Source organism: Kinneretia sp. DJ1R-11 (assembly GCF_025717595.1).
Lineage (GTDB): Bacteria > Pseudomonadota > Gammaproteobacteria > Burkholderiales > Burkholderiaceae_C > Paucibacter_A.
Genome location: NZ_JAJIRR010000019.1, coordinates 1 through 54,171, shown reverse-complemented (window position 1 = coordinate 54,171; position 54,171 = coordinate 1). Strand labels below are relative to the sequence as shown.

At 64.1% G+C, this 54,171-nt stretch carries 59 protein-coding genes and 2 tRNA genes (1 of these 61 only partly in view); 8 read left to right on the top strand and 53 right to left on the bottom strand.

Annotated features, from left to right (window positions below; all coding sequences use genetic code 11):
- Together LNV23_RS22495 and LNV23_RS22490 are read right to left on the bottom strand one after the other, a co-directional pair.
- Positions 1-487, bottom strand: partial view of a transglycosylase SLT domain-containing protein gene (locus LNV23_RS22495; RefSeq protein WP_263565029.1) — the 5' end (the start) only. The gene continues 551 nt to the left of window position 1, outside the view; the window shows 487 of its 1,038 coding nt (coding positions 1-487); the start codon lies at positions 485-487; the stop codon falls past the left edge of the window.
- Between the two features lie 31 nt (positions 488-518).
- Positions 519-1,394: a substrate-binding periplasmic protein gene (locus tag LNV23_RS22490; RefSeq protein ID WP_263565028.1), complete on the bottom strand. Its 876-nt coding sequence runs from the start codon at positions 1,392-1,394 to the stop codon at positions 519-521.
- 254 nt (positions 1,395-1,648) lie between these two features.
- Between LNV23_RS22490 and LNV23_RS22485 the strand changes: the two genes are divergently transcribed.
- A complete protein-coding gene (locus LNV23_RS22485; RefSeq protein ID WP_263565027.1) occupies positions 1,649-2,407 on the top strand; it encodes a DUF6683 family protein in 759 nt (252 codons plus the stop codon).
- Positions 2,408-2,425: 18 nt separating this feature from the next.
- On the opposite strand, the gene LNV23_RS22480 is transcribed toward LNV23_RS22485, so the two are convergent.
- Both LNV23_RS22480 and LNV23_RS22475 read right to left on the bottom strand, forming a co-directional pair.
- Positions 2,426-2,923: a GNAT family N-acetyltransferase gene (locus tag LNV23_RS22480; protein ID WP_263565026.1), complete on the bottom strand. Its 498-nt coding sequence runs from the start codon at positions 2,921-2,923 to the stop codon at positions 2,426-2,428.
- Positions 2,913-3,353 (bottom strand): rhodanese-like domain-containing protein, encoded by a 441-nt coding sequence (locus LNV23_RS22475; protein ID WP_263565025.1) that lies wholly within the window; start codon positions 3,351-3,353, stop codon positions 2,913-2,915. The genes LNV23_RS22480 and LNV23_RS22475 overlap by 11 nt, the downstream gene beginning before the upstream one ends.
- Positions 3,354-3,502: 149 nt before the next feature.
- On the opposite strand from LNV23_RS22475, the gene pdxR reads away from it, so the two are divergent.
- Positions 3,503-4,981 carry a MocR-like pyridoxine biosynthesis transcription factor PdxR gene (gene pdxR, locus LNV23_RS22470; protein WP_263565024.1) on the top strand — a complete coding sequence of 493 codons (1,479 nt, stop codon included), beginning with the start codon at positions 3,503-3,505 and terminating at the stop codon, positions 4,979-4,981.
- On the opposite strand, the gene LNV23_RS22465 is transcribed toward pdxR, so the two are convergent.
- Positions 4,972-6,141 (bottom strand): alpha/beta fold hydrolase, encoded by a 1,170-nt coding sequence (locus tag LNV23_RS22465; RefSeq protein ID WP_263565023.1) that lies wholly within the window; start codon positions 6,139-6,141, stop codon positions 4,972-4,974. The genes pdxR and LNV23_RS22465 overlap by 10 nt on opposite strands.
- A gap of 106 nt (positions 6,142-6,247) precedes the next feature.
- Here LNV23_RS22465 and LNV23_RS22460 point away from each other — a divergent pair, with 106 nt between their 5' ends.
- On the top strand, positions 6,248-7,165 hold the full coding sequence (locus LNV23_RS22460) for a LysR substrate-binding domain-containing protein (protein ID WP_263565022.1): 918 nt from the start codon (positions 6,248-6,250) through the stop codon (positions 7,163-7,165).
- A 23-nt stretch (positions 7,166-7,188) separates the two neighbouring features.
- Here the strand turns inward: LNV23_RS22460 and LNV23_RS22455 are convergent, their stop codons facing one another.
- The 4 genes from LNV23_RS22455 to LNV23_RS22440 form a co-directional block, all read right to left on the bottom strand.
- Positions 7,189-8,805: an oleate hydratase gene (locus tag LNV23_RS22455; RefSeq protein WP_263565021.1), complete on the bottom strand. Its 1,617-nt coding sequence runs from the start codon at positions 8,803-8,805 to the stop codon at positions 7,189-7,191.
- 302 nt (positions 8,806-9,107) lie between these two features.
- The gene (locus LNV23_RS22450; protein WP_263565020.1) at positions 9,108-9,680 is read right to left on the bottom strand and encodes a Crp/Fnr family transcriptional regulator; all 573 of its coding nucleotides are present in this window, start codon (positions 9,678-9,680) and stop codon (positions 9,108-9,110) included.
- Between the two features lie 56 nt (positions 9,681-9,736).
- Entirely contained in the window at positions 9,737-10,849 is a 1,113-nt protein-coding gene (locus tag LNV23_RS22445; protein WP_411910620.1) for a calcium:cation antiporter, read from the bottom strand.
- A gap of 66 nt (positions 10,850-10,915) precedes the next feature.
- Complete coding sequence (locus tag LNV23_RS22440; RefSeq protein ID WP_263565019.1) at positions 10,916-12,565, bottom strand: magnesium transporter CorA family protein; 1,650 nt, start codon at positions 12,563-12,565, stop codon at positions 10,916-10,918.
- A 130-nt stretch (positions 12,566-12,695) separates the two neighbouring features.
- On the opposite strand from LNV23_RS22440, the gene LNV23_RS22435 reads away from it, so the two are divergent.
- Positions 12,696-13,523, top strand: coding sequence for a hypothetical protein (locus LNV23_RS22435; RefSeq protein ID WP_263565018.1), 828 nt, complete (start codon positions 12,696-12,698; stop codon positions 13,521-13,523).
- Between the two features lie 22 nt (positions 13,524-13,545).
- On the opposite strand, the gene LNV23_RS22430 is transcribed toward LNV23_RS22435, so the two are convergent.
- From LNV23_RS22430 to LNV23_RS22410, 5 genes are all read right to left on the bottom strand, one after another.
- Entirely contained in the window at positions 13,546-14,775 is a 1,230-nt protein-coding gene (locus LNV23_RS22430) for a DUF5009 domain-containing protein (protein WP_263565017.1), read from the bottom strand.
- A gap of 33 nt (positions 14,776-14,808) precedes the next feature.
- On the bottom strand, positions 14,809-17,490 hold the full coding sequence (locus LNV23_RS22425) for a TonB-dependent receptor (protein ID WP_263565016.1): 2,682 nt from the start codon (positions 17,488-17,490) through the stop codon (positions 14,809-14,811).
- A 132-nt stretch (positions 17,491-17,622) separates the two neighbouring features.
- Entirely contained in the window at positions 17,623-18,873 is a 1,251-nt protein-coding gene (locus LNV23_RS22420; RefSeq protein ID WP_263565015.1) for an MFS transporter, read from the bottom strand.
- 29 nt (positions 18,874-18,902) lie between these two features.
- The gene (locus LNV23_RS22415) at positions 18,903-19,862 is read right to left on the bottom strand and encodes a carbohydrate kinase family protein (RefSeq protein ID WP_263565014.1); all 960 of its coding nucleotides are present in this window, start codon (positions 19,860-19,862) and stop codon (positions 18,903-18,905) included.
- Positions 19,863-19,940: 78 nt separating this feature from the next.
- Positions 19,941-21,191, bottom strand: a complete 1,251-nt coding sequence (locus LNV23_RS22410; protein ID WP_263565013.1) for an ROK family transcriptional regulator — start codon at positions 21,189-21,191, stop codon at positions 19,941-19,943.
- A 206-nt stretch (positions 21,192-21,397) separates the two neighbouring features.
- Here LNV23_RS22410 and LNV23_RS22405 point away from each other — a divergent pair, with 206 nt between their 5' ends.
- On the top strand, positions 21,398-23,275 hold the full coding sequence (locus LNV23_RS22405) for a glycoside hydrolase family 9 protein (protein WP_263565012.1): 1,878 nt from the start codon (positions 21,398-21,400) through the stop codon (positions 23,273-23,275).
- A 26-nt stretch (positions 23,276-23,301) separates the two neighbouring features.
- Here LNV23_RS22405 and LNV23_RS22400 read toward each other — a convergent pair whose 3' ends face one another.
- Complete coding sequence (locus LNV23_RS22400; RefSeq protein ID WP_263519153.1) at positions 23,302-24,237, bottom strand: LysR family transcriptional regulator; 936 nt, start codon at positions 24,235-24,237, stop codon at positions 23,302-23,304.
- A gap of 123 nt (positions 24,238-24,360) precedes the next feature.
- Entirely contained in the window at positions 24,361-24,585 is a 225-nt protein-coding gene (locus LNV23_RS22395) for a hypothetical protein (RefSeq protein ID WP_263565011.1), read from the bottom strand.
- Between LNV23_RS22395 and LNV23_RS22390 the strand changes: the two genes are divergently transcribed.
- The 3 genes from LNV23_RS22390 (at position 24,584) to LNV23_RS22380 (ending at position 28,180) form a co-directional block, all read left to right on the top strand.
- Positions 24,584-26,098, top strand: a complete 1,515-nt coding sequence (locus tag LNV23_RS22390; RefSeq protein WP_263565010.1) for an AMP nucleosidase — start codon at positions 24,584-24,586, stop codon at positions 26,096-26,098. The two genes, LNV23_RS22395 and LNV23_RS22390, sit on opposite strands and share 2 nt — an antisense overlap.
- Positions 26,099-26,163: 65 nt before the next feature.
- Positions 26,164-27,387 carry a GGDEF domain-containing protein gene (locus tag LNV23_RS22385; protein ID WP_263565009.1) on the top strand — a complete coding sequence of 408 codons (1,224 nt, stop codon included), beginning with the start codon at positions 26,164-26,166 and terminating at the stop codon, positions 27,385-27,387.
- A gap of 97 nt (positions 27,388-27,484) precedes the next feature.
- Positions 27,485-28,180 (top strand): GNAT family N-acetyltransferase, encoded by a 696-nt coding sequence (locus tag LNV23_RS22380; protein WP_263565008.1) that lies wholly within the window; start codon positions 27,485-27,487, stop codon positions 28,178-28,180.
- Here the strand turns inward: LNV23_RS22380 and LNV23_RS22375 are convergent.
- From LNV23_RS22375 to rpsJ, 37 genes are all read right to left on the bottom strand, one after another.
- Positions 28,170-29,126, bottom strand: coding sequence for a diguanylate cyclase (locus LNV23_RS22375; RefSeq protein ID WP_263565007.1), 957 nt, complete (start codon positions 29,124-29,126; stop codon positions 28,170-28,172). The genes LNV23_RS22380 and LNV23_RS22375 overlap by 11 nt on opposite strands.
- Positions 29,123-33,994 (bottom strand): CHASE domain-containing hybrid sensor histidine kinase/response regulator, encoded by a 4,872-nt coding sequence (locus LNV23_RS22370; protein WP_263565006.1) that lies wholly within the window; start codon positions 33,992-33,994, stop codon positions 29,123-29,125. Before LNV23_RS22370 ends, LNV23_RS22375 begins: the two co-directional genes overlap by 4 nt.
- Before the next feature lie 122 nt (positions 33,995-34,116).
- Positions 34,117-34,605, bottom strand: a complete 489-nt coding sequence (locus LNV23_RS22365) for a hypothetical protein (RefSeq protein ID WP_263565005.1) — start codon at positions 34,603-34,605, stop codon at positions 34,117-34,119.
- A 60-nt stretch (positions 34,606-34,665) separates the two neighbouring features.
- On the bottom strand, positions 34,666-35,565 hold the full coding sequence (gene yihG / locus LNV23_RS22360; protein WP_263565004.1) for a 1-acylglycerol-3-phosphate O-acyltransferase, YihG family: 900 nt from the start codon (positions 35,563-35,565) through the stop codon (positions 34,666-34,668).
- 272 nt (positions 35,566-35,837) lie between these two features.
- Positions 35,838-35,914, bottom strand: a tRNA-Met gene (locus LNV23_RS22355).
- Between the two features lie 112 nt (positions 35,915-36,026).
- Positions 36,027-36,103: transfer RNA gene (locus tag LNV23_RS22350), tRNA-Met, on the bottom strand.
- A gap of 38 nt (positions 36,104-36,141) precedes the next feature.
- Positions 36,142-38,022 carry a protein-disulfide reductase DsbD gene (dsbD, locus tag LNV23_RS22345; protein WP_411910619.1) on the bottom strand — a complete coding sequence of 627 codons (1,881 nt, stop codon included), beginning with the start codon at positions 38,020-38,022 and terminating at the stop codon, positions 36,142-36,144.
- Positions 38,023-38,287: 265 nt separating this feature from the next.
- Positions 38,288-38,677 (bottom strand): 50S ribosomal protein L17, encoded by a 390-nt coding sequence (gene rplQ / locus LNV23_RS22340; RefSeq protein WP_263521011.1) that lies wholly within the window; start codon positions 38,675-38,677, stop codon positions 38,288-38,290.
- Between the two features lie 163 nt (positions 38,678-38,840).
- Positions 38,841-39,827, bottom strand: coding sequence for a DNA-directed RNA polymerase subunit alpha (locus LNV23_RS22335; RefSeq protein WP_263521013.1), 987 nt, complete (start codon positions 39,825-39,827; stop codon positions 38,841-38,843).
- Positions 39,828-39,965: 138 nt separating this feature from the next.
- Complete coding sequence (rpsD, locus tag LNV23_RS22330; protein ID WP_263521015.1) at positions 39,966-40,589, bottom strand: 30S ribosomal protein S4; 624 nt, start codon at positions 40,587-40,589, stop codon at positions 39,966-39,968.
- A 244-nt stretch (positions 40,590-40,833) separates the two neighbouring features.
- Positions 40,834-41,238, bottom strand: a complete 405-nt coding sequence (gene rpsK / locus LNV23_RS22325; protein ID WP_058721926.1) for a 30S ribosomal protein S11 — start codon at positions 41,236-41,238, stop codon at positions 40,834-40,836.
- Positions 41,239-41,267: 29 nt separating this feature from the next.
- Positions 41,268-41,633: a 30S ribosomal protein S13 gene (gene rpsM, locus LNV23_RS22320; RefSeq protein ID WP_263521019.1), complete on the bottom strand. Its 366-nt coding sequence runs from the start codon at positions 41,631-41,633 to the stop codon at positions 41,268-41,270.
- Between the two features lie 34 nt (positions 41,634-41,667).
- Positions 41,668-41,781 (bottom strand): 50S ribosomal protein L36, encoded by a 114-nt coding sequence (gene rpmJ / locus LNV23_RS22315; protein WP_056194202.1) that lies wholly within the window; start codon positions 41,779-41,781, stop codon positions 41,668-41,670.
- A gap of 59 nt (positions 41,782-41,840) precedes the next feature.
- Positions 41,841-42,059: a translation initiation factor IF-1 gene (gene infA / locus LNV23_RS22310; RefSeq protein WP_009855680.1), complete on the bottom strand. Its 219-nt coding sequence runs from the start codon at positions 42,057-42,059 to the stop codon at positions 41,841-41,843.
- A 49-nt stretch (positions 42,060-42,108) separates the two neighbouring features.
- On the bottom strand, positions 42,109-43,419 hold the full coding sequence (gene secY / locus LNV23_RS22305; protein ID WP_263565003.1) for a preprotein translocase subunit SecY: 1,311 nt from the start codon (positions 43,417-43,419) through the stop codon (positions 42,109-42,111).
- A gap of 20 nt (positions 43,420-43,439) precedes the next feature.
- The gene (gene rplO / locus LNV23_RS22300) at positions 43,440-43,871 is read right to left on the bottom strand and encodes a 50S ribosomal protein L15 (protein WP_263565002.1); all 432 of its coding nucleotides are present in this window, start codon (positions 43,869-43,871) and stop codon (positions 43,440-43,442) included.
- A gap of 26 nt (positions 43,872-43,897) precedes the next feature.
- On the bottom strand, positions 43,898-44,080 hold the full coding sequence (gene rpmD, locus LNV23_RS22295) for a 50S ribosomal protein L30 (RefSeq protein WP_263565001.1): 183 nt from the start codon (positions 44,078-44,080) through the stop codon (positions 43,898-43,900).
- Positions 44,081-44,103: 23 nt separating this feature from the next.
- Positions 44,104-44,622: a 30S ribosomal protein S5 gene (gene rpsE / locus LNV23_RS22290; protein WP_263521032.1), complete on the bottom strand. Its 519-nt coding sequence runs from the start codon at positions 44,620-44,622 to the stop codon at positions 44,104-44,106.
- An 18-nt stretch (positions 44,623-44,640) separates the two neighbouring features.
- On the bottom strand, positions 44,641-45,006 hold the full coding sequence (gene rplR, locus LNV23_RS22285) for a 50S ribosomal protein L18 (protein ID WP_102766031.1): 366 nt from the start codon (positions 45,004-45,006) through the stop codon (positions 44,641-44,643).
- An 11-nt stretch (positions 45,007-45,017) separates the two neighbouring features.
- Positions 45,018-45,551 carry a 50S ribosomal protein L6 gene (rplF, locus tag LNV23_RS22280; protein ID WP_263521034.1) on the bottom strand — a complete coding sequence of 178 codons (534 nt, stop codon included), beginning with the start codon at positions 45,549-45,551 and terminating at the stop codon, positions 45,018-45,020.
- Positions 45,552-45,570: 19 nt separating this feature from the next.
- Positions 45,571-45,966, bottom strand: a complete 396-nt coding sequence (gene rpsH, locus LNV23_RS22275) for a 30S ribosomal protein S8 (protein WP_102766029.1) — start codon at positions 45,964-45,966, stop codon at positions 45,571-45,573.
- A gap of 25 nt (positions 45,967-45,991) precedes the next feature.
- Positions 45,992-46,297 carry a 30S ribosomal protein S14 gene (rpsN, locus tag LNV23_RS22270; protein ID WP_263521037.1) on the bottom strand — a complete coding sequence of 102 codons (306 nt, stop codon included), beginning with the start codon at positions 46,295-46,297 and terminating at the stop codon, positions 45,992-45,994.
- Between the two features lie 8 nt (positions 46,298-46,305).
- The gene (rplE, locus tag LNV23_RS22265; RefSeq protein ID WP_263521039.1) at positions 46,306-46,845 is read right to left on the bottom strand and encodes a 50S ribosomal protein L5; all 540 of its coding nucleotides are present in this window, start codon (positions 46,843-46,845) and stop codon (positions 46,306-46,308) included.
- 10 nt (positions 46,846-46,855) lie between these two features.
- The gene (gene rplX, locus LNV23_RS22260; RefSeq protein WP_263521041.1) at positions 46,856-47,173 is read right to left on the bottom strand and encodes a 50S ribosomal protein L24; all 318 of its coding nucleotides are present in this window, start codon (positions 47,171-47,173) and stop codon (positions 46,856-46,858) included.
- Positions 47,174-47,199: 26 nt separating this feature from the next.
- Positions 47,200-47,568, bottom strand: coding sequence for a 50S ribosomal protein L14 (gene rplN / locus LNV23_RS22255; protein WP_058721914.1), 369 nt, complete (start codon positions 47,566-47,568; stop codon positions 47,200-47,202).
- 309 nt (positions 47,569-47,877) lie between these two features.
- Positions 47,878-48,387: a peroxiredoxin gene (locus tag LNV23_RS22250; RefSeq protein ID WP_263565000.1), complete on the bottom strand. Its 510-nt coding sequence runs from the start codon at positions 48,385-48,387 to the stop codon at positions 47,878-47,880.
- A gap of 183 nt (positions 48,388-48,570) precedes the next feature.
- Entirely contained in the window at positions 48,571-48,840 is a 270-nt protein-coding gene (rpsQ, locus tag LNV23_RS22245) for a 30S ribosomal protein S17 (protein ID WP_263521044.1), read from the bottom strand.
- Positions 48,837-49,037, bottom strand: a complete 201-nt coding sequence (gene rpmC / locus LNV23_RS22240) for a 50S ribosomal protein L29 (RefSeq protein WP_137945235.1) — start codon at positions 49,035-49,037, stop codon at positions 48,837-48,839. Before rpmC ends, rpsQ begins: the two co-directional genes overlap by 4 nt.
- Positions 49,038-49,051: 14 nt before the next feature.
- Positions 49,052-49,468 (bottom strand): 50S ribosomal protein L16, encoded by a 417-nt coding sequence (rplP, locus tag LNV23_RS22235; protein ID WP_263564999.1) that lies wholly within the window; start codon positions 49,466-49,468, stop codon positions 49,052-49,054.
- 2 nt (positions 49,469-49,470) lie between these two features.
- A complete protein-coding gene (gene rpsC / locus LNV23_RS22230; protein ID WP_263521047.1) occupies positions 49,471-50,325 on the bottom strand; it encodes a 30S ribosomal protein S3 in 855 nt (284 codons plus the stop codon).
- A gap of 16 nt (positions 50,326-50,341) precedes the next feature.
- The gene (gene rplV, locus LNV23_RS22225; RefSeq protein WP_263521049.1) at positions 50,342-50,671 is read right to left on the bottom strand and encodes a 50S ribosomal protein L22; all 330 of its coding nucleotides are present in this window, start codon (positions 50,669-50,671) and stop codon (positions 50,342-50,344) included.
- A gap of 11 nt (positions 50,672-50,682) precedes the next feature.
- On the bottom strand, positions 50,683-50,961 hold the full coding sequence (rpsS, locus tag LNV23_RS22220) for a 30S ribosomal protein S19 (RefSeq protein WP_102766020.1): 279 nt from the start codon (positions 50,959-50,961) through the stop codon (positions 50,683-50,685).
- A gap of 10 nt (positions 50,962-50,971) precedes the next feature.
- Positions 50,972-51,796 carry a 50S ribosomal protein L2 gene (rplB, locus tag LNV23_RS22215; RefSeq protein ID WP_263521052.1) on the bottom strand — a complete coding sequence of 275 codons (825 nt, stop codon included), beginning with the start codon at positions 51,794-51,796 and terminating at the stop codon, positions 50,972-50,974.
- The gene (gene rplW / locus LNV23_RS22210; RefSeq protein ID WP_263521054.1) at positions 51,796-52,110 is read right to left on the bottom strand and encodes a 50S ribosomal protein L23; all 315 of its coding nucleotides are present in this window, start codon (positions 52,108-52,110) and stop codon (positions 51,796-51,798) included. Before rplW ends, rplB begins: the two co-directional genes overlap by 1 nt.
- The gene (gene rplD / locus LNV23_RS22205) at positions 52,107-52,727 is read right to left on the bottom strand and encodes a 50S ribosomal protein L4 (RefSeq protein ID WP_102766017.1); all 621 of its coding nucleotides are present in this window, start codon (positions 52,725-52,727) and stop codon (positions 52,107-52,109) included. Before rplD ends, rplW begins: the two co-directional genes overlap by 4 nt.
- Positions 52,727-53,398: a 50S ribosomal protein L3 gene (gene rplC / locus LNV23_RS22200; RefSeq protein WP_263521060.1), complete on the bottom strand. Its 672-nt coding sequence runs from the start codon at positions 53,396-53,398 to the stop codon at positions 52,727-52,729. The genes rplD and rplC overlap by 1 nt, the downstream gene beginning before the upstream one ends.
- 306 nt (positions 53,399-53,704) lie before the next feature.
- Complete coding sequence (rpsJ, locus tag LNV23_RS22195; RefSeq protein ID WP_102766015.1) at positions 53,705-54,016, bottom strand: 30S ribosomal protein S10; 312 nt, start codon at positions 54,014-54,016, stop codon at positions 53,705-53,707.
- Positions 54,017-54,171 lie beyond the last annotated feature (155 nt).

The window sequence follows — 54,171 nt, the reverse complement described above, 5'->3', positions numbered from 1 at the left end:
GCTTGGGCGGCAGCACATCGGCCTCGGGCGGGCGCAGGCAAGGCGGCGGTTCGCCCATGGGCGTGCCGCCCATGGCGGCCAGCATGCGCTCGGCCTGGGCGATGCCTTGCTCGGCGGCGGCGGCAAACAAATGGGCCGCTTCGGCGTCGTTGCGGGCGATGCCGCGGTCATGGCTGAGCATCCAGGCCAGGCTGTACTGCGACTCGGCATCGCCGTAGCGAGAAGCGCGGCAGTAGAGCGCGGCGGCGGCCACCGGGTCACGCGGCATGCCGTTGGACCCATGCTCGAGCGCCTTGGCCTCATCACGCCAGCGCAAGACCTGGGACGGCACCACCAGGGCCCGATCCGGCGGCGGGCCGCTGGGGCGCGGCAGCTGTTCCAGAGTCAGCAAGGGGGGCGCGGTGACAAGGGGCTGCGCCCACAGCGGCGCCGCGGCGGGCAGGGCCAACAGCAGCAGGACAAGAGCAGGGAACAGAGCGGGCTTCACGGCCGGCAGTGTAGGCGCCGTGCGCCAAGCCTCAGCTGCCCCAGCGCCCTGGCTCTTCCCACAGTTCGCTGCGCCGCAGCGGGGTGGCCTCCGGCAGCAAGGGGTTGCGCAGGGCCAGCACCTGGCGCCGGTTCAGACCCAGCTGCTTGAGTAGTGGCTGCATATGCTGCAAGAACAGCGCCCGCATGCCGCCGTCGTTGACCAGGCGCTCAAGCCCACGGCCCAGGTCCTCTGCCAGGCGAGGCTCTCTCGGGCTGACAAAGAAATAGAAGGCCGTCGGGTAGCGCAGCAGCAGGCCCGGCGCAATGGCCAACTCGTGCTTGGCGCCATAGCGAGCCAGATCGTCTTCAATCTCCAGAGCCGAACGTGGGAAATAGTCGGTGCGGCCACGCTGCAGCATCGCGAACAGGCTCTCGTAGGCGCTGGCCGTGCCGACCTGGAGGCCGTTGGCACGCAGGATCTCGGTGTCCGGCCAGTCGTACATCTGGCCCGCGGTCAACGGGGCCAGCTCGGCGAGGCTGTGGATGCGCGCGAAACGCTGCTGATCACTCTTTCGAACCAGCAGCAGGCGCCAGCCCATCAAACCGCGGTCGAGCGGGATGCGCAGCGGCAGAAGCTCGCGCTCCCGGGATTTGCTGGTCATGCTCCAAATCAGCTGCAGCGGCCCCTCGCCGGCGCTGAGCTGCCGGATCGCCCGGCCCTGACCAACCGGCTGCGGCACCGCCTGCAAGGCGTACGGGACCCCGCACTGCTCGATCGCGAGCTTCAAGACCTCGATGCAGTAGACGCGGAACGGGTCCTCCAGCCCACCGAACACCGGGTAGCTGATGGTCCGCGGCGCGGCTGCCACACGCCGCGGCGCGACGGCCGGCAGGGCCAGGCTGAGCAAGAGAGCACGTCGATCCATCGGGGCGGGGCAACAAGGTCAGGCGTTTCGACCATTGTGCGGCGGCGCTGCGCGACTGTCATCCCAAGGCCAGGCCTGTGCACCAGAACCAACAGCACACATGAGCTGCACAGAAGGTGCGGCCCCGCTCTCCTCAAGGCTGGAGATGTCCGGTAACAAAGTCGTTAGGCCCACCGCCTTGCCGCGCTGCGCCGGCCTCTAGACTGCGGCCCATGTTTGAAACGGCGGCCAGCGGCCGCCAAGGAGCGGATCCGATGAAGTTGAACTCCACATCCCGGGCACTGCGTTTCGGCCGGTGCGCGCTGGGCGGCTGGCTGCTGTGCAGCCTTCTGCAGCCGGCCTGGGCCTTCGACATTCCGCCGCCACCGCCGCCGCTCTACCAAGGGCTGATCTTCCCCTTATTCCCTGGCTCCTCGGCCATTCCCTTTTCAGGCAGCTCAGGCAGCTCAGGCAGCAGCAGCAAACCGACTCCACGCAGCAATAGCAACAACACGTCCAGCACCACGCTGGCGACCGAGCCGACCCAGGTGCAAGCCCATGCGCGAGAGCTGGCCGCCCAGGTGCCGCCGGCACAGCGCGAAGCCCTGGCTCAGGCCTACAGCCAAGCCTTCGAAGGCTACCGCCAGCTCGAGCGAAAGCTGGGCCTGCCGGAGAACGATGTGGCCAATGCCTTGGCCGCCTTCATCGCCGGCAACTACATGGCCTTGCACCAGGTCGAGGTGCCCGACACCAGCTTTGTCCGCCTGGCCGCTCAGCTGCGCGAGACCCTGCCCCGCAACCCCGGCTTCAGCGCCATGAGCGGCGCCGCCAAGCGCAAGCTCTATGAGCAAAGCGCCATGCAAGGCATGTTCATGGCCGTGGCCCGACTGGCTTTTCTCAAACAGCCCCAGCCGGCGGCCGAGCAGAACTACCGCGCCGCCGCACGCGCCAGCCTGGAGGCAGCCTTGAAGCTGCCGGCCGAGCAGATCCGCATTGACGCGCAAGGCCTGCAACTCGGCGCCACCACGCCCTGAAGCCAGACGCCGGCGGATTCAATCCGGCAGCGCCAGGATGAAGCGGCGCTTGATCCGTTCCTGCGCTCCCTGTCGGCGGTAGAAACGCGCCGCAGCCTCGTTCCACTCCGGCGTTTGCCACTGCAGCTCACGGCAGCCCTGGGCGCGGGCATGGCCGCTGGCGAGCTGCAGCAAGACCTGACCCCAGCCCTGGCCGCGCAGCGCCGGCTGCAAGTAGAGACAGTCGAGATGGGCATAGGGCTCGGCGGCCAAAGTGGAAAAGTCCAAAGTCAGGGTGGCATAGCCATGAGCCCGGGACAGGGACAGGGCCTGCGGGCCGCACACCAGCCAAGCCTGCACGCGCTGCTGCAACAAGGCAAGCTCCAGACGGCGTCGCCGTGCTTCACGGCCATCCGGCAGGGCCAGGCCTTCAAAGGCGGCGTGCGCCTCGCCCAGGCGGACCAGAGCCTCGGCATCGCCTGGCGCGGCCCGGCGCACAGTCAGCGACGCTGGGTCCAGCGAGGCCTCAGCACGCACAAGCGATCAAGGCATGGCCGCGCATGCTGCCGGGCTCGCTGCCCTGGGCCACGGGGTGGCCGTCGCGCTTCCAGAAGTCCAGCCCTCCCAGCATCTCCTTGACCTGGAAGCCCAGCAAGGCCAGCTTGAGCGCGCCCTTGGTGGAGCCATTGCAGCCGATGCCATCGCAGTAGGTCACATAGGTCTTGCTGCGGTCCAGGCCGGCGGTGCCGGCAGCGTCCATCAACCGGTGCGGCAGGCTCAGCGCACCCGGCACATGGCCGGCGGCGTAAAGCGCCTCAGAGCGGGTGTCAATAACGACCAGCGCGGCTATGCCGGCGCTCAAGTCCTCGGCCACATCCCAGGCATCGGCATGGAAGCGCAGCTTGGCGGCCATGAAGGCAGCGCTCTCAGCGGGGCTGGGGGCGGCGTGGGCCAAAACCAGGGACAAGCTCGATTCTTCAGACACAGCAATCACAGGAAACTTCCTTTGCGAAGTGAACAACAAGGTGGCAAGCCGGCGCTGAGCCACACGGCAGGGCCACTGTGCGCCGCATTGGCCTTAGCATTGATGCCAATTTCCTCAAGTCAATAAGACCCATGCCTCCATCCCGCCTCTGGCTGCAGTGGTTCGAGCGCGGCGCAGCCGCTGGCCTTGGCCGGCGCGAGCAGCTCTGCGCCAGCCTGCGTCAGGCCATGCGCGAAGGCGATCTGCAGCAGGGCGAGCGCCTGCCTTCGAGCCGAATGCTGGCGGCCGATCTGGGCCTGTCCCGCGTGACAGTGGAGGCAGCCTACGGCCAGCTGGAGGCCGAGGGCTATCTGATCCGCCAAGTCGGCCAGGGCAGCTTTGTGGCTATCACCATGACTCAGGCTACGGATCACAGCCCCCGCGCAGGGGACCGGCCGCAGCCCCTGCTCAACCGCCCGCCCCCGCTCTCGCAGCGCGGCCAACGCATCGCCAGCGGCGGCGCCTGTGAAGACCCGCGTCGCCCCCTGCCCTTTGCCGCCGGCAGCCCCGATCTGCGCGCTTTTCCCCTGCCGCTCTGGCGCCAGCTGATCAAGCGCCGGCTCAGCGATGCGGGCGGGCGCGAGCTGCTGGGCTATGGCGCCCCCCAAGGCCTGGCCTGCCTGCGCGAAGCGATTGCCGGCTATCTGCGCCAGGCGCGCGGCCTGCGCTGCAGCGCAGAGCAAGTGCTGGTGCTGACCAGCTCGCAGCAGGCTTTGCAGCTGCTGGCCAGCATGCTGCTGGATGAAGGCGACAGCGTCTGGATGGAAGAGCCCGGCTACCGCGGCGCCGCCACCGCCTTTGCCGCTGCGGGCGCGCGGCTGCGGCCGGTGCCGGTGGATGCGCAGGGCCTGTGCCCACCTGCTGGGGATGCAGTGCCAGCCCCGCGCCTGATCTACCTGACGCCCTCGCACCAATACCCCAGCGGCGTGGCCCTGAGCCTGGCCCGGCGCCAGGCCTTGCTGGAGTTGGCGCGGCGCGAGGGCAGCTGGCTGATCGAGGACGACTACGACAGCGAGTTCCACTACGAAGGCCGGCCCATGCCCGCGCTGCAAGGCCTGCAGCCCGAGCAGGAGCCGGGCCGGGTGCTGTACCTCGGCACCTTTTCCAAAGCCTTGTTCCCTTCGCTGCGCCTCGCCTATCTGGTGCTGCCGCCGGAGCTGGTGGCGCCACTGTGCACGGCGCGCAGCATCCAGGACGGGCACAGCGCCCTGCTACCCCAGGCCGTCACGGCCGACTTCATCGCCCAGGGCCATTTCGCCGCCCATCTGCGTCTGATGCGCCAGCTCTACCGCCAGCGACGAGAGGTCTTGATGAACGAGCTGCAGGCCCGCGTCGGCGACTGGCTGCGGCCCCAGCCCAGCCCGGGCGGCCTGCAGATCGCTGCCCTGCTGCCACCCAAGGAAGAATCGCTGTGGACTCGGCGCGCCACCAGCGCCGGCCTGCTGACGCCCAGCCTCAGCGCACTCTATCGGAGTCCTGCGCGTCAGGACGGCTGGTTGCTTGGCTTTGCCGCGCTGACGCCGGCCGAAATCGTGGCCGCGGTGCAGGCCTTGGCCGCGCTTCAGCGCTGAGTGGGCGGCATGCTCAGAAAGGCCTGAACCCGTGTCGCCCAGGCCGCGCCTTGCTCGATGAAGGGGCGGTGGCCCGATAGCTCAAACACCTCGCTCTCGGCCCGCGCCTGCGGGCCCAGGGCATCGCGCAGCTCGTTCATCACCTGAGGCGGCGCCACCGGGTCGTAGCGGCCAGTCAGCAGCAGCGTGGGCGCCGTCACTGCCTTCAGCCGCGGCAGCAGTTCCACGCCGACCAGGGTGCCACCGACGCGACGCTCCGGGTCGGGGCCGAGCATGGCGCGGTAGACATCCAGATTGAGGGCATCGCGCGGATCGCGGCTGGGCGCTGCCCGGGGGTGGCTGGCGGCGCGGTCGGCCCAGTACAAGGGCGAGAACGCGTCGCCGAGCAAGCGCTGCGCCTCGGCGCTACCGCTCAAACTGCCCTGCTCGCGCAGGGTTTGCAAGGCCTGCCAGCGCTCGGGCTCGTGGCGCTGCAGATGCGCTTCGAAGTGGTCGATCTGCGCCTGCCAGCTGCGCGCGCCATGCAAGGTGTTGCCCAGAATCAAATGGTCCACCGCCTGCGGGTAGCGGCTGGCATAGGCCTGCGCCACCAGGCCGCCGTAGGAATGGCCGTAGACCGCCAGCGTGCGCACGCCGAGGTGGCGGCGCAGGCGCTCGACATCTTCAGCATCGCGGTCCACGGTGTAGCGAGAGGCATCAGCCAGGCGGGCCGAGCGGCCCCGGCCGATATTGTCCAGCAGCACCACGGTGTGCTCGCGCGCCAGCACGCGGAACCAGGGCCTCAGACCATGGCCGCTGCCACCGGGCCCGCCCGGCAGCACCACCAGCACCGGGCCCTGGCCCAGGCTGGTGTAGGCCAGCAGGCCATCGGGCGTGGAAATTTGATGCTCGGACCATTCGGCACCAACGGCGCCGCCATCTGCGGCCGAGCTCGCACCGGCAAGGCTGAGCACACGGCGATCACGCAGCGGCTGCAAGGAACTGGAAGCGGCCGGTACCGGCGGCATGGCCTTGAGCGCGCCCATCACATCGCTGGACGACTCGCTCGGCAGGCTGAAGACAAAACCCAGCGTCGCCATCAAGGCGAGGCCCAGCAAGAGGCTGCGCGAGTGCCTTTTGAGCGCACGTGCGGCGACCTTCATATCCTTCATATCCTTCATATCCATCTCCTGAACCCCGTGGAAGCCATTGCTGGGCATCCTAGGTTTTCAGTAAACCGATGAATAGCGCGAAATTCTGGCCGGATTGGACAGTTAAACTTTCCAGATGGTTTCAGCCGCCCGCCTGCCCTTGCAATACCTGGCCGCCTTCCGCGCCACCGCCCGCAGCGAGAACGTGCGCGCCGCGGCCGAACAGCTGCACCTCACACACAGCGCCGTCAGCCAGCAGATCAAGTCCCTGGAGGCGCAGCTGGGCTACCCGCTGTTCGAGCGCCAGGGCCGGGGCATCCGCCTCAACGCCGCCGGCCGCGCCCTGCAGAACGCGCTCGAGCGCGCCTGGACCGAGCTGGAGCTGGGCCTGCGCGCGGCCAGCGCCGCCAGCGGCAGCGCCATGCAAAGCCTCAACATCACTTGCACGCCTTCGTTCGCGCAGCGCTGGCTGATCCCCCGCCTGGGCCGCTGGCAAGCTGAGAATCCCCATATCGTGCTCAAGCTCTTCACCCTGCAAAGGGTGATCGATCTGGAGCAGGAGGGCTTTCACCTGGCCCTGCGCCAAGGCGTGGGCCCTTGGCCAGGCCTGGTCAACGAGGTGATGATGGAATCGCGCCAGATCGTGGTGGCAGCGCCCGCGCTTGCCCAGCGCCTGACGGGCGCGCCGCCTGCAGCCCTGGCCGATGAACCCCTGCTGGGCGACGCCGAGCAGTGGACGCAGTGGTTCGCCCGCTGCGGCCTGGCCCGCCGGGTGCTGCCCAGCGCCAGCTTCAACGACGGAGGCCTGCTGGTGCAGGCCGCCGAGGCTGGAATGGGCGTGGCCCTGGTGCGCGAACTGCTGGCCGCCGATGCCTTGCTGGACGGCCGCCTGGTGCGCTTGCCCGGGCCGGCGCTCGAGGGCGCGGTGCAGCGCCGCTATCACATCGTCTACCCACCAGCCCTGCGGGACGAACCCGCCCTGCGCACCCTGTGCAGCTGGCTGCATGAGGAAATGGCGCGCTCGGCGCGGCAGCTGCAAGGGATGGAGGCCTGAGCGGCCTCCAGAGCGCTAACAGCTCACTTCAGCGCCTTGACCAGGGCATCCAGCTGCACCTTGAGCGAATGGTCGTGGCGCAGGATGGGCGGCACCGGGCGCGGCACATTCAGCAGCTGGTAGACGGCCATCTGCGCCGCGCGCACCGAGTATTCGACGGTGAAGACCACATCGTCCGGGATCTCAACGAATTGGCTGACAAAAGCCAGATTGCGCGAGTTCTTGGGCACCGGCAGCGGCCGGTCGCTGAGCGCGCGCGGCATGAACATGCTGGTGATGTAGGGCATGCGGCAGGGGATGCAGTTGGCCTGGGCCACGGCATCGAGATCGAAGCGCAGGTGGCCGCAGAGTTCACGCAGGATCTCTTCGCCCATGCACTCGGACATGGGCTTGGCCACGAAATCACCGATGCGATCGGGGAACAAGGCATAACCCCAGAACACCTGGACATCGGCCGGCTGATTGGCAAAGTGCGGCTGGTGGGCCAGCACGATGGACATCAGCCAGTTCGAATCCTTGAAAGTCACCAGGCCGCCGGTGCCCGGCTCGTTGCCGCTGAAGGCGCGCATCTTGTCGAAGAAGGCCGTGTCCTTGAGCGTGACGGTGAAGGACTCCCACATGGATTCGGCGATGCTGCTGTTGAAGGCCGCCGGATTGCCGAACTCGGGCCGGCCCTGGGCCAGCTTTTCCCACAAGGCCCAGCCCTGGCTGTCCTGCTTGTTCAGCTGCGGCGGCGCGCTGCGCATGGAGCCGAGGCTGGAGGCGTCGGTCATGGAGCCGTTCTGGAAAAACACCAGGTCCTGCGGGCCGAGCTCGATGCGCTCGGCCTGGCCGGCGCGCTGGCAGCAGATCGCGATGACCTGGAACTGGCCTTCGGTCTCGACATGCTCCAGATCGGTGACCTGGCAGTCCATCACGAAGTTCACGCCCTGCTCGCGCAGCCAGGCTTGCAGCGGCCGCACAAAAGAGTCGTACTGGTTGTAGACCGTGCGCTTGACGCCGCCCAGGGTTTCGATGCGCGAGAACTCCATCATGAAGCGGTGCAGATAGCGCTTGAACTCGACGGCGCTGTGCCAGGGCTGAAAAGCAAAGGTGGTGGCCCACATGAACCAAAACTCGGTCTCGAAGAAGGCCGGCGACAGCCAGTCGGTGATGGTGCTGGTGCCCAGTTCTTCTTCGCTGGCATTGGAGAGCTTGAGCAGTTCCAGGCGGTCGTGCATGGAAAAACCCATGGACTCGACCGGCACCTTGGCGCGCTGTCGGTTGACCAGGCGGGCTTGCGAATGGGCCTTGTACTTCTCGTTGAAATCCAGGGTTTCGCCGAGCACGCTCTGGCCCGGGTGTTCCAGCGAGGGGATGGACTTGAACAGGTCCCAGGTGCACTCGTAGTTGTCGGTGGTCAGCATGCGGCCGCCGCGCAGCGAGTAGCCGCGCTCGGCATCGCCGGCACCATCCAGGCTGCCGCCCATCAAGGGCAAGGCCTCCAGGATGTGGATCTGCGCGCCGGGCACGCCGGCGTCGCGGATCATGAAGGCCGCTGCGGCCATGGAGCCGATACCGCCGCCCAGCAGGTAGGCGCGGAAGGATGAATCAATGGGGCGGGTCGATTGAGGTGTGGTCATGGCAAAGCTCGCTTTCATGTCAGGGGTGGCAGCAGATCCTTCAGAAATCCGCTGAACCTCACCGTTCGCCAGGGAACAGGTGATGGCATGGGCGTAGCTTGGCGCCGCGCAGGCGGCTGACAAATGATCCGGATCAATCGGCCCGGGTCGTGTGGCGGGGCTTTGACTTGGGTCAAAGCCGCGTGTTCACAGAGCCCGGTTTTCGTCGCGAGCGCTCGGCAGGCTAGGCGGCAGGAGCTGAAGGACCGGAACGTACTTCCTGTACGTGAGGATGCTGAAGCGAGGGCCAACGACGCATGGCGAGGGCGCAGCAGGAAACCTCAGCTTCGCAGGCGCTTGCGGATGCGGCTCAGGGCCTCGGGCGTCACGCCCAGGTAATGCGCCAGGTCGCGCTGCTGCACCCGCTCGGCCAGGGCCGGCTGGCTGCGCAGAAAGGCCTGGTAGCGCTCGTCGGGCCGCAGGGTCAGCAGCTCGCGCTCACGCTGCTCCTTGCGCACGATGTGCCAGGCCAGCAACTGGCGGATGGCGCGCTGCCAGGCCGGGTGGCGCTCGGTCAGCGCATGCATGGCGGCAAAGTCCACCTGCTCAATTTGGCAATCCTCCAAGGCTACGGCGGCATAGTCGGTCTTGCCGCCGGCCACCAGCACATTGGGACAGGCGAAAAAGTCGCCTTCGCCGATGAAGGACTTGATCCACTCCTCGCCCGCCTCATTGCTGTAGCTGAGCTTGACCATGCCCTGGCGCAGCACATACACAAAAGGCTGCCACTGGCCGATGCTGAACACATCGTCGCCCCGGGCGTAGTGACCCAGGCGGTAGCCGGGCTCCAGCAAGGCCCAGTCAGGCAGGGACGCGCCGGCGGCGCCTTCGAGAAGAAGTCGGGTTTGCTGCATCAATCAGGGAAAGAACCACACAAATCACTCGGCGAGCGCAATCACGCGCCCACCGATCAGGGCACCACGGCCAGGAAACAGAAGACAGCAAACAGCACCAGATGCACGGCACCTTGCAGCACGGTGGCGCGGCCGCTGCCCAGGGTCAGGGTGGCCACCACCACCGTCAGCAGGAACAGCACCATGCTGGTGTTGGACAGGCCCAGCACCAAGGGGTAGGGGAAGAAGAGGGACAGCAGGGCCACGGCCGGGATCGTCAATCCGATGCTGGCCACGCCCGAGCCCAGGGCCAGGTTGAGGCTGGTCTGTAAGCGCTTGCGCAGGGCCGCGCGCACGGCGGCCACGGTCTCCGGCAGCAGCACCAGCAAGGCCACGATCACACCCACCACAGACGGCGGCGCGCCGGCCGCGCGCACGCCGGCCTCAATCCCTGGCGCCAACAGCTTGGCCAGGCCCACCACGCCGACCAGGCAGGCCAGCAGCAGCACGACGCTCCAAGCCGCCACGCCGGCCGAGGGGCGCTCTGCCGCCTGCTCCCCCTCTTCGGTTTCGATGGGCAGGAAGTACTCGCGGTGCCGCACCGTCTGCACAAAGACGAATGCGCCGTAGAGCACCAGGGACACCAAGCCGGCAAACATCAGCTGGGCGGTGGAAAAGGTCGGGCCCGGCGTGCTGGTGGTGAAGCTGGGCAGCACCAGGGTCAGGGTGGCCAGGGCCACCAACACGGCAAGCGTCGGGCTGGTCGCCTCGACACGGAAGGCCAGCACCTTGTGGCGCAGGCCGCCCAGCAGCAGGCACAAACCCACCACCCCGTTGCAGACAATCATCAGGGCCGAGAACACCGTGTCGCGCGCCAGCGCGTTGGAGCTTTCACCACCGGCCAGCATCAGCGACACGATCAGCGCCACCTCGATCACCGTCACCGCCACGGCCAGCACCAGGGAGCCAAACGGTTCACCCACGCGGTGCGCCACCACCTCGGCATGGTGGACGGCTGACAAGACCGCAGCCATCAGCAGCAAGGCCAGGGGCAACATCCACCAACCGGCCACTTCCTGGCCCAGATGGCTGATGCCCCACAGGCCCAGCAAGGCCAGCACAGGCGAAACCAAACACCAGGCCGGCAAGGCCGGCGGCAAGCGAAACGGGGCAGCGGAAATTCGATTCATCGCGCGAGCATAAAGGCTGGTGAATTCACCGCCGGGCGCCCGCCCCTTTCAGGCCGCTGTTCTGGCTCAGCCGGGGCCACTCCGCCAGACCGCCGCAAAGGCCCGCAACTTGTCCCAGGCGCTGAGGCGCTCGTCCGACAAGGCATCGAGAAAATCGGACAGGCGCTTGGACTTGACCATGGTATAGACCGTCAGCGCCACCGTCACCGCCAGCACAGCGCCAAAGTAGGCCAGACGCTCGGTCCAGGGCGCATCGGCCTCGGCCAGCAAATTCATGCCGAGAAAACCCGTGGTGATGGTGCCGACCAGGCCGAAGATGGTCACCACCGTCAGGCGCACCACCGTGTTGGCCTGACGGCGGATGCTGTCGGTCTCCAGATAGGCGCTCATGTCGGTGACGCGCTGCTTGACCTCGGCATGCAGGGCATCCAGCCCCAGATGCTCGGCGCACATGCGGAACAGCGCGCGCGACTGCGCCTGCTCGGCCACATCGTGGAACCAGTAGCGGTGGGTGAAGCGCAGAAAGCCCTCGAAGGCCGAGCGGATGGCGCGCTTGAAACGGCGCACGTTCTCGGGGTCTTGCACATTGAGCCGGCGCAGCGCCTCGACCAGGCGGTCCGAGAACATCAGCAGAGCCGCCTTCTGAAAATGCGCAATCAGGAAGATCAGGAAATGCTGGTGCCGGAACTGCGCCAGCACGCCGCGGTCGCGACAGCTGAAGAATTCCGCATCGGCCCGCCCCACCACCACCAGGGCATGGCCGCTACACAGATAGCGCGTCTGCGGCGCCGCACCACCATCGCTCCAGAAACGGTCGTAGCAATAGCGCCGCTCAAAATCACTCAGATGGTCTTCACCGTAAGGCAGGCTGCCCTCTTGCGCCACCGGGCCTGAGCCGGTGACCAGGCCCAGGCGCACAAAATCGCTGCGCGTCAAAGCACGCGGATCGTCTACCGCCAAGTAGGCCATCATGGGCATGCGGTAGTACTCGATCTGGCGGTAGCTGAGCGCCCCCGAGTTCGTCTCCCCGGCATGGTTGACCAGGGGGCGCAGCAGCCAGTCCCAGTGCCGGGCCAGGCGCGGCGCGCGGTGGCGGTGCACATGCTCGATGAAGCTGTCGCGCTCGCGGCTGTCCGAACTCGACAAAACCTGACCCTGAGCATCCAGCCACTCGGCCTGGGCCAGACAATGCAGGGGCAGGCCTTGCGCGTCCCAGCCCGGCGGGTAGGCGCGGCCCAAGCGGTACATCAGCTCCTGCGCTTGAGACAGGGCCAGGTCAGCGCTGCTGACCTCCACATTGAGCAGCACCACGTCGACATCGAAGAAGAAATAGAGGTCGACATGGACCACCTCCAGCAGCAGCGGCGCGTCCTGCGGCCTCGTCTGCACGCGCAACTGCTTGACGTCATGCCGGCGGAACACCTTCATGCCCGAGCCGGCGCCGCCCTCGGCACCCTCGCCGTAGAGAAAGCGCTGCACATAGGGCAGGAAGGTGACGAACTCCTGGTAGTGGCGTTCGTGGAAGTTCTGTGGCCCGCCGGTGTATTCGTCGGCCACTTCGCGCCAGGGGCTGTCGGCCACGGCGGCCAGGCGCTCCCAGGGGCGGCGTGGCGCACCGGGGGCATCGCCGATCGGCATCAGGCGCAGGGGCCAGAGCAGGATCTGGTGCAGACGTTGCACGCGCGGGCTGACGGCAATGTTTTCCGAAGCGGACATGGCGGGGCTCGGGCAAGAACTGAAGCGCCATCATCGGCCGGCCAGCGCCGCCGTCAAGCGGCTATGTGGCAGGGCTCCGCCCACTTGTTTGGCGCTTGCCCACATCGCCTTAGCGTGCCACCATGACAAGATGATGACATTGACTGTCGCCGAATGGTGGGCCCTGCTGAGCACGGTCGCCGCCTTCAACATCCTCGCCTGGCTGCTCTCCACCGCCTTGTTGCGACGCCGGCGAGCGGCCCTCAGCGACGAGGTGTTTCTGATGCGGCGCTGGCAGCTGCTGCTCTCGGCCGGCTATGTCTTCGGTTGCGCGTACCGCTCCTTTGTTCCGGTCTATGACGTGCCGCGCCTGGTCTTGCTGGACAGCTGGATGTCCAGCGTGCTGATCGGTCGCTCGGTGGCGACCGTGGCCGAGCTCTGCTTTGTGGCGCAGTGGGCGCTGATGCTGCGCGAGGTGTCCAAAGCCACCGGCAGTCGGGTCGGCCACCTGACATCCTTCTGGATCGTGCCCTTGATCGCGGTGGCCGAGACCTGCTCCTGGTACTCGGTGCTGACCACGGCCAATATCGGCCATGTGATGGAGGAGTCGATCTGGGGCTTCTGCGCCGCCCTGCTGGTGCTCAGCCTGGTGGCCATCTGGCCGCGCTGCAGCCCGCGCCAGCGCCCGCTGCTGGCGGCCTGGTGCGTGGCCGGCGTGGTGTACGTGGCCTTCATGTTCATGGTGGACGTTCCCATGTACTGGGCCCGCTGGCTGGCCGATGAGCTGGCCGGCCGCCCCTATCTGAGCGTGAGCCAGGGCCTGATTGATGTCGCCGGCCGCTGGGTGGTGTCACACCGCCAGGAAGACTGGCAAGGCGAGATGCTTTGGATGTCGGCCTACTTCAGCGTCGCGGTCTGGATGAGCATTGCGCTGATCCATGCCCCGGTGCATCGCCCGGTACCGCAGGCGCTGCGCTGAATTCGCCACCACGCCTGCTCACTCAAATGCGCAGCCGCACGCCACGTGCAGCCAGCCATTTGACCGCAGCAGCCACGAGCAAGGCATAGACCAGGCCGAAGATCACCCCGCCCGGGCTGCGGCTGAACAGCTCAGGCCAGCTCCAGCCGACCAAGCCCATGGCGGCACCGACGACGAAGGGGATCAAATAGGCCAGCAAGGGGTTTGCGGCCACTGGCTCCAGCAAGGCCGGCCACAAGCTGCGGCCCCAGCCGTCCACCCACTGCGCCAGCGCCGCAAAGATCAACACGCAGGCCGCCGCGCTGTACAAAGCCCAGCTCGGCGTGGCCAGGATCTTGGAGACCTTGAACTCCGGCCGCAGCAGCGCCGCTGCCAGCGCCAACAGCGCCGCAAACGCCAGGGCCCAGAGCCACAGCCGCGCGCGATCCGTTTGACTCCCAGTTCCGTAGAAGCGCAAGGCTGTGGCGCAGCCGCTGAGCACCAGGACCGCATGGGCGAAATGCCCGTTTTGGCTGAACAAGAGGGCCAAGCCCGGTGACGCCTGCACCGCGTCGAGCCAATGCAGCGTGGCATAGGCCGCGCTGAACACCAAGCCGAGCAGAACGCCGCCCAGACGACCACGCGCCAGCATATAGACCGCGCAGCCAATCAGGTAGGCCCAGCCGATCAAGCCCAGAATGCCCCACCACTGCGGGCTCATGCCGCTCTGCCCATCGGCGCCGCCGCGGTAGAGCCAGGCCAGCAGGGCAAACAGGCCCAGCCCGGCCCAACGCCAGGATCGCGCCAGCGCCGGCCCACCACGCAGCGAGCCCCAGACCCCAAAGGCCGCCAGGTAGATCAACAGGGTCCAGGCCGTGATGGGCAGCGGCATGGACGCTGCATGAAAGCCGCCCTCCGCATTGACCATGAAGACCCCGATCAAGACCAGGCCCAGCGCTCTTTGCAGCACCTGCAGTTGCAGCTGCACGGTGCTGTCGCCCAGGCGCTGGCGCTGCTGCAGGGCGAAAGGAATGGACATGCCGACAATGAAGAGAAAGGCCGGAAACACCGCATCGACAAAACTCATGGCATCGGCATTCGCCGGCATGTGGCGCATCCAGGCCGGCAAGCCGACCACCCCGCCCCAAGTATTGACCGTGATCATCACCAGCACGGTCAGCGCCCGGAAGATGTCGATGGCGACGATGCGGCCCCCGCGCAGCGCGGGCCAGGCGGCGCTCGCGGGCGCCACGTTGCTCTCAAGAACGGCCATGCCGGTGCTCCTCCTCAGGCCGGCTGAGCCGGCTCAGTATTCAATGCCCACCCGAACGCCATACATGCGCGGGTCGTTCCAAGTTCCCTTGACCCAGCCATCACCCGCCATCAAGGAATTCTTGGTCATGGTGTTGCCCAGGTTGAGCGCATAGGCCTCGACATGCCATTGCTTGGGTGACACCAGCTTGATCGAGGCATCGACCTTGGTGTACGCCTTCTGGGCATCCGAGATGTGGGCATTGTCCAGGTTGCGCAGGGTGAAGTACATCTTGTCTTGCCACTTGAGCGAAACCCAAGGCGTCAGCTTGTAGCCGCCGGCGAAGTTGAAGTCCTGAGAGAAGTTGAGGCCCAGGCTGTACTTGGGCGCCAGGGGCAGCTGGTTGCCGGTGATGTCGTAGATGGGGCGACCGAGCAGCGCTGGGTCGCTGCCTTCATAAGTCGGCGGGCAGGCCGGAGCACCCATCTGCGCGCGGTAGTCGCATTGCCAGGCATCGCTGAAGCTCGGGTAGTTCTTCATCTTGGTGCTGAGGTAAGAGAAGAAGCCGCCCAAGCGGGCGCCCGCCCAAGGCTTGTAGTCCAGCTCCAACTCCAGGCCCGCGATGTCCACCACGCCGACATTGACGGTCTGCCAAGTGCTGTGCAGATCGCAGCCCGGGTTGTCAGCCGGGCAAGGTGCCTCGGGCTTGAACTTGCTCATGAAGGCATCGCCGGTGACCTGCATGTCCTTGTACTTGCTGTAGAAGGCGGTGGCCGAGATGCTGAGGCGATTGTTCAGCATCAAGCCCTTGTAGCCGAACTCGAGGTTGGTGACGGTCTCGGGTTTGTAGGGCAGGAAGGTGGTCTTGCCGGCATAGGGTCCGATGCACTCGTGCTCCATGCAAAAGGTGTCCTTGTCGCCGAAGCCACCCGCTTTGTAGCCGGTGGCCAGCGAGGTGTAGACCATGTCCTTGGGCGTGATCTGGTTCATCAGGCCCAGGCGGTAGGTGAACTTCTTCCAGCTCTCGCTGTGGTCGTTGTGCGCGGGCTCACCGTAACCGGCATAGGCGCCCACGCCTGCGAATGCGCCCATATCGGCCGTCAGGTCCTTGCTGGTGTGCGGGCGGAAGCCCTCGTGGCCGGGCAGGCCGGCGTCGTACTTGCCGTTGTAGTAAGCGCCGTCGGCCACGCCGTAGGAGCCGTAGTTGCGGCCGCCGATGTCGGTTTTCTTGTCCCAGCTGAAGCGGCCGCCGAGCGTGGCCGTCCAGGTCGGCGCAAATTTCCAGTCGGCCTGAGCAAACAGCGCCTTGGAATCAACCGGCCGGTTCGGCTGCGCGAAGTAAGCGCTGGTCGGCAGGCCGTAGGGGCCGCCCATCAGCATGTCCTGTGCGTAGTTGATCTGGTTCTTTTCGTGCATCCAGAAGGCGCCCAGCACGTATTGCAGGGTCTCGGTCTTCTGCTTGAACTGCAGCTCATGCACCGTCGAGATGTATTTGGAATCGATGGTGTTGGAGGAGTTGTCGTAGAAGGGATAGATGCCCCAGCTCTCCTCGCCCGAATGGTTGGGCACCTCGGCCGTGATCTGACTGGCCAGCGGGTGATAACCGGCATCGTCATCGGTCTGCTGCGAACGGCGCTGGTCGGCGTAGGCGAAGTTGTATTCGACGGTGGCCGTCTTGTTCAGATTCCAGACCAGACCACCGCGCACGGTGTCGATGGACATGTCGATCTTGCCCGGCACATTGACCTTGGCATCCCATTTGCCGCCCGTGCAGGCAAAGGCGGTGCCCGCGGCCTGGTCGCAATCCTTCATGGCCAGCTCGCCGGCGCCGGAGTTCTGGAACTTCTCGTAGGACAGGCTGCCTTCCAGATCGGCGCTGAACTTGGCGCGCGCCGTGATGCGGCCGGCCCACTCGTTCTTGTTGTAGTAGTAGTTCTTCTTGCTGACCTTGCTGTTGCGCCGCTGGTCGACATCGGGGATGCCATCGGGCTGCAGGCCATGCACCGGGTCGTAAACATCGGTGAAGTCCTGGCTCTGGTTGATCCAGCCGTCGCGCGTGACCTTGCTGAAGGTGGCGCGCAAGGCCAGGGTGTCGCTCAGGCCGATGTTCTGCACCAGATTGAGTTGGCGCTTGTTGTAGTTGCCCAGGTCGAGCTCGGCCGTTCCGTAGGTCTCGCCAAACTCGGGCTTGGCCGGGATGATGTTGACGCTGCCGGCGGTGGAGTTGCGGCCGAACAGCGTGCCCTGCGGGCCGCGCAAGACTTCCACCTGCTCCAGGTCGAACATCAAGGCCATGGCGCCCTGCGGCCGCGGCGAGTAGAGGCCGCCCACATGCAGGCCCACGGCCGGGTCGCCGATCTCGGTGAAGTTGTTGGAGCTGACGCCGCGGATGCTGATCTGCACGCCCGAATCGGCACCGGTGGAAATCTGCAAATTGGGCACCGAGCCGCTGAGTCCGCGCACATCGGTCACGCCCTCGCGGGTGAGCTTGTCCTGGGTGATGGCCGTCACCGCCACCGGGGTTTGCAGCAGACCGGTGCTGACGCGCGTCGCCGTCACCGTCACGATGGGCAGCTCATTCTTTTCCTGCGCCTTGCTGTCCTTGGCTTCAGCGCGGCTCGCGGCCGGCGCAGCGGCGCTGGCCTCCTGCGCACGCGCCTGCTGCGCCAGGCAGCTCAGCGCTGCAGCGGCGGCCAGGGCCGTCAAGGTCAAACGGGTGGGGTGACGGGTCTTCATTCAAGGCTCCTGAATCGTTGTAGGGAGAAGAAGGACGGAGAGACAGACAAGCAGACAGAGACGGACCTGCCCATGCCGAGACGGCATGCGCAAGGAAGCAAGAAGAACTGGGAGAGAAGGTGAACGGCAGCGTCAGGGCTGCGCCGGTGTGGCCGGCGCTCGTCGTCGCGCCCGCTGCAAGAGTTCGGACAGCGGTAGCGTCTGGTTGCTGACCAGAGGCCGCGCCCAGATCGACACGCTGAAGATATAGGCCAGGCTGAGAAACACGCTGCACATGGCCAGGCGCAGGCCGGTGGTCTCGGCCAGCTGACCCACCAGCATGGGCAACACCGCGCCGCCCAGAATGCCCGTGCACAAGATGCCGGAGAAAGCACCGTGGTGCAGGGGCACCGAGTTCAGCGCCAGCGAGAACAGCACAGAAAACATCACCGACAGGCAAAAGCCAGCCGCCGGAAAGGCCCACAGCGCCAGGCTCGCACTGCCAAACAGCGCGGCCGCCACACAGGCCATGGCCGCCAGCACGAACAGGGCCAGCACCCGGCGCGAGTCCATCAGCTTGAGCAGCAGCAGGCCCAACAAGCAGCCCAGGGACATCAGGCCCCAGAACTGGCCCACCGCATCGGCGCCCTCGGCCGTGGCCGACAGGCCATGCTGGCTGCTGAGGAATTGCGACATCCAGTTCGCCAGGGTTTGCTCGGTGCCGACGTAGGCGACGATGGCCAGGAAGTAACACCACACATCAACGCGCCGCAGCAGCTCGCGGTAGGCCGACCAGCCGCCCATGCGCTCATCCTCGCGCAGCTCCACTTGCGGCAAGGGCAGGCGCTGGTTGATGAGCACCAGGGCGGCAAAGGCGAACACAAACGCCCAGTAGAAATCGACCCAGACCAGCGCGCCGGGATGGGTCGGCGGGCGCGCCATCAAGCGCTGAAAGACCCAGGGGCTGATGAAGGACGCCAGGCCAAACACCAGCTGCCCCATCACCGAATAGAAGGCGAAGTTCGCCTCGCCGCCGGCCGTGCGCATCAGCGGATTGATCACCACCTGCAGCAAGGCCATGCCCAGGCCGATCACGAACAGCCCGCCAATCACCACCGCATACACCGGCTGTAGCGCGATTGCCAGGGCGCCGATCAGATTGAGGGCAAAGGCCAGGGCCAGCGTGAAGCGGGCGCCGCGTCGTTCGACCAGCAGGCCGCCGGGAATCGACACCAGGCCGTAAGCGAGAAAGAAGGAAAAAGGCAGAAAGCCCGCCATCCCGAGGCTGAGATGGAAGTCCTCGATCAGCACGGGCATCAGCGGGCCGATCAGATTGGTCACGAAGGAGATCGCGAACCAGATCACCAGGATGTAGATGACGATGCCGTGGCGCTGTTGTCTCATTCGGGCCTCCTCGGTCTTTCGGTCTAGGTTCAAGCCGGCTGGTCCAGCAGCAGTTCACGGAACTCGCCCGGCTGGATGCCCCGGCGCGGGAAGCGCGCCAGCACCGCCGAAGCCAATTGGCAAGCACAGGCCAGGGCCTGCTGCAGAGGCGCGCCGCGCAGGCAGGCGGCCAGGTAGCCGGCGTTGAAGCTGTCGCCAGCGCCGATGGTGTCGAAGACCTCCGCCGCCTCGGCCGATTGACGCAGCAACTGCTGGCCTCGGGCCGCCAAGGCGCCGCGCGCACCGGCCTTGACGACCAGGGTGCCGCCCGGCGGCAGGTGGGCCAGCACGATGCGCATGGCTTGATCGACATCTTCGGTGCCCGCCAGTTGGCGCACTTCGAGCTCATTGAGCAAGAGGTGATCGCAGGCCGGCAACCAGGCCAGCACCTCGGCCCGCACAGCCTCCGTCCAGCCCTCGCTGGGCCAGCCGGTGTCCAGCGCCAGCTGGTAGCCGCGGGCGCGCAGTTCGGCCAGCAGCTGCGGGTACTGCGGGCGCAGGCGCGGCAGCAGGAACACGCCGGTCAGCAAGGCGATGCTGCCCGGCACGGCCGGTGGCACGCGCTCCAGCGCCTGCTCCAGGCTGAAGGCGGCCAGATGGCCTTCGGTGGTGAAGAAATTGCGCTCGCTGCAGCGGTGCATCAGGCCGACCGAGACGGTGGAAGCCACCTCGCAGACCGCCAGGCGGGCATCCACACCCTCGAACTGCGCGCCCAGCCAGCGGCCGAAGTCGTCATCCCCCACGGCCGACACCAAGCGGGCCGGCGCGCCCAGATGGCGCAGGGCCAGCACCGCATTGCCGGCCGATCCACCGGCGCGCAGCTCGCTGCGTGGCAGCACCAGCTCGGTGCCCAGCTGCGGCCATTGATCCAGCATGCCCATGACGAGATCGACGCCGATGTCGCCGATGGCGCAGATGAGAGGGGCAGAAAAAGAGGTGTTGCGATCCATGGGGCGCGACTATAGGTCGGCCCGAATCGCCTCGTCAATAATTAAATCCAATGGGTGTGTTTATTTTTCATCGGCGCTTCAGCCACCCCAGCGGCCGCCGCTGCGGTGCCCCAGAAGCTCGGCCACATCGGCATCTGGGCGGCGATCCTGTTGCACAGTTTCCAGCCGCGGCGAGAGCATTTCGTAGATCGGCAGCACGGCCGCACCGAGGATGGAACTGTCGCCCTGACGCTCGGACAAGAGCAGACGCAGATCCGGATCACCGACGCCGCCGCGCACCGAGCGCCGCAGGGGCTGCGCGGCGGCCAGCAGGCGCTCGACCAGCACCTTGGGCGCCCCGCCACCGATGACGATGGCGCGCGGGTCCAGCATGTTTTCGATCATGCAGATGGCGTCGCGCAGGCGCTCCCCGGCCTGCTGGCACCAGGCCTCAACGACCGCATCGGCCGGGTCCGCCAGCCGCGCCAGCAGCTGGGGCGAGCGCAGCTGCGGGTCGCTCAGGCCCAGGGCCTCGGCCAGCGCATGCATAGAGACATAACGCTCCAGACAGCCGGAATTGCCACAGTAGCAAGGCAGGCCGCCGGGCACGACCGGCACATGACCGATCTCGGTGGCATTTCCATTGGTGCCGCGGTAGGCATTGCGGTTCACCACCAGGGCGCCGCCCAGGCCCAGTCCCAGGTGCAGGTAGAAGAAGTTGTCCAGGGACTGGGCCACGCCGAACAGGGTTTCCCCCAGGGCACCGGCCACGCTGTCGACGCTGTAGAACAGCGGCAAACGGGCCGCGTCGCGCAGCTCATCCAGCAAGGACAGATCGGCCCAGCCCTCCATGGCCGTGGGGCCGAGGAAGCTGATGTCGGTGGCGCCCAGCGGCCCCGGCAGGGCCACGCCGATGCCCCAGAGCCGCTCACGCGTGCCTTTGCGCAGCTGCAGCACCTGGGCCAGCATGGCGGCCAGCAGGTTTTGCCGGTGGCTGGTGTCCAGCTCGATCTCGCTGCGCTCCAGCACATCGCCGACCAGGTTGACCCGCGCCGCCGACACCCTCCCGGGCTCCAGGCTGACGCCGATGGCATGACCGCCCTCGGGGTTCAGCTCGAAAGCGATCGGCGGCTGGCCGCGCGTCTTGTCCACTTTCTGCCGGCGCGAGACGATCAGGCCGATGGACTCCAGATCGTTGGTGATATTGGCCACGGTCTGCGGGCTCAGCGAGACCATGTCGGCAATGTCCTTGCGCGAGGCCGCGCCCTGCTGACGGATGAAGTCCAAGACGACCCGGCGGTTGTAGGGAGCACTGGATTGCTGGGTGGCGCCGCGGCCTATGGTTCGCATGGATTCAAGTCCTCGTGATGTCGCTGAAATCATAAGCCAGGGGGCCCGGGCGGCCGTTCGGCGCCTGCCCCGCTGAGCTCACACTTCATTTTATTACTTCTAGTGGTTGTATGTATTGACGATCACAGCCCGGGTCGCTATGGTCCGCCGGGCATTCCACCCCTTTCCCAATCACCCCCACCCGCTTTGATTCACGAGCCACGCCCATGCATCAGCCATCTCCCCCGCACCCCGCCTGTCCCTGCCCGCGTCGGCGCGCCCTCTGGCTGGCGGCCACCGGCCTGAGTCTGGGCTTGCTCGGCAGCGCCAACAGCGCCCCGAGCGCCAAGGTCGAAGGCCTGGTGCGTTTGCCCCGGGACGCGCTGCAGGTGCAGATCAACCAGGTGGCGCTGGACAGCTTGGGGCCCAAGGTGGCCGTGGTCAGCTCGGCCGGCCGCGCCAGCGGCGGGCGCTACCGCGTGCTTCGCGATGGCCAGGTGCAGGCCGAAGGGCCGCTCAGCGCCCTGCCCGCTTTCGAGGCTTGGGCGCCGGGGCGTCAACACTTCCAGGTCGACTTTTCAGCGTTGACGGTGCCCGGCCGCTACCAGGTCGAGGTGTGGGTCGGCGGCCAGCATGTGCGCTCGGCCACGGTGCAGGTGGAGCCGCAAGCCCTGTTCCGGCAGACGGCTGGGGCCTTGCTGGACTACTTCCGCCAGTCGCGCCACCTCGATGAAGGCGATCGCCGCCGCCGCATCTTCGAGACCGACCGGGTGGTCGATGTCTGGGGCGGCTGGCGCGATGCCGGCGGCGACACCGGTAAATACCTGTCCCACCTCGGCTATGCCAATTTCTTCAACCCGCAGCAGGCGCCCATGGCCGCCTGGGTGCTGGCCCACAGTGCCCATGAATCAGCCGGCTTGTTCGCCCGCGCCGGCCTGCTGCGCCAGGCTCAGGACGAGGCCTTCTGGGGCGCCGACTACCTGCACCGCGTGCTGGATGAAGAGGGCTACTTCTACACCACCGTCTTCGACCGCTGGGGCGCCGCCGATGCCGAGCGCATGGTGGTGGGCTACGAAGGCGAAGACGGCGTCTACACCCGGGGCTATCGCAGCGCCTTCCGCGCCGGCGGCGGCCTGGCCATCGCGGCATTGGCGCGCGCCGCAATGCTGGCCGAGAGCAGCGGGCGCCAGGGCGAGTTCAACGGCGCCGCTTACTTGGCCGATGCGCGCCGGGCCTTCGCCCATCTGCAGACCCATGGCCGCAGCTACTGCGCCAACGGGCAGGAAAACCTGATCGACGACTACAGCGCCCTGATCGCAGCGGTGGAACTGCTGCGCGCCACCGGCGACGCCGAGTACCTGCAAGCCGCGCGCGAGCGCGCCGCGCAGATGCTGCAGCGGCAAGACAGCGAGGGCCATTTCTACAGCGATGCCGTGGGTCAGCGCCCGCATTACCACGCGGTCGAGGCTGGCCTGCCCCTGATCAGCCTCAGCCATTACCTGAGCATCGAGCCCGAGACCGCAAGGCAAGCTTCTGTGCGGCAAGCCTTGGGCCGAGCGCTGGACGCGCAGCAGCGTCTGGACCAGGCCGTGGCCAACCCCTACGGCTACGCCCGCCAGCGCTTCCGCCTGGCCGCGCCAGGCGGAACACCCGGCCCCATCCAGAGCGGTTTCTTCATGCCGCACCGCAACGAGACCGGCTACTGGTGGCAGGGCGAGAGCGCCCGCCTGGCATCGCTGAGCACGGCGGCGGTGCTGGCCGGCCGAGCGTTGGAACCGACGCCGGGCGGCAAGGCCAACTTCGGCATCCGCGCCGACCTGGCCCGCAGCGCCCAGGCGCAGCTGGACTGGATCCTGGGCCGCAACCCATACGGCATTTCCATGCTCTACGGCTTTGGTGCGCGCAACCCTCCGGCGGCGCCCAGCAGCGCCGGCGTGATGCTGCGCGGCGGCGTCTCCAACGGCATCACCGGCGCGCCGGACAGCGAGGCCGGCGAGGGCCTGGCCTTTGCCAATGGCCCAAGCGAAAACCAGTGGCGCTGGAACGAGCAATGGCTGCCGCACAGCGCCTGGCTGCTGCTGGCGGCGGTGACGCTGGCCCGCTGAAGGGACCCGCCCAAGAAACGCGCACCTCAGGCCTGAGCAAAAGCCCGCAACACCTCCAGCACCGGCGCCGCGCCGGGCGGCAGCATGGCCTCGTCGGCATGGACCAGGGCCAGCTCGCGGCTCAACGGCGGGTTCAGGGGGCGCAGCTGCATGCGCTCCTGGCCGACCAGGCGGGTCAGACGTTCGGCTTCCGGCTCACTCTCCAGCGGCAGCAGGGCCGCGCCGTAGCCGGCCGCCACCAGGCTCTTCATCGCCTCGGTGAAATTGAGCTCGATGCGGGCGCTGGGGTTGAAGCCGGCCTGACCGAACCAGGCCATGGTCATGCGGTACATCTGGGTGCTGCTGTCGTTGAAGATCAGCGGCTTGTCGGCCAGCCAGGCCGGGTCCAGCTGCGCGGGCGCCTCCCAGTCGGCCGGCAGAAAAGCCACCATGGGATCGCGCCGCCAGGGCGTGCAGCGCAGGCCGGTGCCGCCGGGCAAGGGCAAGGTGACCAGGCCGATGTCCAGGCGCCCGGCATCGAGCCGCGCCAAGGTGTCGGCCGAGCCCAGCACGCTGAGCTCCACATCGATGCCCGGATGCTGCTGCGCCAGCGCCTCCAGCACCTGCGGCAACAGATGCACGACCACACCGGTGGCCGTGCCCAGGCGCACCCGGCCGACCAGACCGCGCGCATGGCGGCGCACCTGGGCCTCGGCGTCCTCGGCATCGCGCAAGAGCTGACGCCCTCGCTGCACCAACTCCTGGCCGGCAGGGGTCAGGCTCAGCCCAGCGGCCCGCGCATCGGCGCGCGGCGCGCCTTTGCGGCGCAGCAGCAGGGTGGCGTCGAGGCGCGATTCCAGCTCGCTGATGTGCAGGCTCACCGTCGGCGGCGCCAGGTGCAGGGCCTGGGCAGCGGCGGCAAAGCTGCCCAGGTCGGCGATTGCCACCAAGGTGCGGATCTGGTCCAGGCTCAGGCATCGCATCAGTTTTCCTGACTTTTTCAATCAGTTCATTCAACTTTTCAAACCATACCTCAAAACCCAAGATGGCAACCACTCCCAAGCCACACGGTGAACGCCATGAACCCCAAGCCCATATCCCAGCTCCTACACGCCCAGCTCCTCCAAGCCCTGCTGCGCAGGCTGGAACAAGGCCGCCAAGCCCGCCGTCAAGCCCGCCGCGCAGAGGCCGAGCTGCGCGAGATGGATGGTCGGGCGCTGAACGATCTGGCCCTGGGTCGCGGAGAGGTCGAGGCCGTCCTGGCCGGGGCCACAATCAAGGCCGATGGCGCAGCGCCTCGGCCGCGCCCAACCCGCCCGACACTGCCTCATGGACTCACTGTTCTTTGCGCCCCAGACCTTTGACCAGGCCGCCCCGGCCCTGGCCTATGTGCAGCAGATTTACCAGGCCGGCTTGCAGCAGCTGCGCCGCGCGCTGCAGGACTTTCTCGCCGGCCAGGACATCGCCCCGGTGCGCGCCTGCTACCCCCTGTTGCGCCTGCGCGTGGGCAGCAGTGCCCGCGAGCAGCGCCAGGTCTCGCGCCTGGCCTACGGCTTTGTGGCCGGCCCCGGCGTGTTTGAAACCACGCTGACCCGCCCCGAGCTGTTTGCGCGTTATTACCTGGAACAGTTCGAGCTACTGCTGCAAAACCACGCCGTGGAGCTGGAGGTCTGCAGCAGCAAGCAGCCCATCCCCCTGCACTTCGCGCTCGATGAGCAGACCAGCCTGGACAGCCAGCTGGCGCCCGAGCGCCGCCGCCTGCTGCGCAGCCTGTTCGATTTCCCCGAGCTGGCCGATATGGACGACGGCATCGCCAACGGCACGCAAGAGCTGCCAACGGGCGCACCCCAGCCCCTGGCCCTGTTCACCGCGCCGCGGGTGGATTACTCCCTGCACCGCCTGCGCCACTACACCGGCACCAGCCCCGAGCACTTCCAGAACTTCGTGCTCTTCACCAACTACCAGTTCTACATCGACGAGTTCGTCAAACTGGGCCAGGCGCTGATGCGCGAGCGGCCCGACCCGGCCCGCCCGCATGAGCTGGACGACTGCATCGCCCTGGTCGAGCCGGGCAACCGCATCACCCGACGCGTGGGCCTCAGCCCCGAAGACGCCGATGCCCTGGGCCAGCTGCCACCGCGTCTGCCGCAGATGCCGGCCTACCACCTGATCCGGCGCGACCGCAGCGGCATCAGCCTGATCAATATCGGCGTCGGCCCGGCCAATGCCAAGACCATCACCGACCATGTGGCCGTGCTGCGCCCCCATGCCTGGCTGATGCTGGGCCACTGCGCCGGCCTGCGCAACAGCCAGCAGCTGGGCGACTATGTGCTGGCCCATGCCTATGTGCGCGAGGACCATGTGCTGGATGAAGACCTGCCGCTGTGGGTGCCCATCCCGCCCCTGGCCGAGGTGCAGGTGGCGCTGGAAACCGCCGTGGCCGACATCACCCAGCTCAGCGGCCTGGAGCTCAAGCGCCTGCTGCGCACCGGCACAGTGGCCTCCACCGACAACCGCAACTGGGAGCTGCTGCCCAAGACCCGGCACGGCGGCCCCGAGCGCCGCTTCAGCCAGAGCCGGGCCGTGGCCTTGGACATGGAAAGCGCCACCATCGCCGCCAACGGCCTGCGCCTGCGCGTGCCCTACGGCACCCTGCTCTGCGTCAGCGACAAGCCCCTGCACGGCGAAATCAAGCTGCCCGGCATGGCCGACCAGTTCTACCGCGCCCGCGTGGACCAGCATCTGCAGATCGGCCTGCGTGCCGTCGAACTGTTGCGCCAGGGCTCGGCGGCACAGTTGCACAGCCGCAAGCTGCGCAGCTTTGCCGAGGTGGCCTTCCAGTAGAGAATCCATCAAGCCGCCCTGCCTGCGTACGCTGCCACCGCCAAGAACAACCAGAGCCCGCCACCATGCTGTTTGACAACCCCACGCTGTTCAATGTGCTGCTGGTGCAGGCCCTGGCGGCGGCCCTCCTCTTGCTGGCCTTGAGCGGTTGGCGCAGCGGCCCGGCCACGCGCTGGGCCCAGGCCTGCATGGGCGCGAACGCAATCGGCTGGCTGCTGATCGAGGCCAGCGCCAATCAGCCCGAGCTGGCGCGCGGCCTGCAGACCCTGGCCATGGTGTCCTTCAGCGCCAGCCTCAGCGCCCTCTGGTGGGCCTTGCAGCTCTGGTTGCTGCGCCGTCGCGGCCGCTGGCTGATGGCGGCCGCGCCGGTCTTGCTGGGCCTGGGCTATGGCATTCACTTTCATGACAGCGTGAGCTTCCGCCTGGCCTGGAGCCAGGCCTGGCTGGGCCTGCAATGCCTGATGCTGGCTTTGAGCCTGACCCTGCCGCGCCCGCCGCAGGAGCTGCGCCCGGACATGAGCACGCCCGACCCAGAGTTGCAGCCCAGCAGCACCAGCCTGCGCTGGCGCGCCCTGCTGCTGTCCGCCATCGTCCCCATCGGCCTGATCTGCCTGCTGCGCGCCACGCTGGCGGCTGCGGGTCTGCAAGATGCCCGCAGCCTGGCCAATCTGCATCTGGCCGGCGCGGCCAACAGCCTGCTCGGCCTGACCGTTCACTGGAGCCTGACGGCCGGCCTGCTGGGCCTGGTGCTGGCCTGGCGCGGCGAGGCGGAGGCGGAACTGGCCCGCCTGGCCCAAACCGACAGCCTGACCGGCCTGGCCGACGCTCGCGCCTTTGCGGCCCGCTCGATCGGGTTGATCTCCATGGCGCGCCGCCACCAGGAGCCACTGGCCCTGGTGCTGCTGGACTTGGACCATTTGAAGGCCATCAACGCCAGCCATGGGACGGAAGGTGGGGACCGCGCCCTGGCACTGTTCGGCAGCTGCATCCAAGCGCAGATGCGGCTCGGCGACCTGGCCGGGCGCATTGGCCCTGAAGAGTTCGGCGTGCTGATGGCGCGCTGCGACGCCCAAGGACCCGAAGCCCTCGATGCGCGCTTGCGCACCGCCCTGGCGCAGCGTGCACCAGCGGAGCTCGGTTTCGAGCTGGCCTACAGCGGCGGATGGGCCAAGCTGAGGCATGGCGACCGCGACATCGAAGACCTCAAGCGGCGAGCCGAAACTGCGCTTTATGAGGCCAAGCGGGGCGGCCGCGCCCATCTGCAGGCCGAGCCCGGTCTGCAGGACTGATTTCGCTCGGCCTGGCACGCGGCTTGCATGCAAGCAGGACAAACCCGGAGGATCTCCGGGGCTCTTGATCCTTTTGCACGCACCCGGAGGCCAGGCCATGTTTTCCACCATCCTCTCTGCCAAACCCGCCGCCAGCGCTTTCACCGCCCGCAGCGCCCTGATGGCGCCCGAGGCCGCCCGTAAATGCCTGACCGCCTCGGCACTGCAGGCCGTCAAAGGCCAGCAAGCACTGTGCGTGCGCAAGATCGGCCCGAACGACTTGCAATGGCTGCCGGCGCTGTGCGACCTGCTGATTGACGGCGTGCACCGCGGCGCCAGCCTCGGCTTTTTGGCCCCCCTGTCACGCTACGCTGCTCTGACCTACTGGCATGGGGTGTTCTCCCGCCTGGGCCCGCAACACAGCCTCTGGATTGCCTGCGACAGTGACAGCGCCGACGGCAGTGACGCGCACGTGCCCAGCGGCCCGCTGCAGGGTGCGGTGCAGCTGTCGCTGGCGCCGCACAGCAATGCGCACCACCGTGGTGAGGTGCAAAAGCTGATGGTGCACAGCCAGGCCCGAGGCCGCGGCATTGCAGGCCGGCTGATGGCCCGGCTGGAATGCAGTGCCCAGGCGCAAGGACGTTCACTGCTGGTGCTGGAGGCTCAGGCCGGCTCGCAAGCCGAGGCGGTGTTCGTCCACCTAGGCTGGCAGCGCGCCGGCGAGATCCCGGACCATGAAGCCTGTGCCGATGGCCGGCTCCATGGCTCGGCGCTCTACTACAAGCGGCTGGCCGCCGACACCGCTACAGCGTGATGCCGCAGGCGCGCCGGCGCCCGCCGGACTTGGCCAAATAGAGCTGCTCGTCGGCCGCCGTGACCAGGTCGGCCGCCGCCAGCGTGCCATGTGGGCGCAGCGCTGCAACGCCGATGCTGACGCTCAGGCTGCGCGCGACGTCGGAATCGGCATGGGCAATGTCCAGCGCCGTCATGGCCTCGCCCATGGCCTCGGCCAAGGACAGGGCACCGGTCAGCTCGGTGTCCGGCAGCACACAGGCGAACTCCTCGCCACCAAAACGGCTCAGCAGATCCGCCGGGCGCTTGAGCTGGGCCTTTAGCGCCAGCGCCACCCGACGCAAGCCGTCGTCGCCGGCCAAATGGCCGTAGCGGTCGTTGAAGCGCTTGAAATAGTCGACATCGATCATCATCAAGGCCAGGCTGCTGCCCTGGCGGCGCGCCCGCTGAAACTCACGGGCCAGGCGCTCGTCGAAATGCCGGCGGTTGTAGACCCCGGTCAGACCATCGATGAAGACCAGCTCACGCAGCAGATCGCTCTGCACCTTGAGCGTCAGGTGGGTGCGCACGCGCGCGCGCACCACGGCCGGGCTGAAGGGCTTGCTGATGAAATCCACCGCGCCCAAGTCCAAGCCGCGGGTTTCGGTCTCGGCATCGCTGTGTGCCGTGACGAAGACCACCGGCAGGGCCGCGAGCTCGGCATCGGCCTTGATCTGACGACAGACTTCGTAGCCATCCATGCCGGGCATCTGGATGTCCAGCAGCAGCAAATCAGGCTGCTTCTCGCGGCACAGCTGCAGGGCCTGGACTCCTGAGGTGGCCATGAAGACCTGATGGTCGTGAGCGAACACCTGGTAGAGCGCCTGGATATTGACCGGCTGGTCGTCGACGATCAGCAGGCGTGGCCGCCGGCCCAGCTGCTGCAAAGGGTTGAAGCTATCACCTGCGCTGCCGACGCTGGCATTCATGTGGAGGCCTCCGGCAGCAGCTCGCGGGCCAGCTGCAAGGCACGGGCAAAGTCCAGGGCGCTGACGGCTTCGTCCATGCCCTCGGCATGCGCACCCAGGCGCGCCCCGTGTTGGCTCTGCAGCACGGCAAAAGCTTCGGTGGCGTCCATGTCGAAATCCTCCAGCATGCGCATGAAGCCCTGCAAGGCGGCGCGGAAGGCGGAATCATCGCCGGACTCCGCCTCGACGGACGGCGCCTGCTCGCGCGGAGTAAGCTCCAGTGCCGCAAGCTCAGCAGCCAATTGCTGCAAGTCCTGACTGCCCTGCAATACCTGCTGCTGCAGATCGGACAACCATGCTTCGCCCAGCGCCTGCCCCTGCTTGAGCAGGGTTTCGCCCTCAGCACCGCGCTCGGACAGGCGCTGTGCGCCCAGCGTTGCAGCCAAGCCCTTGAAGCTGTGCAGCGCCAACATGGCTCCAGCGTGGTCATGCTGAGCCAGACAGCTGCGCAGCTGCGCATCCATCTGCCCAGCGGACTTGCAGAAAGAGCTCACCATGCGCTGGAACAGCGCCGTCTTGCCCATGAAACGGTCCATGGCGGCCTGCAAGTCGACACCCAGACTCTGGGCCCGCTGGCGCAGCGCGCCCGGCACGGCCAGCGTCGGGAAGCTGCGCTCGGGCTGCACCGGCGCCTCAGGCGCGACACGGCCGCTCAAGCGCAGCAGCACCTGGGCCAAGTGTTCGAGATCGAAAGGCTTGCCGACATGCTCGTTCATGCCCGCGGCCAAGCAGTCCTCGCGGTCCGAGGCCATGGCATTGGCCGTCATGGCGACGATGGGCAGCTCGACCAAGCCGAGCTGCTGCCGGATCACCCGCGTGGCGGTGTAGCCGTCCATCACCGGCATCTGCACATCCATCAGCACGACATCGAAACCATCGGGATCGGCGCGCAAGACATCGACAGCGATCTGACCATGGCCCGCCAGCTGAACCAGCGCACCGGCATCTTCGAGCAGCTCTTGTGCCACCTGCTGATTGTTTGGATTGTCCTCTACCACCAGCAGACGCAAGCCCTGCAAAGGACGCAGCGATGGGGCGGCGGCCGGAGCAGCCGGCACCGGCTGGCCAAGTCGCGCCTGGGCCGCATGCAAGGCATCCGACAGCATGGCCGGTGTGACCGGTTTGACCAAGAAGCCCTGCAAAAGATCCTGGTCTTGCTCACTGCGCTGGCTCAGCAGCTCTCGCCCGTGGGCCGTGACCATGATCAGCAGCGGAGCCGTGGCAGAGCCTCCCAGGGCTTGAATCCGCCGCGCCGTCTCGAAGCCGTCCAGGCCCGGCATCTGCCAGTCAATCAACACCATTTGGTAGCCCTGCCCGCTGGCCTTGGCCGCCTCGAGCTGAACCAAGCCCGCCTCGCCCGAGCTGGCCAAGTCGGCCTGCCAGCCCAAGGTCTGGGCCATTTGCCCGAGCAGGGTCAGCGACAACGGGTTGTCGTCCACGATCAAGGCGCGCAGCGGCGACGCGGAAGGATCTCCTCGCGTCAATGTTTCGGCAGCATCTGGCACCAGCGGCAGCTTCAAGGTGAAGGCGAAACGGCTGCCCTGCCCGACCGCGCTGTCCAGGCTCAACTCACCACCCATCAACTGCACCAGACGCTGACTGATGGCCAGACCCAAGCCGGTGCCGCCGAAGCGGCGTGTCGTCGAGGCTTCGGCCTGGGTGAAGCCGGAAAAGATATGCGCCTGATGTTCGGGGGCGATGCCAATGCCACTGTCCCGCACCGAGAACTCAAGTTCGGCTTCGCCAGCATGCAGGCTGAGCAGGCGCAAGGCCAACACCACTTCACCGCGCGGAGTGAACTTGACGGCATTGCCACAGAGATTGATCAGCACCTGCTGCAGTCGCAGGGCATCGCCGACCACGGCCGGCGGCAAGGCCGGGTCGAGATCGAACAAGACCTCGACCGGCTTGGGGCCGACCGTCGCCGAAAGAATCACCGACAGATCACGCAGCAGCGGTTCCAGACGGAAGGGCTGCGGATCCAGGCTCATCTTGCCGGCCTCGACCTTGGAGAAATCCAGAATGTCATTGAGCAAGCCCAGCAGCGAGCGCGCCGCGCCTTCGGTCTTGCTGGCGTAGTCCAGTTGTCTCTCGCTCAGCTCGGTCTTTTGCAGCAACTTGAGCATGCCGAGAATCGCGTTCATGGGCGTGCGGATCTCATGGCTCATATTGGCCAAGAACTGGCTCTTGGAGCGCGAGGCGCTCTCAGCCGCCTCGGTGGCGCGCATCAGATCAGTGATGTCGATGCGGAAGCCCACTTGGTGCCCGTCATCCATGCGGCGCTCGATCACCCGCACCCAGCGTCCGTCGCCGAGTTTTTGCAACGGCGTGACCTCACCCTCACGGTGAGCGCGCATGCGCTCGCTCACCCATTCCTCCACCCGGCCCAGCGCCTCGGCATACTGGCCGCGTTCGGCACCGCCCCGAATGATGGACTCGAAGCTAGCGCCCGGCACGATCAGGTCGGCGGACGCGGCATACATCTGGCGGTACTTCTCATTGCAGAAGACCAGTCGGTCGTCCGGGTCGTAGAGCACAAAGCCTTCGTTGACAGCATCGATCGACCCACGCAGCAGCGCTTCCGCGCGCAAGATCTCTGCCTCCGCGCGTTTGCGTGCGCTGATATCGACATAGGTGGTGACAAAACCACCGTCGGGCATGGGAGAGCCGCGCACTTCCAAGGTGTCGCCATTCGGCCGAGTACGTTCGAACTGATGAGCACTGGGATGACGGGCCCGCTCGACGATCTGCTGGACAGTGGCGTCCAGGTCAGGCGTCTGACCATACTCGCCGCGCGCGGCGTTGAATCGGATGATGCGCTCGAAGCTCGTGACTTCGCCCTCGAAGAGAGCGTCGGGAAAGTCCAGCAAGCGCCGAAATTGGGCGTTATGCGCCAGTAAATTGAGTTGTGCATCGAAAACGCTCAATGCACATGGAAGGTTCTCCAGCACGCTGCGCAGCACTTGATTGGCCTGCCGCGTTTGGGCCTCGAGCGCACGTTGCAGGGTGATGTCCTGGTAGGTCCCGAACACCCGCAGAGCGCCGTGATCGTCGAAGGACGCCTCTCCGACCGAACGCACCCACAGCTCGCGTCCCTTGTGCGTGCGCAAGCTGAGCTCCAGATCCCAGGCCCGCCCCGAGGCGGCTTGATGCAAGGCGTCTTGCAGGGCCGCTCGGCCGGGCTCGGCCAGATGCGAAAGCGCCAGATCGAGGGTCACGGGAGTGTCCAGGCTGACCTCATGCAAACGGAAAGTCTGGTCGGACCAGATCAGCTGTTGGCTGGCCAGATCAAGCTCCCAAGCACCCAGTCCGGCCAGACGCTCAGCACGGTCCAGCACGACCTGATTGCTCTGTAGGCGCTGGGCTGCTCGCTTGGCGGCACTGATGTCGGTACGGATCGAGATGTATTTTTCGAGCTTGCCCTGCAGATCAAAAATGGGCGCAATGATGCTGTCCACCCAGTAGAGCCGACCGTCCTTGGCCCTGTTGCAAAGCTCGCCGCGCCAGCTGTGCCCGGCTTGCAGCTGATACCAGACCCCACGCCAGAATTCTGCCGGGTGGTGACCAGAATTGACGATGCGATGGTCACTGCCGAGCAGCTCTTCACGGCTGTAGCCGCTGATGCGGCAGAAGGCTTCGTTGGCCTCGATGATGGTGCCCGCCGGGTCGGTGATGGAGACGATGGCGTGCTGGTGGATGGTGCTGAGCAGAGAACGGTTTTCTCCGAGGGCTTGGGCCAGATCGGCCGTGCGCGAGGCGGCCAAGGCCTCGGCGCGCTGCCGCCCCGAGATCAGCAACCAGCTTGCCAGCGCAAGGCTCAAACTCAGGCCCAGGCCGCTCAGGGCAATCCATTGGACCGGGCCTTGGTCGATCTGCTGCTCAAATGCCGGCGTGCTGGCCAGCTGCAGTTGCAGGTGCTTGCCACCAAACTCCAATCGACGCTCGATCTGCCAGACGGCTTCACGTGGCTCGCTCTGGGTCTCATAGAGTAGGTCCAGCTGTTGTGGCCCGTCATCGGCCAGCAGGCGGAAGTCCAGGAGCTGTTCACTGACATCAACCACACCGTCCATCAACTCATGGACCAGCAGCGGCGCGTAGACCAAGCCGACCAAAGCGCGCACATGCTGCTCCGGTGTCTGCGGATCGGCGCCGCGTCGATAGACCGGCACCAGGAGCAGCATGCCAGGCCGGCCGGCTTCGTCCTGCAGCAGATTGACGCGACCGCTCAAGGTGTCTTGCCCGGTGAGTACCGCCCGCTCGACGGCTTCACGCCGCAGCAGGTCCTGGCCCATGTCGTATCCGACTGCATTGATGTTGTCAGCCAGGGGCTCGAGGTACTTGATCACATACAAGTCTTCAGAAGTCGCCCCCGGACTGCTTCGGACCCGAAAGTCAGGCATGCCGTCCGCCTTGGCTTCTGACGTGAAGCGCTCAAGGTCTCCTCGCAGAACGCGCTCGATGAAGCCAAAGCCGCGGATGCCGGGGAACTCCTGTCCCATATGGCGCGAGTCCACATAGTTGCGGAAATCATCACGTGTGACCGAATCGCTGGCCGCGTAGACGCCGCGGGCACCCTTCAGACCATAGATCGGCTGGCGCAAACGCTGTTCGATCTCTCGCTCGATGCGCGCCGCCAGGATGTCAAAGCGAAGCTGGGCATCCCGCGCAATTTCGGCACGCTTGCTCAGACTGAGCAAGGCGGTCAGGGACACCCCGACCAGGGCCATGGCCGCCGCAGCGAGCACGGCCTTCGGACCACCCGAGCGGAACTTCTGCCACAGGGCGGCAGGTGTTGCGCCCCGAAGATGGTGCAGGCCAAGCAGGGACATCAGGCAAGCGGCTGCAGGCCGCGCAAAGAGTCAGAGGCGGACCCTAGTTTAGGCACCGGCCGTGCAAACGCGAGGCACAGAAACGCTGTATTCAGGGCGCAGACACGGCGATACCTTGCGCGTCATTGCACGCGTTTGACACGCGGCGAACGGTTGAGCCCGTCAAACTCCATGAAGTAGGTCCCCAAGGCGCCGCGGCGCACCAGAACCCGTTGATTCTCAGCCTGGAGCACGCCGCTGCTGCCATCCACCACCTGCCACAACTGGCCGTTGGCGAGTTGAATGATCTGGTTCGGGGCCCAACTGTCCAGCTCGCGCGCCAGACGGCTGGAGACGGTCTGAGCCTCGCCCGTTCGGGCATTGACTGGCAGCCCAAAAGCGTCGGCATTGCTTGCTAAAGCCTGGACCGGAGCTGGGGCGGCAGGCTTAGGGGCCAGGGCAGTTGCAGTTGCAGTTGTCGAAGCTGCGGCCGGGGGAGAGAGCGCGTCATAGCAACTCAGTCGCTGCTGGGCGTCGGCAATATTGCGGCATGTCTGCAGGTCCGCTGCGGCCACGGCAAGTGCCGAAGCCGTCAGGGCGAATAACACAGAGGCGTGGCTGATTGCTCGCATGAGGACTGCCCTTATTGGTAGTTGATCAGAAAGTAACTGCCGTCCATTGCGCACCCCAACTCACTCCGGCACGCGCAGGCCTTGCAGCAAGGCATCTTTGTCGGACCACTGCCGTTTGATCCACATGGAAATCCCTGCCCGCAGGCGCTTGTCAGCCATGGGATTGCCGCCCACCAGCTCAGCAGGAATCGGCCGTTGCTGAACGTACACCCTCACACGCCCGCAACGGCCGCAGAGTAGGTCCCAAAAGCTGGGCGTGCCGTCGGGATACGCCAAGGTGACATCCAGCATGGCCTCGAACTGGTCGCCCATGGTGGCCATCGCCATGCTCAAGGCACCGACCTTGGGTTTCAGCAAGTGCTGGTACGGGCTGTTCTGTTCGGCATGCTTGGCAGCACTGAAGCGCGTGCCCTCAACGAAGTTGATCACCGTGGTCGGGATGGTCTTGAAGCGCTCGCAAGCCTTGCGCGTGGTTTCAAGGTCATCCGCTTGCGAGCTGGCATTGCGACCTCGCTTCATGAAAGGAAAGTCCAGCGCCCACCAAGCCAGGCCGATCACGGGCACCCACATCAACTCCCGCTTGAGAAAGAACTTCAGGAAGGGAATGCGGCCATGGAACACGCGCTGCAGCACCAAGATATCCACCCAGGTCTGGTGATTGGGCGAAACCAGATACCAGCCTCGCTCGTGCAGTCCTTCCATGCCCTGGACATCCCACTGCTGCGGATTCAAGGCCGCAATCCACGCATTGTTGAATGCCACCCAGCCCGCCGCGATCGCATTGAGTGTTCGGTCGCACAGGCGACGCACCGGCAAGACGGGCAGTACGAGCTTGAGCAAGGCCGGCGGCATCATCAAAGCCACACCGATCACAGTGTTCAGGGCGAGCAGCACGCTGGCCAGAATGCCGCGCAAGGGCGCCGGCAGCAGTAGGTGGAGAAGATTCGAAGGCCGGGTCATCAATGAGAGTCGGTGGAAGGAATCGGAGCTGAGGTCAGCGTGGGCCGGCATTTTAGGTGCAAGGCTCTAGACAGAGCCGCTTGCACATGCATTGGGCAAGACTGCGCATCGTAGTCCCTGAGACTCATCCGGCTCTTGGCTTGCTACAAAGAAAACACGGGCCGTGCGGCTCGCGCAGCAGCGTGTCGACGCAACGACGGTGCCGTAGGCCTGCGGGCAAAATCGCTCGCGCAAAGCAAAACGCCAACCTCACGGTTGGCGCTGCGACATGATGGTTGCGGGGGCAGGATTTGAACCTACGACCTTTGGGTTATGAGCCCAACGAGCTACCAGACTGCTCCACCCCGCGACTGATGGGTGATGAAAACAAAGGCCACCGAATTCGGCAGCCTTGCTGTTGTTCATGGGTCTTGTTGTCAGAACCGCTAGGAAATCTTTCCGAGCCGCACTGCACTGGTATTTGGTTGCGGGGGCAGGATTTGAACCTACGACCTTTGGGTTATGAGCCCAACGAGCTACCAGACTGCTCCACCCCGCGACTGAAGCTAGCAGTATAGCGCAGTTTCCGCCATGGCGTCAAAGCCCAGCGGCAGAAAGCGAAGAAAGGAAGCGTTCGGCGTTTTGGAAGCCGATCACGCGGACCCCGGTTAGCTCCTGGCCTTGCGCATCAAAGAAGATCGAGCCCGGCGGGCCGAAGAGCTTGAAGCGCTTGAGCAGTTCGCGGTCAGCCGGCGTATTGGCCGTGACATCCGCCTTGAGCAGCAGTGCCCCAGCCAGACGTTGGCGCACCGCAGGGTCGGTGAAAGTGAATCGCTCCATCTCTTTGCAAGACACACACCAATCGGCATAAAAGTCCAGCATGACAGGCCGACCAGCGGTGGCGAGAGCCGCGTCAAGCTCGGCCACGCTGTGGACTTTCTGAAAATTCAATGCCCCACCGGCAGCTGCCGCGCCACCAGTCCGAGCCTCGGCCACGCTCAGCCCGGCCAAAGGCTTGAGCGGATCGGTGCCACCGCTGGCCGCGCCCACCACCTGCAGCAGGCCATAGACAAAGGCCAACACGGCGGCCGTCTTGCGCAACCAGGTACGCGGGCGGTGCACCGCGTGTGCGGGCTGAAACAGGCCCAGCATGGCCGAGGCGCCGATCAACAACGCGCCCCACAGCGCCTGCGACAAAGCCGCAGGCAGAACCGGCTGCACAGTCCACAGCGCGACCGCCAGCAAGAGCATGCCGAAGAAATGCTTGACGCCGTCCATCCAAGCGCCCGCACGAGGCAGCAGACTGCCCGCCGAAGCACCGAGCAGCAGTAAAGGGACGCTCATGCCGCTTGCCAGGGCGAAGAGTGCACTGCCGCCAAGCACCACATCGCGGGACTGGCTCAGGTACAACAAGGCACCGGCAAGCGGGGCCGCCACACAAGGGCTGACGATCAAAGCCGACACGCCCCCCATGACGAACACACCGAACAGATGCCCGGCCGGAAGTCGTTGCGAAGCTTGCGAGAGCCCACCACTCAATCCGCTGGGCAGGCTGATCTCATAGGCGCCGAACATGGACAGAGAAAACAGCACCAGCGCGCTGGCGAATGCCGCCAGGACCCACGGCTTTTGCAGGGTGGCAGCCAAGCCCTCACCAGCGAGTCCGGCGGCGACACCCAAGGCGGTATAGATCAGCGCCATGCCCAAGGAATAGCTGGTCGCCAGCAGCAGGCCGCGCCCACGCGTGGCCTTGCCACCCTGAGCCTCTCCAACAATGATGGAAGACAGAATCGGCAGCATGGGCAGCACACAGGGCGTGAGCGACAGCAGCAAGCCGGCCACAAAGAAGACGCCGACCACAGTCCAGAATTTCCCAGACTGCAATGCAGCATCCAGGCGGTTCGAATCTGAGCCCGGGGCAGTCGCGGTCTCTGCGGCATTCAGTGCGGGAGCCGAGGCCGTGCTGTTCTGCTGCGCCGCAAGTGGCGCGCCTTCAAGCGCCGGCTTGACTTCGCTGACACCGCCCCCAAAGGCCGACAGGCGTACTTGGAACTCAGAGCTCATGGGCGGATAGCACAAGCCCTTGTCAGCGCAGCCTTGGCCACTGACCATCAACTTGAACGGCCCAGTGGCTTGCTCAACTGCGACCTTGACCACCAAGGCCTCGCGGTAGACCTCGACTTCCTTTTGAAAGGTCTCGTCGAACTTGACCTTGCCTTTGGGGATCGCGAGCTCACCCAACTTGGCGTCTACCGACTCCGTTTTGAACTGCTCTCGGTACATGTAGTACCCGGGCGCAATGTCAAACCGGACCTCGACGCTACGCTCATCGAGCGCCTTCACCGAAAGCTTGAAAGCCTGCTCAGGATCCAGAAAATCGTCCGCGCGCGCCAGCCACGGCTGCAGCAGCAAACTCAGCAAGAGCAGCAAGCCTGCAAGCGGCCGCCAAAGGGAAGATGAAGAGAACAGACGCATCATGGGCAAACGACACCCGGCCCTGCGGCAGCGGGTGTTCCATAGGTCAAAAAATTCGAAGGCAAGGAGCAGCCACGTGATGACTGCCTAAGGCGCGGAACTGTACGCCGAAAGCCCGCCGGTGCGCCCAGACTGCTGCAACTGACCCGACTCAAGGCAGGGCTCCGTTCGCGCAGCGCCCAAAAAAAAGGCCAGCACGTCGGCTGGCCTTCATTTGCAGGCAATCGAAACTGAAAGACTCAGCTCCGGCGCCCTGGCTGCGCTGGATTTACTCAGCAGCTTCGCCAGCAGTCTCGGCTTCGCCGCGGTCCACCAGCTCAACGTAGGCCATGGGAGCGTTGTCGCCCACACGGAAACCCATCTTCAGGATACGGGTGTAGCCGCCCGGACGGGCAGCGAAACGCGGGCCCAACACGTCGAACAACTTGACGACCATGTCGCGGTCACGCAGACGGTCGAAAGCCAGGCGGCGGTTGGCGACGGTCGGGACCTTGGCCAGAGTGATCAGGGGCTCAACAACGCGACGCAGTTCCTTGGCCTTGGGGACGGTGGTCTTGATGGCTTCGTGCTGCAGCAGCGAGTTGCACATATTGCGCAGCATCGCCTTGCGGTGTTCGGAGGTACGGTTCAGCTTACGGAGGCCGTTACGGTGACGCATGGTGCTATTCCTTTCTCGATTAATCCCAGCAGCCGTATCAGGTACTGCCCGGGTGCACCGGGTGGCCGGAAAGGCCACCCTTCTTAAAAACTAATGAATCCAAAAGCGCCAGCCTGGCTGGCAAAACCAGCCCTGCAGGCACAACCCTTGCGGGCAAGACGGATCAGCGCTTGTCCAGACCTTGTGGCGGCCAGTTTTCCAGGCGCGCGCCCAGAGTCAGACCACGCGAAGCCAGCACTTCCTTGATTTCGTTGAGCGACTTGCGACCCAGATTCGGAGTCTTCAGCAGCTCCGTCTCGGTACGCTGGATCAGGTCGCCGATGTAATAGATGTTTTCGGCCTTCAGGCAGTTGGCCGAACGCACCGTCAGTTCCAGCTCGTCCACAGGGCGGAGCAGGATCGGATCGAACGACGAGCTGCGCTGTGCTGGTTGGTCGAAGTCAGGCACTTCGCTGCCTTGCAGCTGAGCGAAGACCGCCAGTTGTTCCACCAGGATCTTGGCCGAAGCGCGGATCGCTTCCTCAGGCGAAATGGCGCCGTTGGTTTCGATTTCCATGACCAGCTTGTCCAGGTCAGTACGCTGCTCCACACGGGCGCTTTCCACCGCATAGCTGACACGGCGCACCGGAGCGAAGGACGCGTCCAGAACGATGCGACCGATCGACTTGGTGGGCTCATCGCCATAACGACGCATGGAACCGGGCACGTAGCCACGGCCCTTTTCAACCTTGATTTGCATGTCCAACTTGCCACCTTGCGACAGGTGGGCAATGACATGCTCAGGGTTCACGATCTCGACGTCGTGCGGGGTCTGGATGTCGGCAGCCGTCACCGGGCCTTCACCTTCCTTGCGCAAGACCAGAGTCACTTCCTCGCGATTGTGCAGACGGAAGACCACGCCCTTCAGGTTGAGCATGATGTGAACGACGTCTTCCTGCACACCGTCGATGGCCGAGTACTCGTGGAGCACCCCAGCGATCGTGACTTCAGTCGGCGCATAACCCACCATCGACGACAACAGCACACGGCGCAGAGCATTGCCCAGAGTGTGGCCATAGCCGCGTTCAAACGGCTCCAGAGTCACCTTGGCGCGATGTCCGCCCAGGGGCTCCACATTGATGGATTTGGGTTTGAGCAGGTTTGTTTGCATGAGGTCTTTCTTTCAATACCCTCGGTTCGTTACACCGATAAGGCTGAGGGACCAGCCGGGCTTTGCGCGTCTGCGCTAAGCCCAGACGAGGAAACGCCGGCCATGCTCACAAGAGCATCGCCGGCAAAAGAAGATCGATTAACGCGAGTACAACTCAACGATCAGCGATTCATTGATCTCAGCGCCGAACTCGTCGCGGTCAGGAGCCTTCTTGAACACGCCTTCCAGCTTGGTGCCGTCCACGGTGACCCAGGCGGGCAGACCGATAGACTCGGCCAGCTTCAGCGAGTCAGCGATGCGGAGCTGCTTCTTGGCCTTCTCACGAACGCCCACGGTGTCACCGGCCTTAACCAGGTAAGACGCGATGTTCACGACTTCACCGTTCACGACGATGCCCTTGTGCGAAACCAACTGACGGGCTTCTGCACGAGTGGAGCCAAAGCCCATGCGATACACGACATTGTCCAGGCGCGATTCCAGCAGCGTCAGCAGGTTGACACCCGTCGAACCCTTGCGGCGCTCGGCTTCTGCGAAGTAACGGCGGAACTGACGCTCCAAGACGCCGTACATGCGCTTGACCTTCTGCTTTTCACGCAACTGCAGACCGAAATCAGAGGTGCGCTGACCGGAAGTGCGGCCATGCTGGCCAGGCTTCGAATCAAACTTTGCCTTGTCGCTGATGGGGCGGCGAGCGCTCTTCAGGAACAGGTCGGTACCTTCACGGCGGGAAAGTTTGGCCTTGGGGCCGAGATAACGTGCCACTTTGAGTGTCCTTGTTCAATCTAACGCCAGCACACCTATCGAAGATGAGCCCAGCGCGAGTCCGGCCAGTGTTTTTATCGGCTCGGACGGTGGTCTTCAACAATCAGCCTGGATCGCGACATACACGATCGTATGGCCACAAACAAGCCCGAAGGCTTCAACACAACCGCCGGCGCGGCACTTACGTGCCCGCCGGCGATGAGTAACCGCAGATTATCGCAGAAAAGCGAGCATCCGTGGAAACTTAGATGCGACGACGCTTTTGCGGGCGGCAGCCGTTGTGCGGCACCGGTGTCACATCAGAGATCGAGTTGATCCGGATGCCCAGAGCACCCAGAGCACGAACCGACGACTCACGACCCGGGCCGGGGCCCTTGATCTTGACGTCCAAGTTCTTGATGCCTTGGTCTTGAGCAGCACGACCAGCCACTTCAGCTGCCACCTGGGCTGCGAAAGGAGTCGATTTGCGCGAACCCTTGAAGCCTTGGCCGCCGCTGGAAGCCCAGGACAGAGCGCCGCCTTGACGGTCGGTGATCGTTATGATCGTGTTATTGAACGACGCGTGAACGTGTGCAATGCCATCGGCAACGTTCTTGCGAACCTTCTTGCGAACGCGTTGCGCAGCCGAGTTATTGGGTGCTTTTGCCATCTTGACCTTCTTTCAATGCTGTGCGCAGATCACTTCTTGCCCGTAGCGGCCGACTTGCGCGGGCCCTTACGAGTGCGAGCGTTCGTGCGAGTACGCTGACCGCGCATCGGCAAACCGCGACGATGACGGAAACCGCGGTAGCAACCGAGATCCATCAAGCGCTTGATGTTGATCGACATTTCGCGACGCAGGTCGCCTTCGATGGTCATGCGGCCCACTTCGTCACGGATCTTTTCCAGATCAGCGTCGGTGAGGTCTTTGACCTTCTTGTCGAAAGGAATACCGCAAGTCGTGCAGATCTTCTGAGCCGTCGTACGGCCAACGCCGTAGATCGAAGTCAGACCAATCTCAGTGTGCTTATGCGGCGGAATGTTGATACCAGCAATACGTGCCATGTGCGTCCTCTAATTCGCTCGTGTCGTGCAGCAATCAGCCTTGACGCTGTTTGTGGCGCGGATCGGTACAGATCACACGCACCACGCCCTTGCGACGGATGATCTTGCAATTGCGGCACATCTGCTTGACGGATGCCGAAACTTTCATGGTCTGCTCCTTGACCTACTCAAATGCGCTCACAGCGCGTAACCGGGGAAAAGAAAAGCTCACTTCGCCCGGAATACGATGCGAGCACGACTCAAATCGTACGGGGTTAGTTCAACGGTGACTTTGTCGCCAGGCAGAATGCGGATGTAATGCATCCGCATCTTGCCGGAGATGTGGCCGAGAACAACATGCCCGTTCTCCAGCTTCACTCGAAACGTGGCATTAGGAAGATTCTCAAGAATCTCGCCTTGCATCTGAATGACGTCGTCTTTCGCCATGCCTTCGTTTCTGTTCTGATGGAAATTGATTAAACGGGGGATCAGCTTTTCAGCTGGCCTTGAAATTTGCCTTCTTCAGCAGCGATTCATACTGCTGGCTCATCACGTAAGACTGCACTTGAGCCCAGAAATCCATGGTGACCACAACAATGATCAACAAGGACGTACCACCAAAATAGAACGGCACGTTGTACTTCAAGGTCAAGAACTCTGGCAGCAAGCACACACCGGTGATGTAGATGGCACCTGCCAGGGTCAAACGAGACAAGATCTTGTCAATATGCTTTGCAGTCTGGTCACCCGGGCGGATACCCGGGATGAACGCTCCGCTCTTCTTCAGGTTGTCTGCAGTCTCACGGCTGTTGAACACCAGCGCCGTGTAGAAGAAGCAGAAGAACACGATAGCAGCGGCGTAGAGCAGCACATAAATCGGCTGTCCCGGCGCCACCATGCCAGCAAGGTCCTTCAACCAGCGCAGGCCGTCACCCGTAGCGAACCAACTCACGATCGTGGTCGGCAGCAAGATGATGGACGACGCGAAGATCGGCGGGATCACGCCCGACATGTTCAGCTTGAGCGGCAGGTGCGAAGACTGACCACCGTAGACCTTGTTCCCCACCTGGCGCTTGGCGTAATTCACCAAGATCTTGCGCTGACCGCGCTCGACGAACACCACCAAATAGGTCACGGCAACGATGACAGCCGAAAGGAACAGGAAGGACACTGGACCCATAGCCCCAGTACGCACCAATTCCAACAGACCGCCAATAGCGCCTGGCAATCCAGCAGCAATGCCGCCGAAGATCAGGATCGAAATCCCATTGCCCAAGCCACGCTCAGTGATCTGCTCACCCAACCACATCAGGAACATCGTTCCGGCCACCAAGCTGGACACCGCCGTCAAGCGGAAGCCAAAACCCGGATTGACCACCAAGCCGGCGGAACTCTCAAGCGCCAGAGCAATGCTCAGCGACTGAAACAACGCCAGACCCAAGGTCCCGTAACGTGTGTACTGCGTGATCTTGCGACGGCCTGCTTCGCCTTCCTTCTTCAGCGCTTCCAAGGACGGCACAACATAACCCATCAACTGGATCACGATCGACGCCGAGATGTAGGGCGTAATGCCCAGCGCAAAGACGGTGAAGCGCGACAAGGCGCCGCCCGAGAACATATTGAACAGGCTCAGGATGCCACCCTCCTGACCCTTGAAGAACTGCTGCAGCTGAGCCGGATCGATACCAGGCACCGGGATATGCCCCCCGATGCGATACACGACCAGAGCCAGCAACAGAAACACAAGACGACGACGCAAGTCGCCGAACTTGCCGCTCTTGGCCAGTTGGTTTGCGTTGGTAGCCACTGTGCCTCGTTCCTAAAGCTTTAAGCGACCGAACCGCCGGCTGCCTCGATGGCCGCCTTGGCACCAACCGTCGCACCCACGCCCTTGAGCGTGACCTTGCGGCTGATCGAACCGGACAGGATGACCTTGGCGTTCTTGGTCAGCTCGGGCACCAGGCCCACAGCCTTCAGCGTCATCAGATCGATCTCATCGGCAACGAGGGCCTGCAGATCGTCCAGGTTCACTTCGGCATTGAACTTCAAAGCAGCCGACTTGAAACCACGCTTGGGCAGGCGACGTTGCAAAGGCATTTGACCGCCTTCGAAACCCACCTTGTGGTAGCCGCCAGCGCGCGACTTTTGACCCTTGTGGCCACGACCTGCGGTCTTGCCCAGACCAGAGCCGATGCCACGGCCCACGCGGCGCTTGGCGTGCTTGGCGCCAGCTGCGGGCTGAATGGTATTGAGTTGCATGTGTTGTCCTCTGTTCGTGAAGATGCTTACAGCACCTGCACGAGGTAGGCGATCTTGTTGATCATGCCGCGCACGGCCGGCGTGTCTTCCAACACGCTGGTGCTGTTCAGCTTGCGCAGGCCCAGACCCACCACGGTGGCACGGTGCGAAGCACGTGTACCGATGGGGCTGCGAACCAACTTGACGGTTACGGTTTTCTTTTCAGACATGTGTCTACTCCAATGCTGGCGAATCAGCCGAGAATTTCTTCGACCGACTTGCCGCGCTTGGCGGCGACTTCCGCAGCCGTCGTGGAGCGCTTCAGCGCGTCCAGAGTGGCGCGAACCATGTTGTACGGGTTGGTCGAACCGTGGCTCTTGGTCACGATGTCGGTCACGCCCATCACTTCGAAGACCGCGCGCATCGGGCCGCCAGCGATCACGCCGGTACCAGCTTGTGCGGGGATCATCATGACGCTGGCTGCACCGTGACCGCCCACCACATTGTGGTGAATGGTGCCGTTGCGCAGGTCAACCTTGACCATATTGCGACGAGCCGATTCCATGGCCTTTTGCACAGCGACGGGAACTTCCTTCGCCTTGCCCTTGCCCATGCCGATGCGGCCATTGCCGTCGCCGACCACCGTCAACGCGGCGAAGCTCAGAGTACGACCACCCTTCACCACCTTGGTGACGCGGTTGATCGCGATCATCTTTTCCTTCAGGCCGTCGTCATTGCCTTCGGTCTGCACGCGGGGTTGAAACTTTGCCATTTCGAAATCCTTTTTGCGTCAGAACTGCAGGCCGGCTTCGCGGGCTGCTTCGGCCAGAGCCTTGACACGACCGTGATAGGCGAAACCTGCGCGGTCGAAAGCAACCTTCTCGATGCCAGCAGCCTTCGCCTTTTCGGCGATACGCTTGCCGATCAAGGTGGCTGCGGCCACATTGCCACCCTTGCCTGCGCCGCCCAGTTGCTCGCGGACAGCCTTTTCGGCGGTCGAAGCACTGGCCAACACACGGGTGCCATCGTCGGAGATGACGCTTGCGTAGATGTGCAGATTGGAGCGGAAGACCGTCAGGCGCACGACGCGCTGCACCGCGATGCGGGCACGAGTCTGACGCGAGCGACGGATGCGCTGTTCTTTTTTGGTCAACATGGCGCTGCTCCTTACTTCTTCTTGGTCTCTTTGAGAGAGACCTTCTCGTCGGAATAGCGGATGCCCTTGCCCTTATAGGGCTCTGGCGGACGGAAGGCGCGCACTTCTGCGGCCAGTTGTCCGACCACTTGGCGATCCGCGCCCTTGATCAGAATTTCGGTCTGGGTCGGGCACTCAACCTTGATGCCAGCCGGCATGTCCTTCACCACAGGGTGAGAGAAACCGATTTGCAGGTTCAGCTTTTGACCTTGAGCCTGGGCACGGAAGCCCACGCCAACCAGGTTCAGCTTCTTCTCGAAACCCTTGCTCACGCCGTTGACCATATTGGCCACCAATGCGCGAACGGTGCCGCTCATCGCGCCAGCGGCGGTCGAGTCGTCACGGGGAACGAAAGACAGCTGGCCGCCTTCATTCTTGATGGTCACGAGGCCGTTCAGGGGACGCACCAGCGTGCCCAGAGCGCCCTTGACGCTGACTTGATCAGCGCTCACGGTCACATCCACTCCCTGGGGAATGGCGACCGGCATTTTTCCAACGCGGGACATTGTGTAAATCTCCTTGCGCTTAGGCGACGTAGCAGAGCACTTCGCCGCCGATGCCGGCTTGACGTGCTTTGCGGTCCGTCATCACACCTTGCGGGGTGGTGACAATCGCCACACCCAGGCCATTCATGACCTGAGGAATATCGTGGCGGCCCTTGTAGATGCGCAGGCCGGGGCGGCTCACGCGCTCGATGCGCTCGATCACCGGACGACCGGCGTAATACTTCAGCGCAATCTCCAGCTCCGGGCGAGCGGCTTCACCGCGCACTGCGAAACTGTCGATATAACCCTCGTCCTTCAGGACTTTGGCGATCGCGATCTTCAACTTGGAAGAAGGCATCACGACGCTGGGCTTCTCAACGCTTTGGGCGTTGCGAATGCGGGTCAGCATATCGGCGATAGGATCACTCATGCTCATTTGCGAAATCTCCTAATCGTGCCGATTACCAGCTGGCCTTGACGACACCGGGGATGTCGCCTTTGAAGGCCAGCTCACGAATCTTGTTACGGCCCAGGCCGAACTTGCGGAAAGTGCCGCGGGGACGGCCAGTCAACGCGCAGCGATTACGCTGACGGGTCGGGTAGGCATTGCGAGGCAGCTTCTGCAGCTCCAGGCGAGCGATGTAGCGCTCTTCGTCCGACTTCTTCGCGTCGTTGATGATCGCCTTCAGTTCCGCGTATTTCTTCGCGTACTTGGCCACCAACGCGTCGCGCTTCAGTTCACGTTGAATAAGTGAAGTTTTAGCCACGAGTCACCTCAGTTCTTGAACGGAAACTTGAACGCAGCCAGGAGAGCCTTGGCTTCGTCGTCCGTCTTGGCGGTAGTGGTGATGCTGATGTTCAGACCACGCAGCGCATCCACCTTGTCATAGTCGATCTCAGGGAAGATGATCTGTTCTTTGACGCCGATGTTGTAGTTGCCACGTCCGTCGAACGAGCGACCCGAGATACCACGGAAGTCACGAACGCGCGGCAGCGCGATCGTCACAAAGCGATCCAGGAATTCATACATCTGGACGCCGCGCAGTGTAACCATGCAGCCGATAGGCACGGAGTCACGAATCTTGAAGCCGGCAATCGCCTTCTTCGACTTCGTCACCACGGGCTTCTGGCCGGCGATCTTGGTCAGGTCACCCACAGCGTGGTCCATGACCTTCTTGTCGGCAACAGCCTCGCTCACACCCATATTCAGTGTGATCTTGGTGATGCGCGGCACTTCCATGACCGACTTGTAACCAAACTTCGTCGAGAGGTCGGGCACAACTTTTTCGCGATAAAACGCTTGCAAACGAGCCATGTCGAACCCCTTAAGCCTTGATCTCTTCGCCGGTCGACTTGTAAACGCGCACCTTCTTGCCATCGGCGGTGAGCTTGATGCCCACGCGATCGGCCTTGCCGGATGCAGCGTTAAAAATCGCCACGTTGGATTGATGGATAGGCATCGTCTTGTCCACCACACCACCGGTGGTACCCTTCATCGGGTTGGGCTTGACGTGCTTTTTGACGACATTGATGCCGTCGACGACGATGTGATCAGCATCCACGCGTTGCGAAACCGCGCCGCGCTTACCTTTGTCACGGCCGGTCAGAACGATGACCTCGTCGCCTGTGCGAATCTTGTTCATGGCAATACCTTTGTCTGTGGCTGAGCTCAGAGAACCTCAGGCGCCAGCGACACGATCTTCATGAAACGCTCCGTACGCAGTTCACGCGTAACGGGGCCGAAGATGCGAGTGCCGATCGGCTCGAGCTTGGCGTTCAGCAGCACGGCGGCATTGCCGTCGAACTTGACCAAAGAGCCATCTTGACGACGAACGCCCTTGGCGGTGCGAACCACCACAGCGCTGTAAACCTCGCCCTTTTTCACTCGGGCACGAGGCGCAGCTTCTTTGATGCTGACCTTGATGATGTCACCAATCCCGGCATAACGACGCTTGGAACCACCAAGCACCTTGATGCACATGACGGATTTAGCGCCAGTGTTGTCCGCGACATCAAGTCGCGATTGCATTTGAATCATGTCTATCCCCAACTTTTCCCAAATCACCCCATGCTTGATGCACAAAGCTCATCGGTCAGTCTTGGGCCCGTTGACCAAACGCGATTCTCAGCACTCCTGTGTGAGTCTCGCGCCCAGCAGTTGAGGGCGGATCCGAGGCCATAACGCATCACAAGATGCGCCTTGCGTTCGGCGAAGCTTTAGATTGTGCACCAGAAGCCCTGGTGTCGTCAAGCGCGATTTGCAAAACAATTAAGTGCTCAGCCTCTCACGAGGCCTGTGCCATGCAAGCGCCCGACGATGCGCAGCGCCGAACGGCGCCGCGCGAACTCAAGCTTGCTGAGCCTGGCTCAGCATGGTCGATGCGTCGCTGACTTCGAACTTGCCAGGAGCTTCAATATTGAGCGCTTTGACAACGCCATCGACGACCAGCATGGAGTAGCGCTGCGAACGCAGACCGAGCCCACCCGCCGTCAGGTCCAGAGTCAGCCCGGTTGCTTTGGTGAACTCAGCGCTACCGTCAGCCATCATGCGCACGCTGCCTGCAGTCTTTTGCTCGCGGCCCCAAGCTCCCATGACGAATGCGTCGTTGACGGACAGGCACCAGATCTCATCAACACCGGCAGCGCGCAGAGCTGCAGCCTGCTGCACATAGCCTGGCACATGCTGGGCGGAACAAGTCGGCGTGAAGGCACCTGGCAAAGCAAAGATGACAATCTTCTTGCCGGCCACCAGGGCGTCAACGGCGAACTTATTCGGACCGAGGGAGCAACCCTCACCTTCGACTTCAATGAATTCTTGCAAGGTCGCAGCGGGCAGGCGATCGCCAATCTTCAGCATGGAGTTGTCCTTTTAGTTGGGTAGCGGAATTGGAGGCAACGAACTCATCGCGCACAGAGTGCCCATGCGACGAGAGAAAGCACCTTCGAAAATGAAAAATGACCGGGCGCCAGTATTCCAGCGTTCCGGTCATTCTTGTCGATCAGGGCACTAAGACCCCGCGAAAGACATGTCTAGCAGCGATCAGACCACTTGTGCCTTCTCGACCAAGCGGGTCACGACCCAGCTCTTGGTCTTAGACAGCGGGCGGCCTTCAGCGATCTCGACAACGTCACCCATCTTGTACTCGCCATTTTCATCATGGGCGTGGTACTTGCGGGAACGGGCCACGATCTTGCCGTAGAGCTCGTGCTTGGCGCGACGCTCGACCAGGACCGTGACGGTCTTGGAGCGCTTGTCGCTGACCACGCGACCCACCAGGGTGCGCGTGTTCTTCTCTTGAGCTTGCGTCATTTCGCGGCTCCCTTCTTCTTCTCGGCCAAAACAGTCTTGACACGAGCGATGTCGCGGCGCGTGTTGCCCAGCACGGTGTGGTTGGTCAACTGTTGGGTCGCCTTTTGCATGCGGAGGCCGAAATGGGCCTTCAGCAGATCGGTCACTTCCTTTTCCAAGGCAGCGACGTCTTTGCCACGCAGTTCAGATGCTTTCATGGTGTCTTTCCTCTTCAGGTGCCGACCTGGCGCGTCACGAAAGTGCAGCTCAGGGGCAGCTTCGCAGCTGCCAGAGTGAACGCTTCGCGAGCCAGGGCTTCCGGCACACCGTTGACTTCATAGAGCACCTTGCCAGGCTGAATTTCAGCGACGTAGTACTCCGGGTTGCCCTTGCCGTTACCCATCCGGACTTCAGCAGGCTTCTGGGAGATCGGCTTGTCGGGGAAGATGCGGATGAAGATGCGACCACCGCGCTTGATATGGCGCGAGATTGCACGACGTGCAGCTTCGATTTGACGAGCCGTCAGGCGACCGCGTTCGGTGGCCTTCAGACCGAAGTCACCGAATGAAACGGCAGCACCACGGGTGGCAACACCAGTGTTACGACCCTTTTGCTCCTTGCGGTATTTGCGACGAGCTGGTTGCAGCATATTTATTCTCCTTTGGCCTCGCCGCCAGCGGGTGCGACCTTGCGGACGACACGCTTGGCAGCGGGCTGGGCTGCGTCACCGGTGGCAGCCGGCTTGTCGCCGCCTTCACCACGCGGACCACGGTCACCACCCGGACGGCCACGGCCAGCGGGGGCGCCAGGACGGGCGTTGCGACGCGGGCGACGATCGTCTTCACCGGCTTCGCTCTTGATCACCGGCGCATCGCCGTTGGCCAGGCGGTCACCGCGGTAGACCCACACCTTCACGCCGATGATGCCGTACGTCGTGCTGGCTTCGGAGAAGCCGTAGTCGATGTCAGCCTTCAGGGTGTGAAGAGGCACGCGGCCTTCACGGTACCACTCGCAACGAGCGATTTCGATGCCGTTCAGACGGCCCGACGACATGATCTTGATGCCTTGGGCACCCAGACGCATCGCGTTCTGCATCGCACGCTTCATAGCGCGGCGGAACATGATGCGCTTTTCCAGCTGCTGGGTGATCGAGTCGGCGATCAGTTGAGCATCGATTTCAGGCTTGCGCACTTCTTCGATGTTCACAGCCACCGGCACGCCCAGACGCTTGGTCAGCTCGGCCTTCAGGCTTTCGATGTCCTCGCCCTTCTTGCCGATCACCACACCCGGACGTGCCGAGTAAATGGTGATGCGGGCGTTCTTGGCGGGGCGCTCAATCAGAACGCGCGACACGGCGGCGTTCTTCAGGCGAGCCTTCAGGAACTCCCGGACTTGCAGGTCTTCAGCCAGCATGGTCGCGAAGTTCTGGTTGTTCGCGTACCAACGCGAAGCCCAGTTACGCGTGACCGGCAGACGAAAACCGGTCGGATGAATTTTCTGTCCCATAGTCTTCCTTCAGCCTTCAGTTGCCGACCGACACGAAGATGTGGCAGGTGGGCTTGCTGATGCGATTGCCACGGCCTTTGGCGCGGGCAGAGAAACGCTTCAGCGTGGCACCTTGCTCCACATAGATCGTGGTGACCTTGAGCTCATCAATGTCTGCGCCGTCGTTGTGTTCGGCGTTGGCGATGGCGCTTTCGAGCGCCTTCTTGATGATCAGGGCCGCCTTCTTCTGGGTGAATTCCAGGATGTTGAGCGCATGGTCCACCTTCTTGCCGCGGATCAGGTCCGCCACCAGGCGGCCCTTGTCACACGAGAGGCGAACGCCGCGAACGATTGCTTTGGTTTCCATCGTTGGCATCCTTACTTCTTCCCGGCCTTCTTGTCGGCCGGATGGCCTTTGAAGGTGCGGGTCAGTGCGAATTCACCCAGCTTGTGGCCGACCATCTGGTCCGACACATAAACGGGAACGTGTTGCTTGCCGTTGTGCACAGCGATCGTCAGACCGATGAACTCGGGCAGGATCGTCGAGCGACGCGACCAGGTCTTGATAGGCTTCTTGTCCTTGGCAGCAACCGCCTTCTCGACCTTAGCCAAGAGGTGGTGGTCAATGAACGGGCCCTTCTTCAGTGAACGAGTCATGGCCTACCCTTTACTTCTTGCGACGCGAAACGATGAACGTCTGCGTGCGCTTGTTGTTACGAGTGCGGAAGCCCTTCGTGAGGGTGTTCCACGGCGACACAGGCGCCTGGCCTTCACCGGTACGACCTTCACCACCACCGTGCGGGTGATCCACCGGGTTCATGGCGGTACCACGAACGGTCGGTCGGATGCCCTTCCAGCGGATCGCGCCGGCCTTGCCGTACTGGCGCAGCTGATGCTCTTCGTTGGACACTTCGCCAATCGTGGCGCGGCAGTCGATGTGGATGCGACGAACTTCACCCGAGCGCAGACGCAGCTGGGCGTAGACGCCTTCGCGAGCCATCAGCACCACGGACACGCCAGCCGAACGAGCGATTTGCGCGCCCTTACCCGGCAGCATTTCGACGCAATGGATGGTGGAACCCACGGGGATGTTGCGGATAGGCAGCGTGTTACCGGCCTTGATCGGGGCTTCCGCGCCGCTCAAGATTGTGGAACCCACTTCCAGACCACGCGGAGCGATGATGTAACGACGCTCGCCGTCGGCATAGCACACCAGAGCGATGTGGGCCGTACGGTTCGGGTCGTACTCAATGCGCTCAACCTTGGCGGGAATGCCGTCCTTGTTGCGCTTGAAGTCGACCACACGGTAGTGGTGCTTGTGACCACCGCCCTTGTGGCGAATCGTGATGTGACCGTTGTTGTTACGGCCAGCATTTTGCTTTTGCGGTTCCAGCAGCGAAGCTTCCGGAGCGCCCTTGTGCAGGTGCGAATGCACCACCTTCACGACGGCACGGCGGCCGGGCGAGGTTGGCTTGACTTTAACGACGGCCATTACGCAGCCTCCCCGGAGAAGTTGAGCTCTTGGCCCGCCTTCAGCGAAACATAAGCCTTCTTGACGTGGTCACGACGGCCGATCGAACGACCGAACTTCTTGACCTTGCCCTTGACGTTGACAACGTTCACGGCCTCAACCTCGACCTTGAACATCAGTTCAACAGCGGCCTTGATTTCCGGCTTGGTGGCGTCGCGCAGCACCTTGAACAACACTTGGTTGTGCTTTTCAGCAACCGCCGTGGCCTTTTCGGACACGATGGGAGCGAGCAGCACTGAGGCCAGACGGCCTTCAGAATACTTAGGGGCGCTCATGCCAGCATCTCCTGGAGTTGCTCCATAGCGGCCTTGGTCACCAGCACCTTCTTGTAGAAGACCAGCGACAGCGGATCCGCGTAGCGCGGCTCGCACACCAGCACATTGGCCAGGTTGCGCGAAGCGAGCAGCAGGTTGTCGTCCATCTGATCAGCGATCAGCATCACCGATTCCAGGCCCATGGCCTTGAACTTGGCGGCCAACAGCTTGGTCTTGGGAGCTTCCAGCGTGATCGAATCGATCACGGCCAGACGACCTTCACGAGCCAGCTGCGACAAGATGGCGGCCATACCGGCGCGATACATCTTCTTGTTCAGCTTGTGGGTGAAGTTTTCGTCGGGCATGTTCGGGAAAATCCGACCACCCCCGCGCCACAGCGGCGAAGAGGTCATACCAGCACGTGCGCGACCAGTTCCCTTTTGACGGAACGGCTTCTTGGTCGAGTGCTTGACTTGTTCGCGGTCCTTCTGGGCGCGAGTGCCTTGGCGGGCATTGGCCTGGAAGGCCACGACCACCTGGTGCACCAGGGCTTCGTTGTAATCGCGAGCAAACAGCGTATCAGGAGCGTCCACCTTGGCGGTGGCCTGACCTTGCTCATTCAGGAGCTCGAGCTGCATCAGATGGCTCCCTTCTTGAGCTTGACCTTGACGGCGGGGCGAACGACAACGTGGCCATTCTTCGAACCCGGCACAGCACCGCGGACCAGCAGCAGTTGACGAGCTTCGTCAACGCGCACGATGTCCAGGTTCTGCACGCTCACCGTCACGTCACCCAGGTGACCCGACATCTTCTTGCCCGGGAACACGCGACCCGGATCCTGCGCCATCGAGATGGAGCCAGGAACATTGTGCGAGCGGCTGTTACCGTGCGAGGCACGCTGCGAGCTGAAGTTGTGGCGCTTGATGGTGCCCTCAAAGCCCTTACCGATGGATGTGCCTTGCACGTCCACCAGTTGACCCGCTGCGAACAGCGAGACCGGCACTTGCGCGCCCGGCTTATATTCGGCAGCCACTTCGGCGGCAACACGGAATTCGCTCATGACACGACCGGCTTCAACACCTGCCTTGGCAAGGTGGCCGGCTTCCGGCTTGGTAACGCGCGATGCTTTGCGCTCACCGAACACCACTTGAATGGCGGTGTAGCCGTCGGTCTCTACGGTCTTGATCTGGGACACGCGGTTGTTGGACACATCCAGCACCGTCACAGGAACGGCATCGCCGTCGTCCGTGAAGATGCGCATCATGCCCACCTTGCGGCCCAGCAATCCGAGACGATTGCTTAGACTCATGGTTTTTCTCCAGCCCCACAGGTTGACCCTGGAAGCCATTTACATACACCCGACATCGATTGGCCGGGCTGACCAGTGCACCGTACGCACAAAACACCTTGATGAAGTCTTGCCGGACACGATGCGCCAAATTCCGCGCCGGAAAATTCCACCGCGGAAAAGCTGGCGAGTATAGCGTGAACCCTGAGGAATGCGCAAGGCCCGCTGGACTCACCATAGAAAAAGGGCGATCCTTTCGAATCGCCCTCTTCTTAAATCAGCTCAAGTGCCTGGCGCCGCCTCACGGCAACTCTGGCACTCAAATGATCACTGCAGCTTGATTTCAACGTCGACGCCGGCAGGCAGGTCGAGCTTCATCAGTGCATCAACAGTCTTGTCCGTCGGGTCCACGATGTCCATCAGACGTTGGTGGGTACGGATTTCGAACTGGTCGCGCGAAGACTTGTTGACGTGCGGCGAACGCAGGATGTCGAAACGCTCGAAGCGTGTCGGCAGGGGCACGGGGCCCTTGACGATCGCGCCGGTGCGCTTGGCGGTTTCCACGATCTCGGCAGCCGATTGGTCGATCAGCTTGTAGTCAAACGCCTTCAGGCGGATGCGGATCTTTTGCTTTTGCATGACGATTCCTTCAAAGAGCGTGCGGACTCAATCACTTGAGTACCGCGAAGTAGGTGAAGCCCGCTGGGCTGCCGAAAGCAGCCGAACGGACTGGTCACGCAAAAGTGTTAGGCCAGGATGGTGGCAACCACACCCGAACCCACGGTACGGCCACC

Coding starts and splice junctions, on each gene's coding strand:
- LNV23_RS22490 (WP_263565028.1), bottom strand. CDS start 1,394: ATGGATCGACGTGCTCTCTTGCTCAGCCTGGCCCTGCCGGCCGTCGCG.
- LNV23_RS22440 (WP_263565019.1), bottom strand. CDS start 12,565: ATGTCCGCTTCGGAAAACATTGCCGTCAGCCCGCGCGTGCAACGTCTG.
- LNV23_RS22385 (WP_263565009.1), top strand. CDS start 26,164: ATGCTGTTTGACAACCCCACGCTGTTCAATGTGCTGCTGGTGCAGGCC.
- infA (WP_009855680.1), bottom strand. CDS start 42,059: ATGGCGAAAGACGACGTCATTCAGATGCAAGGCGAGATTCTTGAGAAT.
- LNV23_RS22465 (WP_263565023.1), bottom strand. CDS start 6,141: ATGAAGGATATGAAGGATATGAAGGTCGCCGCACGTGCGCTCAAAAGG.
- rpmJ (WP_056194202.1), bottom strand. CDS start 41,781: ATGAAAGTTTCGGCATCCGTCAAGCAGATGTGCCGCAATTGCAAGATC.
- rplE (WP_263521039.1), bottom strand. CDS start 46,845: ATGGCTCGTTTGCAAGCGTTTTATCGCGAAAAAGTTGTGCCCGACCTC.
- LNV23_RS22335 (WP_263521013.1), bottom strand. CDS start 39,827: ATGCAAACAAACCTGCTCAAACCCAAATCCATCAATGTGGAGCCCCTG.
- LNV23_RS22405 (WP_263565012.1), top strand. CDS start 21,398: ATGCATCAGCCATCTCCCCCGCACCCCGCCTGTCCCTGCCCGCGTCGG.
- rpsS (WP_102766020.1), bottom strand. CDS start 50,961: ATGACTCGTTCACTGAAGAAGGGCCCGTTCATTGACCACCACCTCTTG.
- rpsC (WP_263521047.1), bottom strand. CDS start 50,325: ATGGGACAGAAAATTCATCCGACCGGTTTTCGTCTGCCGGTCACGCGT.
- LNV23_RS22380 (WP_263565008.1), top strand. CDS start 27,485: ATGTTTTCCACCATCCTCTCTGCCAAACCCGCCGCCAGCGCTTTCACC.
- LNV23_RS22430 (WP_263565017.1), bottom strand. CDS start 14,775: ATGGCCGTTCTTGAGAGCAACGTGGCGCCCGCGAGCGCCGCCTGGCCC.
- LNV23_RS22425 (WP_263565016.1), bottom strand. CDS start 17,490: ATGAAGACCCGTCACCCCACCCGTTTGACCTTGACGGCCCTGGCCGCC.
- LNV23_RS22445 (WP_411910620.1), bottom strand. CDS start 10,849: ATGAATCGAATTTCCGCTGCCCCGTTTCGCTTGCCGCCGGCCTTGCCG.
- LNV23_RS22370 (WP_263565006.1), bottom strand. CDS start 33,994: ATGTCCCTGCTTGGCCTGCACCATCTTCGGGGCGCAACACCTGCCGCC.
- rpmC (WP_137945235.1), bottom strand. CDS start 49,037: ATGAAAGCATCTGAACTGCGTGGCAAAGACGTCGCTGCCTTGGAAAAG.
- rplQ (WP_263521011.1), bottom strand. CDS start 38,677: ATGCGTCACCGTAACGGCCTCCGTAAGCTGAACCGTACCTCCGAACAC.
- dsbD (WP_411910619.1), bottom strand. CDS start 38,022: ATGATGCGTCTGTTCTCTTCATCTTCCCTTTGGCGGCCGCTTGCAGGC.
- rplW (WP_263521054.1), bottom strand. CDS start 52,110: ATGAGCGCCCCTAAGTATTCTGAAGGCCGTCTGGCCTCAGTGCTGCTC.
- rplV (WP_263521049.1), bottom strand. CDS start 50,671: ATGGAAACCAAAGCAATCGTTCGCGGCGTTCGCCTCTCGTGTGACAAG.
- pdxR (WP_263565024.1), top strand. CDS start 3,503: ATGCCTCCATCCCGCCTCTGGCTGCAGTGGTTCGAGCGCGGCGCAGCC.
- LNV23_RS22400 (WP_263519153.1), bottom strand. CDS start 24,237: ATGCGATGCCTGAGCCTGGACCAGATCCGCACCTTGGTGGCAATCGCC.
- rpsM (WP_263521019.1), bottom strand. CDS start 41,633: ATGGCACGTATTGCTGGTATCAACATTCCGCCGCATAAGCACACTGAG.
- LNV23_RS22420 (WP_263565015.1), bottom strand. CDS start 18,873: ATGAGACAACAGCGCCACGGCATCGTCATCTACATCCTGGTGATCTGG.
- LNV23_RS22485 (WP_263565027.1), top strand. CDS start 1,649: ATGAAGTTGAACTCCACATCCCGGGCACTGCGTTTCGGCCGGTGCGCG.
- rplR (WP_102766031.1), bottom strand. CDS start 45,006: ATGTTGACCAAAAAAGAACAGCGCATCCGTCGCTCGCGTCAGACTCGT.
- rpsJ (WP_102766015.1), bottom strand. CDS start 54,016: ATGCAAAAGCAAAAGATCCGCATCCGCCTGAAGGCGTTTGACTACAAG.
- rpmD (WP_263565001.1), bottom strand. CDS start 44,080: ATGTCTGAAAAGAAAACCGTAACCGTCAAGTTGGTTCGCAGCCCCATC.
- LNV23_RS22250 (WP_263565000.1), bottom strand. CDS start 48,387: ATGCTGAAGATTGGCGATCGCCTGCCCGCTGCGACCTTGCAAGAATTC.
- rplO (WP_263565002.1), bottom strand. CDS start 43,871: ATGCAACTCAATACCATTCAGCCCGCAGCTGGCGCCAAGCACGCCAAG.
- rpsH (WP_102766029.1), bottom strand. CDS start 45,966: ATGAGCATGAGTGATCCTATCGCCGATATGCTGACCCGCATTCGCAAC.
- rplB (WP_263521052.1), bottom strand. CDS start 51,796: ATGGCCGTCGTTAAAGTCAAGCCAACCTCGCCCGGCCGCCGTGCCGTC.
- LNV23_RS22415 (WP_263565014.1), bottom strand. CDS start 19,862: ATGGATCGCAACACCTCTTTTTCTGCCCCTCTCATCTGCGCCATCGGC.
- rpsQ (WP_263521044.1), bottom strand. CDS start 48,840: ATGACGCAAGCTCAAGAGAAGAACACGCGCACCCTGGTGGGTCGCGTG.
- LNV23_RS22390 (WP_263565010.1), top strand. CDS start 24,584: ATGGACTCACTGTTCTTTGCGCCCCAGACCTTTGACCAGGCCGCCCCG.
- LNV23_RS22450 (WP_263565020.1), bottom strand. CDS start 9,680: ATGCAGCAAACCCGACTTCTTCTCGAAGGCGCCGCCGGCGCGTCCCTG.
- LNV23_RS22375 (WP_263565007.1), bottom strand. CDS start 29,126: ATGAATGCCAGCGTCGGCAGCGCAGGTGATAGCTTCAACCCTTTGCAG.
- rplN (WP_058721914.1), bottom strand. CDS start 47,568: ATGATTCAAATGCAATCGCGACTTGATGTCGCGGACAACACTGGCGCT.
- rplD (WP_102766017.1), bottom strand. CDS start 52,727: ATGCAGCTCGAGCTCCTGAATGAGCAAGGTCAGGCCACCGCCAAGGTG.
- yihG (WP_263565004.1), bottom strand. CDS start 35,565: ATGACCCGGCCTTCGAATCTTCTCCACCTACTGCTGCCGGCGCCCTTG.
- LNV23_RS22435 (WP_263565018.1), top strand. CDS start 12,696: ATGATGACATTGACTGTCGCCGAATGGTGGGCCCTGCTGAGCACGGTC.
- rpsK (WP_058721926.1), bottom strand. CDS start 41,238: ATGGCAAAAGCACCCAATAACTCGGCTGCGCAACGCGTTCGCAAGAAG.
- rpsE (WP_263521032.1), bottom strand. CDS start 44,622: ATGGCAAAGTTTCAACCCCGCGTGCAGACCGAAGGCAATGACGACGGC.
- rplP (WP_263564999.1), bottom strand. CDS start 49,468: ATGCTGCAACCAGCTCGTCGCAAATACCGCAAGGAGCAAAAGGGTCGT.
- rplX (WP_263521041.1), bottom strand. CDS start 47,173: ATGAACAAGATTCGCACAGGCGACGAGGTCATCGTTCTGACCGGCCGT.
- LNV23_RS22395 (WP_263565011.1), bottom strand. CDS start 24,585: ATGAGGCAGTGTCGGGCGGGTTGGGCGCGGCCGAGGCGCTGCGCCATC.
- LNV23_RS22410 (WP_263565013.1), bottom strand. CDS start 21,191: ATGCGAACCATAGGCCGCGGCGCCACCCAGCAATCCAGTGCTCCCTAC.
- LNV23_RS22365 (WP_263565005.1), bottom strand. CDS start 34,605: ATGCGAGCAATCAGCCACGCCTCTGTGTTATTCGCCCTGACGGCTTCG.
- LNV23_RS22455 (WP_263565021.1), bottom strand. CDS start 8,805: ATGAAAGCGAGCTTTGCCATGACCACACCTCAATCGACCCGCCCCATT.
- rplF (WP_263521034.1), bottom strand. CDS start 45,551: ATGTCCCGCGTTGGAAAAATGCCGGTCGCCATTCCCCAGGGAGTGGAT.
- LNV23_RS22460 (WP_263565022.1), top strand. CDS start 6,248: ATGGTTTCAGCCGCCCGCCTGCCCTTGCAATACCTGGCCGCCTTCCGC.
- rplC (WP_263521060.1), bottom strand. CDS start 53,398: ATGAGTCTAAGCAATCGTCTCGGATTGCTGGGCCGCAAGGTGGGCATG.